The 57,671-nt window shown below is 34.5% G+C and carries 56 protein-coding genes, 1 pseudogene and 2 riboswitches (1 of these 59 running past the window's edge); of the genes and pseudogenes, 50 read left to right on the top strand and 7 right to left on the bottom strand.

Features of this window, described 5'->3' with window-relative positions; translation table 11 throughout:
• The 3 genes in view from JOC75_RS23000 to tatC are tightly spaced (at most 57 nt apart) and all read left to right on the top strand, a layout consistent with a single transcriptional unit that may run on beyond the window.
• Window positions 1–502: the 3' portion of a redox-sensing transcriptional repressor Rex gene (locus JOC75_RS23000; protein WP_204956261.1), read on the top strand. 143 nt of this gene lie to the left of the window's left edge; the window shows 502 of its 645 coding nt (coding positions 144–645); its start codon lies off the left edge, out of view; its stop codon occupies window positions 500–502.
• A gap of 57 nt (window positions 503–559) precedes the next feature.
• Window positions 560–760, top strand: a complete 201-nt coding sequence (locus JOC75_RS22995) for a twin-arginine translocase TatA/TatE family subunit (protein WP_146950696.1) — start codon at window positions 560–562, stop codon at window positions 758–760.
• Window positions 761–777: 17 nt separating this feature from the next.
• Entirely contained in the window at window positions 778–1,527 is a 750-nt protein-coding gene (tatC, locus tag JOC75_RS22990; protein ID WP_204956260.1) for a twin-arginine translocase subunit TatC, read from the top strand.
• A gap of 14 nt (window positions 1,528–1,541) precedes the next feature.
• On the opposite strand, the gene JOC75_RS22985 is transcribed toward tatC, so the two are convergent.
• Both JOC75_RS22985 and JOC75_RS22980 read right to left on the bottom strand, forming a co-directional pair.
• The gene (locus tag JOC75_RS22985) at window positions 1,542–1,751 is read right to left on the bottom strand and encodes a YdiK family protein (RefSeq protein WP_338036625.1); all 210 of its coding nucleotides are present in this window, start codon (window positions 1,749–1,751) and stop codon (window positions 1,542–1,544) included.
• Complete coding sequence (locus JOC75_RS22980; RefSeq protein WP_204956259.1) at window positions 1,748–2,476, bottom strand: CPBP family intramembrane glutamic endopeptidase; 729 nt, start codon at window positions 2,474–2,476, stop codon at window positions 1,748–1,750. The genes JOC75_RS22985 and JOC75_RS22980 overlap by 4 nt, the downstream gene beginning before the upstream one ends.
• 456 nt (window positions 2,477–2,932) lie before the next feature.
• Here JOC75_RS22980 and groES point away from each other — a divergent pair, with 456 nt between their 5' ends.
• The 3 genes from groES to JOC75_RS22965 all read left to right on the top strand — a co-directional run bounded on the left by groES (window position 2,933) and on the right by JOC75_RS22965 (window position 5,813).
• Window positions 2,933–3,217: a co-chaperone GroES gene (groES, locus tag JOC75_RS22975; protein WP_204956258.1), complete on the top strand. Its 285-nt coding sequence runs from the start codon at window positions 2,933–2,935 to the stop codon at window positions 3,215–3,217.
• A 59-nt stretch (window positions 3,218–3,276) separates the two neighbouring features.
• Window positions 3,277–4,914 carry a chaperonin GroEL gene (groL, locus tag JOC75_RS22970; RefSeq protein ID WP_146950691.1) on the top strand — a complete coding sequence of 546 codons (1,638 nt, stop codon included), beginning with the start codon at window positions 3,277–3,279 and terminating at the stop codon, window positions 4,912–4,914.
• Between the two features lie 332 nt (window positions 4,915–5,246).
• Window positions 5,247–5,813 carry a Uma2 family endonuclease gene (locus JOC75_RS22965; RefSeq protein WP_338036624.1) on the top strand — a complete coding sequence of 189 codons (567 nt, stop codon included), beginning with the start codon at window positions 5,247–5,249 and terminating at the stop codon, window positions 5,811–5,813.
• Window positions 5,814–6,567: 754 nt separating this feature from the next.
• Here the strand turns inward: JOC75_RS22965 and JOC75_RS22960 are convergent.
• Window positions 6,568–6,816 (bottom strand): annotated as a pseudogene (locus JOC75_RS22960) (transposase); the annotation flags it as partial.
• Window positions 6,817–7,016: 200 nt separating this feature from the next.
• A complete protein-coding gene (locus JOC75_RS22955; protein WP_204956257.1) occupies window positions 7,017–7,433 on the bottom strand; it encodes an Rrf2 family transcriptional regulator in 417 nt (138 codons plus the stop codon).
• Window positions 7,434–7,777: 344 nt separating this feature from the next.
• On the opposite strand from JOC75_RS22955, the gene JOC75_RS22950 reads away from it, so the two are divergent.
• The 29 genes from JOC75_RS22950 to JOC75_RS22810 all read left to right on the top strand — a co-directional run bounded on the left by JOC75_RS22950 (window position 7,778) and on the right by JOC75_RS22810 (window position 36,902).
• Window positions 7,778–9,214 carry a DHA2 family efflux MFS transporter permease subunit gene (locus JOC75_RS22950; RefSeq protein ID WP_204956271.1) on the top strand — a complete coding sequence of 479 codons (1,437 nt, stop codon included), beginning with the start codon at window positions 7,778–7,780 and terminating at the stop codon, window positions 9,212–9,214.
• Window positions 9,215–9,281: 67 nt separating this feature from the next.
• Window positions 9,282–10,040: an SDR family oxidoreductase gene (locus tag JOC75_RS22945; RefSeq protein ID WP_204956256.1), complete on the top strand. Its 759-nt coding sequence runs from the start codon at window positions 9,282–9,284 to the stop codon at window positions 10,038–10,040.
• A gap of 755 nt (window positions 10,041–10,795) precedes the next feature.
• Window positions 10,796–11,365 carry a Uma2 family endonuclease gene (locus JOC75_RS22940; RefSeq protein WP_204956255.1) on the top strand — a complete coding sequence of 190 codons (570 nt, stop codon included), beginning with the start codon at window positions 10,796–10,798 and terminating at the stop codon, window positions 11,363–11,365.
• Window positions 11,366–12,208: 843 nt separating this feature from the next.
• A complete protein-coding gene (locus JOC75_RS22935; protein ID WP_204956254.1) occupies window positions 12,209–12,796 on the top strand; it encodes a glycosidase in 588 nt (195 codons plus the stop codon).
• A gap of 121 nt (window positions 12,797–12,917) precedes the next feature.
• Window positions 12,918–13,154 carry a response regulator transcription factor gene (locus JOC75_RS22930; RefSeq protein WP_204956253.1) on the top strand — a complete coding sequence of 79 codons (237 nt, stop codon included), beginning with the start codon at window positions 12,918–12,920 and terminating at the stop codon, window positions 13,152–13,154.
• Window positions 13,155–13,169: 15 nt separating this feature from the next.
• Window positions 13,170–15,323 (top strand): peptidase domain-containing ABC transporter, encoded by a 2,154-nt coding sequence (locus tag JOC75_RS22925; protein ID WP_204956252.1) that lies wholly within the window; start codon window positions 13,170–13,172, stop codon window positions 15,321–15,323.
• The gene (locus JOC75_RS22920) at window positions 15,304–16,662 is read left to right on the top strand and encodes a S8 family serine peptidase (RefSeq protein ID WP_204956251.1); all 1,359 of its coding nucleotides are present in this window, start codon (window positions 15,304–15,306) and stop codon (window positions 16,660–16,662) included. The genes JOC75_RS22925 and JOC75_RS22920 overlap by 20 nt, the downstream gene beginning before the upstream one ends.
• 86 nt (window positions 16,663–16,748) lie before the next feature.
• Window positions 16,749–17,648, top strand: coding sequence for an ABC transporter ATP-binding protein (locus JOC75_RS22915; protein ID WP_204956250.1), 900 nt, complete (start codon window positions 16,749–16,751; stop codon window positions 17,646–17,648).
• Window positions 17,641–18,846 (top strand): ABC transporter permease, encoded by a 1,206-nt coding sequence (locus tag JOC75_RS22910; protein ID WP_204956249.1) that lies wholly within the window; start codon window positions 17,641–17,643, stop codon window positions 18,844–18,846. The genes JOC75_RS22915 and JOC75_RS22910 overlap by 8 nt, the downstream gene beginning before the upstream one ends.
• An 11-nt stretch (window positions 18,847–18,857) precedes the next feature.
• The gene (locus tag JOC75_RS22905; RefSeq protein WP_204956248.1) at window positions 18,858–19,034 is read left to right on the top strand and encodes a hypothetical protein; all 177 of its coding nucleotides are present in this window, start codon (window positions 18,858–18,860) and stop codon (window positions 19,032–19,034) included.
• 188 nt (window positions 19,035–19,222) lie between these two features.
• Window positions 19,223–19,450, top strand: coding sequence for a mersacidin/lichenicidin family type 2 lantibiotic (locus tag JOC75_RS24100; RefSeq protein ID WP_204956247.1), 228 nt, complete (start codon window positions 19,223–19,225; stop codon window positions 19,448–19,450).
• Between the two features lie 33 nt (window positions 19,451–19,483).
• Window positions 19,484–19,711 carry a mersacidin family lantibiotic gene (locus tag JOC75_RS22895; protein WP_204956246.1) on the top strand — a complete coding sequence of 76 codons (228 nt, stop codon included), beginning with the start codon at window positions 19,484–19,486 and terminating at the stop codon, window positions 19,709–19,711.
• Window positions 19,712–19,746: 35 nt separating this feature from the next.
• On the top strand, window positions 19,747–19,974 hold the full coding sequence (locus JOC75_RS22890; protein WP_204956245.1) for a mersacidin family lantibiotic: 228 nt from the start codon (window positions 19,747–19,749) through the stop codon (window positions 19,972–19,974).
• Between the two features lie 36 nt (window positions 19,975–20,010).
• Window positions 20,011–20,238, top strand: coding sequence for a mersacidin family lantibiotic (locus tag JOC75_RS22885; protein WP_204956244.1), 228 nt, complete (start codon window positions 20,011–20,013; stop codon window positions 20,236–20,238).
• A gap of 36 nt (window positions 20,239–20,274) precedes the next feature.
• Window positions 20,275–20,502, top strand: coding sequence for a mersacidin family lantibiotic (locus JOC75_RS22880; RefSeq protein ID WP_204956244.1), 228 nt, complete (start codon window positions 20,275–20,277; stop codon window positions 20,500–20,502).
• A gap of 36 nt (window positions 20,503–20,538) precedes the next feature.
• Window positions 20,539–20,766 (top strand): mersacidin family lantibiotic, encoded by a 228-nt coding sequence (locus tag JOC75_RS22875; RefSeq protein ID WP_204956244.1) that lies wholly within the window; start codon window positions 20,539–20,541, stop codon window positions 20,764–20,766.
• Window positions 20,767–20,802: 36 nt separating this feature from the next.
• On the top strand, window positions 20,803–21,030 hold the full coding sequence (locus tag JOC75_RS22870; RefSeq protein ID WP_204956244.1) for a mersacidin family lantibiotic: 228 nt from the start codon (window positions 20,803–20,805) through the stop codon (window positions 21,028–21,030).
• Between the two features lie 141 nt (window positions 21,031–21,171).
• A complete protein-coding gene (locus JOC75_RS22865) occupies window positions 21,172–24,153 on the top strand; it encodes a type 2 lanthipeptide synthetase LanM family protein (protein WP_204956243.1) in 2,982 nt (993 codons plus the stop codon).
• Between the two features lie 158 nt (window positions 24,154–24,311).
• On the top strand, window positions 24,312–24,887 hold the full coding sequence (locus JOC75_RS22860) for an accessory gene regulator B family protein (protein WP_204956242.1): 576 nt from the start codon (window positions 24,312–24,314) through the stop codon (window positions 24,885–24,887).
• Window positions 24,881–25,030 carry a cyclic lactone autoinducer peptide gene (locus tag JOC75_RS22855; protein ID WP_204956241.1) on the top strand — a complete coding sequence of 50 codons (150 nt, stop codon included), beginning with the start codon at window positions 24,881–24,883 and terminating at the stop codon, window positions 25,028–25,030. The genes JOC75_RS22860 and JOC75_RS22855 overlap by 7 nt, the downstream gene beginning before the upstream one ends.
• A gap of 53 nt (window positions 25,031–25,083) precedes the next feature.
• Window positions 25,084–26,388 carry a sensor histidine kinase gene (locus tag JOC75_RS22850; protein WP_204956240.1) on the top strand — a complete coding sequence of 435 codons (1,305 nt, stop codon included), beginning with the start codon at window positions 25,084–25,086 and terminating at the stop codon, window positions 26,386–26,388.
• Between the two features lies 1 nt (window position 26,389).
• A complete protein-coding gene (locus tag JOC75_RS22845; RefSeq protein WP_204956239.1) occupies window positions 26,390–27,109 on the top strand; it encodes a LytR/AlgR family response regulator transcription factor in 720 nt (239 codons plus the stop codon).
• Between the two features lie 803 nt (window positions 27,110–27,912).
• The gene (locus JOC75_RS22840; RefSeq protein ID WP_275580352.1) at window positions 27,913–30,435 is read left to right on the top strand and encodes a phosphatase PAP2 family protein; all 2,523 of its coding nucleotides are present in this window, start codon (window positions 27,913–27,915) and stop codon (window positions 30,433–30,435) included.
• A 970-nt stretch (window positions 30,436–31,405) separates the two neighbouring features.
• Window positions 31,406–32,353: a carbohydrate ABC transporter permease gene (locus JOC75_RS22835; protein WP_204956237.1), complete on the top strand. Its 948-nt coding sequence runs from the start codon at window positions 31,406–31,408 to the stop codon at window positions 32,351–32,353.
• Window positions 32,354–33,199 carry a carbohydrate ABC transporter permease gene (locus JOC75_RS22830; protein WP_204956236.1) on the top strand — a complete coding sequence of 282 codons (846 nt, stop codon included), beginning with the start codon at window positions 32,354–32,356 and terminating at the stop codon, window positions 33,197–33,199.
• A gap of 33 nt (window positions 33,200–33,232) precedes the next feature.
• Window positions 33,233–33,865 carry a YesL family protein gene (locus JOC75_RS22825; RefSeq protein ID WP_204956235.1) on the top strand — a complete coding sequence of 211 codons (633 nt, stop codon included), beginning with the start codon at window positions 33,233–33,235 and terminating at the stop codon, window positions 33,863–33,865.
• 184 nt (window positions 33,866–34,049) lie between these two features.
• Window positions 34,050–35,384, top strand: a complete 1,335-nt coding sequence (locus tag JOC75_RS22820; protein ID WP_239589636.1) for an ABC transporter substrate-binding protein — start codon at window positions 34,050–34,052, stop codon at window positions 35,382–35,384.
• A 273-nt stretch (window positions 35,385–35,657) separates the two neighbouring features.
• The gene (locus tag JOC75_RS22815; RefSeq protein WP_204956234.1) at window positions 35,658–36,512 is read left to right on the top strand and encodes a hypothetical protein; all 855 of its coding nucleotides are present in this window, start codon (window positions 35,658–35,660) and stop codon (window positions 36,510–36,512) included.
• A gap of 156 nt (window positions 36,513–36,668) precedes the next feature.
• Complete coding sequence (locus tag JOC75_RS22810) at window positions 36,669–36,902, top strand: ATP-binding protein (protein ID WP_204956233.1); 234 nt, start codon at window positions 36,669–36,671, stop codon at window positions 36,900–36,902.
• A gap of 138 nt (window positions 36,903–37,040) precedes the next feature.
• On the opposite strand, the gene JOC75_RS22805 is transcribed toward JOC75_RS22810, so the two are convergent.
• Complete coding sequence (locus tag JOC75_RS22805; protein WP_204956232.1) at window positions 37,041–37,823, bottom strand: TerC family protein; 783 nt, start codon at window positions 37,821–37,823, stop codon at window positions 37,041–37,043.
• 499 nt (window positions 37,824–38,322) lie between these two features.
• The gene (locus JOC75_RS22800) at window positions 38,323–39,504 is read right to left on the bottom strand and encodes a DUF4317 domain-containing protein (RefSeq protein WP_146950672.1); all 1,182 of its coding nucleotides are present in this window, start codon (window positions 39,502–39,504) and stop codon (window positions 38,323–38,325) included.
• Between the two features lie 153 nt (window positions 39,505–39,657).
• Here JOC75_RS22800 and JOC75_RS22795 point away from each other — a divergent pair, with 153 nt between their 5' ends.
• The 10 genes from JOC75_RS22795 (at window position 39,658) to JOC75_RS22750 (ending at window position 48,934) form a co-directional block, all read left to right on the top strand.
• Window positions 39,658–39,822, top strand: a complete 165-nt coding sequence (locus JOC75_RS22795) for a hypothetical protein (RefSeq protein WP_204956231.1) — start codon at window positions 39,658–39,660, stop codon at window positions 39,820–39,822.
• 98 nt (window positions 39,823–39,920) lie between these two features.
• A complete protein-coding gene (locus tag JOC75_RS22790; RefSeq protein ID WP_204956230.1) occupies window positions 39,921–40,139 on the top strand; it encodes a hypothetical protein in 219 nt (72 codons plus the stop codon).
• 183 nt (window positions 40,140–40,322) lie between these two features.
• Window positions 40,323–41,915 (top strand): ATP-binding protein, encoded by a 1,593-nt coding sequence (locus JOC75_RS22785; protein WP_204956229.1) that lies wholly within the window; start codon window positions 40,323–40,325, stop codon window positions 41,913–41,915.
• A gap of 77 nt (window positions 41,916–41,992) precedes the next feature.
• Entirely contained in the window at window positions 41,993–42,664 is a 672-nt protein-coding gene (locus tag JOC75_RS22780; protein WP_204956228.1) for a response regulator, read from the top strand.
• A 306-nt stretch (window positions 42,665–42,970) separates the two neighbouring features.
• Window positions 42,971–43,942, top strand: coding sequence for a tripartite tricarboxylate transporter substrate binding protein (locus JOC75_RS22775; RefSeq protein WP_204956227.1), 972 nt, complete (start codon window positions 42,971–42,973; stop codon window positions 43,940–43,942).
• Window positions 43,943–44,070: 128 nt separating this feature from the next.
• Entirely contained in the window at window positions 44,071–44,520 is a 450-nt protein-coding gene (locus JOC75_RS22770) for a tripartite tricarboxylate transporter TctB family protein (protein ID WP_204956226.1), read from the top strand.
• Window positions 44,521–44,538: 18 nt separating this feature from the next.
• Window positions 44,539–46,041 carry a tripartite tricarboxylate transporter permease gene (locus JOC75_RS22765; RefSeq protein ID WP_204956269.1) on the top strand — a complete coding sequence of 501 codons (1,503 nt, stop codon included), beginning with the start codon at window positions 44,539–44,541 and terminating at the stop codon, window positions 46,039–46,041.
• A 353-nt stretch (window positions 46,042–46,394) separates the two neighbouring features.
• On the top strand, window positions 46,395–47,246 hold the full coding sequence (locus JOC75_RS22760) for a Cof-type HAD-IIB family hydrolase (protein WP_204956225.1): 852 nt from the start codon (window positions 46,395–46,397) through the stop codon (window positions 47,244–47,246).
• Window positions 47,247–47,400: 154 nt separating this feature from the next.
• Window positions 47,401–47,925, top strand: a complete 525-nt coding sequence (locus JOC75_RS22755) for a sigma-70 family RNA polymerase sigma factor (RefSeq protein ID WP_204956224.1) — start codon at window positions 47,401–47,403, stop codon at window positions 47,923–47,925.
• Window positions 47,918–48,934, top strand: a complete 1,017-nt coding sequence (locus JOC75_RS22750) for an LCP family protein (protein ID WP_204956223.1) — start codon at window positions 47,918–47,920, stop codon at window positions 48,932–48,934. Before JOC75_RS22755 ends, JOC75_RS22750 begins: the two co-directional genes overlap by 8 nt.
• Window positions 48,935–49,038: 104 nt before the next feature.
• On the opposite strand, the gene JOC75_RS22745 is transcribed toward JOC75_RS22750, so the two are convergent.
• The gene (locus tag JOC75_RS22745) at window positions 49,039–49,416 is read right to left on the bottom strand and encodes a PH domain-containing protein (RefSeq protein WP_204956222.1); all 378 of its coding nucleotides are present in this window, start codon (window positions 49,414–49,416) and stop codon (window positions 49,039–49,041) included.
• 172 nt (window positions 49,417–49,588) lie between these two features.
• Between JOC75_RS22745 and JOC75_RS22740 the strand changes: the two genes are divergently transcribed.
• From JOC75_RS22740 to JOC75_RS22720, 5 genes are all read left to right on the top strand, one after another.
• A complete protein-coding gene (locus JOC75_RS22740) occupies window positions 49,589–50,554 on the top strand; it encodes an AAA family ATPase (protein WP_146950666.1) in 966 nt (321 codons plus the stop codon).
• A complete protein-coding gene (locus tag JOC75_RS22735; RefSeq protein WP_204956221.1) occupies window positions 50,551–51,771 on the top strand; it encodes a DUF58 domain-containing protein in 1,221 nt (406 codons plus the stop codon). Before JOC75_RS22740 ends, JOC75_RS22735 begins: the two co-directional genes overlap by 4 nt.
• A complete protein-coding gene (locus tag JOC75_RS24395) occupies window positions 51,768–53,978 on the top strand; it encodes a transglutaminaseTgpA domain-containing protein (RefSeq protein ID WP_204956220.1) in 2,211 nt (736 codons plus the stop codon). The genes JOC75_RS22735 and JOC75_RS24395 overlap by 4 nt, the downstream gene beginning before the upstream one ends.
• A 27-nt stretch (window positions 53,979–54,005) precedes the next feature.
• Window positions 54,006–54,107: riboswitch (purine riboswitch) on the top strand.
• Window positions 54,108–54,362: 255 nt separating this feature from the next.
• Complete coding sequence (gene guaA, locus JOC75_RS22725; RefSeq protein WP_239589637.1) at window positions 54,363–55,883, top strand: glutamine-hydrolyzing GMP synthase; 1,521 nt, start codon at window positions 54,363–54,365, stop codon at window positions 55,881–55,883.
• Between the two features lie 84 nt (window positions 55,884–55,967).
• Window positions 55,968–56,069: riboswitch (purine riboswitch) on the top strand.
• Window positions 56,070–56,216: 147 nt separating this feature from the next.
• Entirely contained in the window at window positions 56,217–57,539 is a 1,323-nt protein-coding gene (locus tag JOC75_RS22720) for an NCS2 family permease (protein ID WP_204956218.1), read from the top strand.
• The last annotated feature ends 132 nt before the right edge of the window (window positions 57,540–57,671 follow it).

Raw genomic sequence — 57,671 nt, 5'->3', positions numbered from 1 at the left:
TACAATTCGTAGAGATTTCTCATACTTTGGAGCACTAGGAAAAAAAGGGTATGGTTATAATGTGAATTATTTGTTATCCTTTTTTAGAAAAACATTAGATCAGGACGAAGTGACAAAAGTCTGCTTGATTGGTGTTGGTAATTTAGGGACAGCCTTTTTACATTATAATTTTACGAAAAATAACAATACGGTTATTTCTATCGCCTATGATGTTGATCAAGATAAAATTGGAACAGAAATTGGTGGTGTTCCGGTTTTTGATTTAGATCATTTAGAGGAGACCTTTGCTGATGATGTAACAGTGGCTATTTTAACTGTTCCAGCACCAGTTGCCCAGTCTATTACTGATAGGCTTATAGCAAAAGGAATTAAAGGAATATTGAACTTTACTCCAGCAAGATTAAATGTTCCTGATGAAATTAGAATTCATCACATTGACTTAGCTGTAGAGCTGCAGTCATTAGTTTACTTTTTAAAGCATTATCCTAATGAAGAAAAATAAATAGTACTATTATAGAAGAATTTCGTCTATAAAGCCCAAATAAGGAGGTGGATGTCGATGCCAACAGTAGGAATCGGTAGTCTATTATTAATCGTGTTTGTAGCATTACTAATTTTTGGACCAAAGAAATTACCAGAGCTAGGTAAAGCTGCAGGAAATACATTACGTGAATTTAAAAATGCAACTAAAGGTTTAGCTGATGATGAAGATGATGATCAAGATGCTAAAAAGAAAGAAACAAGGGAAGAAGTCAAGTAAGATAGGATGAATCCGATATGACACAAAATGAAATGTCGGTCATTGATCATATAACAGAGCTAAGAAAACGACTCGTTATTGTTGTCGTTTTCTTTTTCTTAGCTGTTATTGCAGGTTTTTTACTTTCAAGGCCGATTATTATTTATTTACAGCATACAGAAGAAGCAAAATCATTAACATTAAACGCATTTAACTTAACAGATCCATTGATGGTGTATATGAAATTCGCTTTTATTATTGCCTTCGTTATTACATCACCAATTATTTTGTATCAGTTTTGGTCTTTTGTTAGCCCTGGCTTATATGAAAAAGAAAGAAAAGTAACGCTAAGCTATATACCAATTTCTCTATTATTATTTTTGCTGGGTATTTCTTTCTCTTATTTTATTCTTTTTCCATTTGTTGTTGAATTTATGGAAAGAATCTCAAATGATCTTGATATTAATCAAGTGATAGGGATTAATGAATATTTCACTTTTTTATTACAATTAACGATGCCATTCGGAATTTTATTTCAACTACCAGTGGTTATCATGTTTCTAACGCGTTTAGGGATAGTGACACCGATGTTTTTAACAAAAGTAAGAAAGTATGCTTACTTTGTTTTACTAGTTATTGCAGCCCTGATCACGCCACCTGAGATTACGTCACATCTTATGGTGTCTATTCCATTGTTTATCCTTTATGAAATTAGTATATGGATTTCGCGAATATCATATAGAAATGCACAAAAGCTTCGTTTTAAAGAAGAAAATGCAAAAAAATGAGACTGAAATCAGTCTCATTTTTTGTCGTTGCTTTTCCTTTTTAATTTTTTTGATAAAGAAAACATTCTTATGGCAACACCGATATCAAAAGTAGCGATCAGCATAAGGAGTATAGTTGGGAAGGTGAAAAGTCCTTCTGCAGCACTATTTATAGCTAAATAAGTAAATAATATTCCCATGATTAAGTAGAAAATCCCCATGGAAATTGGGTTGGCTCTCATCATAATAATCCTCCAATAATCACTTGCAGTTGTTGCTCTTCTAACATTTTCATCATTTTTTCAATATCTTCTCTAAAAACCGTTTGGACAAGTACAACCATTGTATTCATTGCAACATGGGCAAAAATCGGTACAAGAATTCTATTTGTTTTTACGTAAAGAAAGGCAAATGTAAAGCCCATTGATGCATATAACAATAGATGCTGTGGCTCACCATGGAATATTGAGAAGATTAATGAACTAATAATCGCTGCTATGAAGAAGTTTGTTTTCTTATATAATACTCCGAAAAGGATTTTTCTAAAGACGATTTCTTCTAATATTGGACCTATTATCGAAGTTACGAGAATAACTAGTGGTGAAACTTCAATAACTCGCAAAATCATTTGGGTATTTTCAGAGCCAGGCTCAACACCGAAAAGATTAATTTCGATATTAGCAGCGAGAGATTGAGCAAAAATAGCTAAAAAGAAACCAATTATAGCCCAGACAACTGAAACACCAACAGAAGCGGTTTCTCCTCTAAGGTCGCTTTCGAGAGTACGTTCTTTTCTTAAAAGAAACAAAATAATAAGAAATGCTAGTGTGAAGCTTAAGATCGTCCAATATGCGAATCTTTCTATATTTGTTTCTCCAATATTGAGTAAAGAAAACAATCCAATTCCAACAATAGCAGAGAGCTGTAATAGCATATATGTAAGTAGAATCAGCCAATAATGTTTTTTCATATAAGCCTCCTTTATAGTAAAGAACGATAATATGTGATCAAGCGTTAATCTAAGAACAACAAATTTTATTGTAACATAACTATTATTAGTTCTATGTATGATAAGTCTGTTTTAGTAAAGTTTGTTGATTCAAAAAATTTGTTACTGGATTTTCTCCCAGATTAAATCACTGTACGACTACATAATTGGCTATACTTTTTCAATAAAAAAGCCAATTAAAAGATTAAAAAAAGAAAACAAGTTTAAAAATGAAATGTTTAACTAGAATAGAAAGAGGAGATGTAACATACTCTAAAAAGTCGAAGTGAGAAATATAAAAAAATATTAAAAATCTGAACTTCAGACTTGAAATTAAAAGAGAAGTTATATAATATATAAATTGTGTTAGCACTCAATGACGTTGAGTGCTAATAAGGAAAAATTATCTATTTAAACAATTTGAGGAGGTTGTTTCACTTGTTAAAGCCATTAGGTGATCGCGTTATTATCGAGTTAGTTGAATCAGAAGAAAAAACTGCTAGTGGTATCGTCCTTCCTGATAGTGCGAAAGAGAAACCACAAGAAGGTAAGGTAGTAGCTGTTGGTACAGGCCGAGTTTTAGACAGTGGTGAAAAAGTAGCACTTGATGTAGTAGAAGGCGATCGTATCATCTTCTCAAAATATGCTGGTACTGAAGTAAAGTATGAAGGTACTGAATACTTAATTTTACGTGAAAACGACATTTTAGCTGTTATCGGATAAGATTGCAGCACACATATCATAGAATACTTTTTTAAAAACTTTGAGGAGGTTTTGTAAAAATGGCTAAAGATATTAAATTTAGTGAAGATGCTCGTCGTTCAATGCTTCGTGGTGTTGACGCATTAGCAGATGCTGTAAAAGTTACATTAGGACCAAAAGGACGTAACGTTGTTCTTGAGAAGAAATACGGTTCTCCACTTATTACAAATGATGGTGTAACTATTGCTAAAGAAATTGAATTAGAAGATGCATTTGAAAACATGGGTGCTAAACTTGTTGCTGAAGTAGCTAGCAAAACAAACGATGTTGCTGGTGATGGAACAACAACAGCTACTGTATTAGCTCAAGCAATGATCCGTGAAGGATTAAAGAACGTAACAGCTGGTGCTAACCCAATGGTTCTTCGTAAAGGAATCGAAAAAGCGGTAACTGTTGCACTTGAAGAGTTACAAGCAATTTCTAAACCAATCGAAGGCAAAGAATCTATTGCACAGGTTGCAGCAATTTCTGCAGCTGATGATGAAGTAGGTCAATTGATCGCTGAAGCAATGGAGCGCGTTGGTAACGACGGAGTTATCACAATCGAAGAATCTAAAGGATTCTCTACAGAACTAGAAGTAGTAGAAGGTATGCAATTTGACCGTGGTTATGCATCTCCATATATGGTAACTGATTCTGATAAAATGGAAGCAGTTCTTGAAAACCCATATGTATTAATCACTGACAAAAAAATCACAAACATTCAAGAAATCTTACCAGTGCTTGAGCAAGTTGTTCAACAAGGTAAGCCACTATTATTAATTGCTGAAGATGTTGAAGGCGAAGCATTAGCAACATTAGTTGTAAACAAACTTCGTGGAACATTCAATGCAGTAGCTGTTAAAGCTCCAGGCTTTGGTGACCGTCGTAAAGCAATGCTTGAAGACATCGCTATCTTAACAGGTGGTGAAGTAATCACTGAAGAGCTTGGTTTAGATCTTAAATCAGCTAACATCGATCAATTAGGTCGCGCTTCTAAAATTGTTGTAACAAAAGAAAACACAACAATCGTAGAAGGTGCTGGTCAAGCAGATCAAATCGCTGGTCGCGTAAACCAAATCCGTACTCAATTAGAAGAAACAACTTCTGAGTTCGATAAAGAAAAATTACAAGAGCGTTTAGCGAAATTAGCAGGTGGGGTAGCAGTAATCAAAGTTGGTGCTGCAACTGAAACTGAACTAAAAGAACGCAAACTACGTATCGAAGATGCTCTTAACTCTACACGTGCTGCTGTAGAAGAAGGTATCGTTTCTGGTGGTGGAACTGCTCTAGTTAACGTATATAACAAAGTAGGCGCACTACAAGAAGAAGGAGATACTCAAACAGGTATCAACATCATCTTGCGTGCTCTTGAAGAGCCAGTTCGTCAAATCGCACACAACGCAGGTCTTGAAGGATCTGTTATCGTTGAGCGCCTGAAAAAAGAAGAAGTTGGCATTGGCTTCAATGCAGCTAACGGACAATGGGTAAACATGTTCGAAGCTGGTATCGTTGACCCAACTAAAGTAACTCGTTCTGCACTTCAAAACGCAGCATCTGTTGCAGCTATGTTCTTAACAACTGAAGCTGTTATCGCTGATAAGCCTGAAGAAGGCGGCGGCGGCATGCCTGATATGGGCGGAATGGGCGGAATGGGCGGAATGGGCGGCATGATGTAATCATTGCCGACTGAGACCAGTCATCTTAATAACTTTATAGAAAAGACTACTTCCTAAATACAAGGAAGTAGTCTTTTTTATGTTGTTAGAGGGAAGTAGGACCAGGTTCATTGTCCCATGTTCATTTTGTGTAGTTGTTCCTCATTATGAATTCGAATATGACGAGGGACAGAGTACCTTTCCCTCTTAATATATCGAACAATTAAGCCAATTCTAAATAAATAAATCCTTAAATTTACATTTTTAGGGTCCTATACATTTAAAAGTAAATAATAGTAAACCAAAAGTGCTAAAATAAAATTAGTAATAGTAGTGGAAAGGGGATAGGTGAAGTGAATCAATACCATACTGAGTCCATGTCAATTGATGAATATTTTCAAATCCGTGAAAACTCTGATGCGTTACTAGAATATATAGATGGATTTGTTTATATGTCACCATCACCATCTACAGAGCATCAACGCATATCTAGAAAGTTTGAGAACAAATTTGAGGATTTTATTGAAGGAAACCCATGTGAATTATTTCATGCGCCATATGATATTGAATTAAAAGATGAAAAAGTGAAGGGAATCAAAATTGTCATTCCAGATATCAGCATCATATGCGATAGAAGTGGCTTTACAGATGCTAGATATGTTGGTGTTCCAAGCCTAATCGTTGAAATCTTAAGCCCCTCCAATCAGCCACATGACCTCATAACAAAGTTAAATCTCTATATGAACTATGGTGTCAAAGAGTATTGGATTGTTAATCCAATGTTGAACGCAGTAACGGTATATGCCCTCAATGATGAAAATATGTATGAACAACATGATATGCAAAAAAGCAAAGGTGAAGTTACATCTAGATTTTTTAAAGGTTTTCGAGTTGATATAGAGGATGTTTTTAAGAATTAACCTTAGAGAGGGTTATCGTTAGAAAAGTGTTTAGTTTGTAGGAACTACATATAGAAGTGGAGGATGATTTATTGAATGTTCAACTTGATGAGCATTTAATATTTCCCCAAAACCTTAAAACTGAAGAAAAATTTAAATAAGCAGATATAAATAGCGTTTGAGTATATTGATAACATTTTGCTAACGCAATCCTTTAAAAAACGGTAAGTACTCGTTAAAGATCTTACAGCTAAAATCATTTGAAACGTTGATTTACCACACTTTTTGCACTCAATGTTAACAATATTACACTCTAGCAACCTACGGGGCGGCATGATGTAATAATAGTTGGTTATAAATGTATCTTATTTGAAAAGAATCGAAGTAGTTTATCCTAAAGAGCTTTACTGATATTAGTAGAGCTCTTTATCGTTAATTACTAACTTAGGCATTATTAGTTCTTCCACGTTAGAGACGCTATTGCTTATCAGTTTAACTCTTTAGGTAAATAAAAATGGAAGAGATTCTAGAGTGATAAAAAGTTAGAAGATATCAAAAATGAATATATAAATTTCAAATTAATAGATTGGTAGTTATAAATTAGGAGGTTGTTAGAGTGATTTTGAAAATAGGATTGTTTGGTAATCTACATGCGAATATTGGTATGTCAACACTAAACTGCACAAATTTTTAAGGTTCATCTACATGAATTCAGTAGGTGTTAAATAGTTCTGCTTTTTAGTAATGCTTAGCTACACTTATACTCTAGAGTGCAAATGTCATTTTCCATGGCCAGTTTTTGATTTTCTTTACGAAGCTTGATTAACTCTTCCTGTTTCGGTGTACGATTGTCTTTTTCCTGAAACGACCCGTTGTCATAATACTGGAAAACCAACTTATAACAGGAAGAAGGAGTCAGTTCATATTCTCTAATAATCTCCGAACGGGGCTTACCAGACGCATGTAGCTTCACCATTTGTTCTTTAAATTCCTTTGAAAAAGTTCTTCTCGCTCTTTTGGACATTTTAAACTCTCCATGGTTTGTATTTGAACCAAGTCTAACTGACCCTTAACTAACTTGACCAACTAAGTGTAACCAATTCAGACAACAATTAATGTGGGGGAGGAATTACACATGTGAAAATATGGAGAGATGATTTTATGATTGGAGCTACCACTGCAGCCCATCCAGTTAGGTATAATTAGAATAGTAAGTTTTTACCTTTAACCTAACATATACTGTGATATATAACTAAGTGTATATTTCTTTAGAATTTTTTCGGTTTCCTTTTGAGATTCTAAAAGAATAGACAAAACTAGCTTGTCTGTTTTATCTAACTTAGATGGTTCTGCGTTGTTATTAGTATCGTTTATTAGACCAATATAGATATCGTATAAAGTTGTTTCTTCTGGTTTTGTTAAAAGTCTATAACCACCATAGCGACCACCATAGCCTTCCACAATCTGTGATTGCATTAATTTAGCTAACACTTTACGTATAAAACTTGATTCTATACCCAGTTTCTCGGTAAGTGTGATGCTTGTTACAAGTTCTTTTGAATTTGCTAATATAGCTAAGGACTTCAAAGCAACAAAAAATGTTGTATTACCTAAATACCCAAATTGTAAATGCGATTTCATGTTTTCACTTCCTAAGATGAGAATTATTCCTAACTATGATATTTTACCAATCCTTGTAGTTTAATTAAAGAAAAAATAGTTGACTTTGCAAAAGATTATTTGATAACATTTAATTGTGATAAAAAATCACAATTAAATGTATTGGGGGTTTACCATCATACGAAAAGAATATTCCCTTATTTAAGTAGCCGTTAAATAGGTTTATTCTCTAAAAAATAATTATAAAGCTATGTAGTTAGATTGTTTGTGTATGTTTTTTAGACATAAGCAAAAGAAAGGAAGAAGATCGCTTGGAAAATACAACTAAAAATCCCCCTATCAAGAAGAAAATCATTGTATTTCTTATGATTTTGGGTACTTTTCTCACAGCATTTAATCAAACAATCATGAGTGTCGCAACTCCAGAATTAATGGCAGACCTTAAAATTTCAGCTGCAACAGCTCAATGGTTAACTACGGGTTATATGTTAGTAAATGGGGTTTTAATTCCAATCACTGCATTTTTTATGAAACGATTTACAACTCGACAGCTATTTCAAAGTTCCATGATTATTTTCCTAGTCGGTACCATTCTTTCAGCTGTCGCCACTAACTTTCCGTTGCTATTGGTAGGACGTTTAGTTCAAGCTGCGGGGGCAGGAATTATTGTTCCGTTACTTTATAATGTTATTATGAAACTTTATCCTCCTGCAAAAAGAGGTACAGTAATGGGGATGGTCTCACTGGCAATTCTTTTTGCTCCAGCGATCGGACCTACTCTCGCTGGTTATGTAATTGATATTCTTTCTTGGCAAGCAATGTTTTATGGTCTAATTCCGATCGTGGCGATAGTGATACTTGGTGCCCATTTTTATCTGGAAGATGTGTCAGAAACGGCTCCAGCAAAGCTTGACTTTAATAGTGTAATCTTGTCAACTATAGGTTTCTCAGGTTTATTATACGGTTTTAGCGTTGCTGGTAATGAGGGCTGGTCAAGTACAGTAGTAATTGTTTCTTTTTGTGTTGGGATTATTGCACTTGGTTTGTTTACTTGGCTGCAATTGGTGTCAGCAGAACCACTTCTTGAGCTCAGGACTTTTAAGTACGGGATGTTTACCTTGACTAACATTATCAATATTGGAATTACCATTATCATGTATGCAGATATGATCCTACTACCTCTCTATCTTCAGGATGCGAGAGATTATACAGCAATGGAATCCGGTTTGCTGATGCTTCCTGGAGCCATTTTAATGGGGGCTCTTAGCCCGGTTGCTGGCAAGCTTTTCGATCGATATGGGGCAAAATGGATTACTATTATTGGTATAGTTATTACAATCGCTACCACAATACCTTTTGCGTTTTTAACGGATTCTACCAGTTTTTCATATCTAGTTCTAATGTCTACTGGACGTCGTATAGGTATGGCCTTACTCATTACGCCAATTCAAACTGCTGGTTTAAATCAGATACCGCTTAGCCTTAGTGCACATGGTTCTGCAATATGGAATACCATTAGGCAAGTGGCTGGGGCGGTTGGAACTTCCTTACTGGTTACTGTCATGACCACTAGAACCAATACCCACCTTCAGAGCTCGATGGCCAATAGTGGAACAAATACGGAACCACAACAACATATTATAATAGAAGCTTCGATTCAAGGAGTAAATGATGCCTACTTTGTTATTATTATAATTGCAGTAATTAGTTTGCTACTTGCTTTCTTTATCAAGAATAACAAACAGGTATTGGAAGAAGAAACTAGCTCAGCTTTTAAAAAGCTAAGTGAATCAAAGGCATAAAAAGAAAATTTAAAGTTTTTATATTCCTAACATTTATCTATTTAAAAAATTCTAACGAGGTGATTTAATGAAGCTAAAAAATAAGGTGGCAGTAGTAACAGGTGCAGGATCTGGAATGGGGAAAGCGATTGCCAATGTTTATGCAGATGAAGGTGCGAAAGTAGTGGTTTCAGATATTAATAAGGAAACTGCTGAAGGAACAGTGGAGGAAATTAAATCTAAGGGCGGAGAGGCTGTTGCTGTATTAGCGAATGTAGCAATTGAAGAGGATGTACAAGCACTAATCGATACAACAGTAGATACCTTTGGAACAGTAGATATTCTAGTTAATAATGCTGGGGTTATGGATAATTTTATTCCTGCCGCTGAAATGGAAGATGATTTATGGGAAAAAGTTTTTGCAGTTAATTCAACAGCTGTTATGCGTACGACTAGAAAGGTATTGCCTATCTTCTTGAATGAAAATAAAGGCGTAATTGTCAATATTGCATCCAATGGCGGTCTTCAAGGAGGTCGTGCGGGTGCAGCATATACAGCATCTAAACATGCTGTTATTGGTTTCACTAAGAATACTGGTTTTATGTATGCTAAAAGTGGTGTGCGATGTAATGCAGTAGCTCCAGGAAGTGTGGAGACAAATATCGCTTCTACACTGACTAATGTAAGTGAATTTGGTATGGGGCAGTCAAGACCTGGAATGGCAACCAATCCGCGTTTGGCACAACCAGATGAAATAGCAAAAGTAGCACTATTTTTGGCTACTGATGATGCTAGCTTCGTTAATGCTACTACAGTTACTGTCGATGGTGGATGGACTGCGTATTAACACTTGTATATCTCTTGAAAAATTTGGTCGCATCTGTTTAACGAATTCTTCTTTCGAATCTTATATGAAGGATTCTAATCCCTAACAGATATATGTAGTTTTCATTGAAAATACTCAACTTATTTGTTCAAATATTTAATAGAAGAAGCAAGAGGATGAGAAATAAAAGATGTATAGCTCCATATGAGAATAAATAGAAATGCTAACATTTTGCTAACGCAATCCAGTAAAAAAGGGTTAAATCCTGTTAAAAATGTTACAGTAATAATTTCACAAAACCTTGATACAACGTACTCTAAGCACATCAAGTTAAAGATATTACACACTCACACCTTAGGGGCGGCATGATGTAATATCGCCCTCAACCCCTTCATATGAAAGGCTTGCAATTCATTTGCTAACAAATTGCTAACATTTGGTTTATACAAGAGGCTTCTCAATTAGTTGATTAAACTTATTGAGGTGCCTCTTTCTTCATAAGATCAACAAGTATAAAGTTTTGTACTTAGTTTTGGTGTCTAGCTACAGCGCCTAGCCTTCGAGGTCATAAGCCAATTTACCAATGAAGACCAAAAACACCTTTCATGTCAAATCGTCTTATGCTTGTCGGGATTGAGCAAGGCGCTTGCGCTTTTTTTATTAAACGGGCCAGTTGGGGCAAGACTTGTTATATTTATGAGGTCTTACAGTGAATCTGTGTAATGCTTTCGAATATGCTAAAATATGATTAAGCATGAATTGAAAGGGATGATTTAATGGCCATTCCGGATAAAAAAGAGAGGTATTCTTATGCCGATTATCTAACATGGGACGAAGGTGGAAGATTTGAATTAATTGATGGAGAAGTTTTTAATATGTCTCCTGCTCCATCACGCAGGCATCAACAAGTTCTCCGAGAGCTATCTACAGCTTTTTCGGTTTTCTTGCGAGAAGAAGAATGTGAAGTTTTTTTTGCGCCTTTTGATGTACGGCTATTAGTGGAAAATAAACAAGATGATGATATAAATAATGTTGTTCAACCCGATTTATCGATTGTGTGTGACCAGAAAAAGCTTGATGACAAGGGGTGCAATGGAGCACCGGATATGATCATTGAAATCCTTTCACCTTCATCTGTTAAGTTAGATCGTTGGAAAAAATTCCAACTTTATGAAAAAGCAGGGGTGAAAGAGTACTGGCTTGTTGACCCGGTTAACGAATCTGTAGAAATATATTTTTTAATCAATGAGCAATACAAATTTCAAGGAGTCTTTACAAAAGCTGATAAAATTTCTGTCAATATTTTAATCGGATTAGAATTAGACCTAAATCAAATTTTTGAATAAATTAATGTGACAAATTAATGTGACTGACCCCCAGTGTGGTAAAGCTTTAACGTACTGGGATCAAAGGTCTATTTTTCCATTTATTAACGCTTGTCACAGTGACAGCCTGGATAATTTTGTTCCACTCATAGAATTCTATTCCATTACTTGATGATACTTGTAGGAAACCTCTTATTTTTCTTACAAGTTTTAGTTATTTATAATTGAACAAATTCTGGGGCGTCAATGTGACCCATACTATAAAATCAAATGCTACCATTTTGCTAATCCAATCCCATCAAAAAAGGTAAATCATTCTTAAAGATAATACAGTAAGGAACATCCAAACGTTGATTTACCGCACATTTTTCACTCAATGCTACCATTTTGCTAATATCGAGGATTTCAAAGGAGGCTTCTCTTGAGTTCAGCGGACTTTTGGGAAGCTTCTTTTTTCATGTAGAAGCGAGGTGTATGTATGCTTCAAAGGAGTAGGTTGTTAAGACTGCATTAATCTAGAAAAAAACACGAACCTAATTGCATGTGTAAATGGTACTCAAACTATTTGTTTTTGTAGACGATAATAGCACCAATTATCGAGTGTACTCACTATGATTTCTAACGGGTGTATGTGTCAAGATTACAATGGACATCACGCACCTTTGAGGGAAGACCTATTTTCCTTGCGCTTACCCGAGAATAATCTTATATAACACCTAAACGTTCATGAATGTATGAACGTTTTTTTTGCCTAATAAAAAGAACAGTAATGAGTGGTTTATTGGTTTTGGAGAGCACTTAAACAATACAGATAAAAACAAAAGTATAGTAAGGTTAAGCAAATTTTTAAAAGGAGGGAATGGTTTGAGAGTATTAATTGTTTCAATGTCTACTTTGTTTATTGAAACGTTACAAATAGCTATTCGCGAAAAACGCCCAACTTGGCAGGTAGATATTTATACAATTCAAGCTCCATTATTTAATCAGACACTGGTGAAAAAAATGAAGGAACAATGTATTGATATTGTAGTAGTCGAAACAACCAATCAGCATTTTCCGATGATTATTGAGGGTTTAAAGGAAGCCGCTGGGTCAGAAATAGACATTATGTTACTAGTTGATTCAAGAATGGGAGAGGTCTACCACCATTTAAAGGATGAAGAACGATGGGCAAGTGTTACTAAAAATACAAGTCTGAACGAATTTTTAATATTGATGGAATCCTTTAAGAGTAATACACCAACCCTACCAGAGGTTTCATTAAAGGAGGTGGATAAAAGAGTTCTAGAAGATCTCGCAGTTGGTCATACATTTGAATATATTCAGCGTACAAGAAGTTTATCAGCTGAAGAAATAGATCAGTCACTATATCGGATTAATTCCTACTTTAAAGTATCAAATTTTATAGAATCGATTAGTAAGGCATTTGAACAAAAAATTATTACGTATTAAAAATACAAAGTGGAGACTTGCTAATCTAGGATTTTTTAATTAGACACCTTAGTATGTTGCATAATTGGATATTTATTATGTATTTAGTTAAGTAGATAACATTGGGAAGGTGTGATTAAAAATGAGGATTGAATTAAGTCAAAGAGAAATTGAAGTAGCAGCATTAGTGGCAAAGGGAATGAAAGATGTTGAGATTTCAAAAATGCTATTTATTAGTCGACGAAGAGTTGGAGAAATAATAGCATCCATTAAACAAAAGTTTAATATTCAATCCAGAGTTCAAATCGGAATCTTGGCCTATCAAAGAGGCTTAGTAGAATTTAACTACGATTTGGAGAATGTTGAAGTACTTATATAGAAGGAAGGGGCACATATGAAAAAAATTCCGTACATTGAACAAATGCATCACAGTGAATGCGGTTTGGCCTCTCTAGCGATGGTGCTTAATTACTATAGACATTGTATATCTCTTTCTGAACTTCGAGAAATTTATGGAGTTTCAAAAGGAGGGACCTCTCTGTATCAAATTACAAAGATCGCAGAGAATTATAATCTGAATATAGAAGGGTATCGTGTTATTGCTGAGGATGTAAAAAGTTTAAAATTGCCAGCCATTTTGCACTGGGAAAATAAACACTATGTAGTATTAGAACGTATCAATAACAGAAAAGCGGTAATTGTAGACCCAGCTCAGGGGAGGAAAACCTTACCTTTTAAGGAGTTTGCAAGTAAATATTCAGGAATTGCTTTAATTTTAAGCCCTAATGAGAATTTTCAAGTAAGAAAGGGAACTTCACATGTTCGCTATTTCTTGGATTATATTCTAAAAAGCAAAAAGCTAGTGATGGTAATCATTTTAATTTCACTTATAGCTCAAGTTGTATCTTTAGGCGTTCCACAACTTATCCAATGGATGACAGATACTTTGTTTGTTTTAAAGAATGAGAATTTATTGTCAATAGTAGGCTACAGCGTGCTTCTGTTATTTAGTGGATACTTTATTTTCACAGGCTTGCGTGGGATATTAATTGCAAAATTACAAACAGCAGTAGACAAATCCTTAATGACTGAATTTATCAGTAAACTAATGAAGTTAACTTACTCATTTTTTGAAAATCGTTCTACAGGTGAATTGCTGTTTAGAGCTAATTCCAATGTTTATATTAGACAGATTTTATCAACGAAAGTGATTACTGTTTTTATTGATGTTGTGCTATTAGTTTCCTATCTAATCATGATGGCAACTTATTCATTTAAATTAATGGGTGTTGTTTTCGCTTTAGGTATCGCTATTTTTGCAACATTGATTATCAGTACGAAAGTTTCACGAAAACTGGCAGAAAAAGAAATTTCTTATCAAGCAAGAGTTCAAAGTATTCTTTCTGAAAGTTTGAATGGCATAGGTGACATCAAGGTGATGGGGATGGAGAAAAACGTATACGAACAGTGGTATGCAGTATTTAGAAAACAAATAAAATACGCAGAACGTCGATCTATATGGACAACATTCATTAATACGATAGCTACTGCCTTGCAATTTATATTGCCTGTGTTCCTCCTTTGGCTAAGCGGAAAAGCGTTGATGAATGGCAGCATGTCATTAGGGATGGTATTAGCATTTAATGCTTTATCTACAGCATTTTTGGCTCCGATTATCTCTTTAGGTAATAGCTATGGAGAGCTAATTTATATAGGGTCATATATACAAAAGTTATACGATGTGATGAGTGGGACAGAAGAAAAACAAGGAGAAGTCCAAAAAAACCTAGCCCTGAAAGGAGAAATTCAACTGAAAAATGTTTCTTATAAGCATAACTTCTTCAGTGATTATTCGCTTAAGGATGTTTCATTTAAAGTAAACGATGGCGAACGTGTTGCAATAGTAGGAGCATCCGGGTCAGGTAAAAGTACATTAGTAAAGATTCTATTGGGGCTTTATAAGCCAACAGAAGGAGAGGTTTATGTTGATCAAAAGTCTATAAATGAATATGAATTAGGTCAACTTAGGCAAAACATGGGAGTAGTTTTCCAAGAAGCTAGGCTATTTAACAAAACAATATATGAAAATATAGCACTTGCTAAAGAAGATATGCCACTTGAAGATGCTGTTGTAGCTGCACATAGAGCGAATATTCATGAGGAAATCATGAAGCTTCCATTAAATTATCACACAACGGTATCTGAATTTGGAATAAATTTTTCAGGTGGGCAGCGACAGCGAATGATCTTAGCCCGTGCACTTGCACAAAATTCGCCTATTTTAATTCTAGATGAGGCTACAAGTGCATTGGATACTGTATCAGAGAAAAATATTACTGACTATTTAAAAACATTAGATTCCACACAAATTGTCATTGCCCATCGTTTAAGTACTGTAAAAGATTGTGATCGAATTATTGTTATGGATAAAGGAACGATCGTAGAAATCGGCAATCACCAAGAGTTATTAAATAAAAAGGGTTATTATTATCGTCTTTATACGACTCAACAATTAGAGGAGGAAAAAAGTGAAGAAATGGTCATTTAGTTGTCTTCCTTTGTTAGTAGGATTTCTTTTCATAGGATCCCAAGAGGAAGCAAAAGCTGCAGAAACAACTTATTTATATGGATTAAAAGAAAACGCGCCAATGGAGGAAATCATTGAAACATTAGAGGAGAAATCTCTAGAATATAACTTTATTGAAGAAATTCAAATGCTTAGTATTGAAGGAATTTCCAGCAATCAAGTATTAGATGATTTTGAAGCAGCTATAGAATGGAGTGGACCAGAGCAAGTAATAGAAGTTGAACCGGAAACGGAAAAAGCTCCGTTAGTTAAAAAAGGAGAAACGCCTTCCCAGTATGCTTCATGGAGATGGGATATCGACCGTGTCACTAATGATGGTGCGAGTTACGGAATGGAAAAAGGTAACCATAATGTGAAAGTAGCTGTAGTAGATAGCGGGATTGATTTTAATCATCCAGACTTGGCACCAAATATTATTGATAAGGGAAAGAGCTTTGTACCTGGTATTACAACAACACAAGATTATCTAGGGCATGGAACGATGGTCTCTGGTGTTATTGCAGCAAATGGAAATATACAGGGAGTTGCTCCCGAGGTAGGATTGGTGCCATATAAGGTATTTCATACAGATGCTGCTGATTCTATGTGGATTATAGAAGCTATTGTAGAGGCAGCCAAGGATGATATGGATGTTATTAACTTAAGCTTAGGAACATACAAGTCAATTAAAAATAAAGAGGATCATGCTGTTATTGAAGCATATCGACGAGCTGCAAAATACGCAACAAAAGAAGGCAGTATAATTATTGCTTCCTCGGGGACAGATGGCTATGACATGAGCAAGCCAAAAGATTTGGCAAAGCAGCTTGGCGAGCCAGGTGATGCACAGATACATCTACCAGGTGGTGGATTGTCTGAGGTCGTAACTGTATCAGCAACAAATAATGTAGACCAGTTAGCATACTATTCTAATTTTGGTCGTCAAGTTAATATTGCAGCTCCAGCAGGAGATTATGGGGAGAATTATGAAACAACAGGGCAAATGCAGTTAGCAGCGATGACTATTACAACTTATCCATTAAACATACCACAATCTGAATTAAGTAAATATGTTGGCTTTGAACATGGATATGAATTCATGACTGGAACAAGTTTAGCTGCTCCTAAAGTAAGTGCAGTTGCAGCCTTAATTATTGCAGAGTATCAAGAAAAGTATAACAAAAAGCCTACTGTTAAACAGATAAAAAAATATCTATATAAAGGTGCTAGTAGAGTAGCTGCTCCGAAAAGGGAAGTTGGGGTAGGTATTGTGAATGCTCATGAATCTTTGAAAGCAATTAAAGGAGGAAAAATAAAATGAAAAAAGTTCTAACCGCTGTAGTTGGAGTAATTATTGGAATTGCTGTAATTTCTATTGCAAAAATGATGATGTAGGAGAGATACTTTATGACATTTCAAATTAATAACTTAAATAAAAGCTTTGGTAACAAAAAAGCAGTAAATAATATATCGATTCAATTAGAAGAAGGGCAAATCCTAGGTATGCTAGGCCGTAACGGTGCCGGAAAAACAACGACCATCCGTATGATGTTAGAGCTTATTCCGAAAGATAGCGGACAAATTTTATGGAAAGGAAAGCCTTTCTCAAAGAAGAATTTAAGAATTGGTTATCTACCAGAAGAACGAGGACTTTATGCCAAAATGAATGTGTTAGATCAAATTATTTACTTTGGCATGTTAGAAGGCATGGGCAAAAAAGAGGCAAAGAATGAGGCTCTAAAATGGTTGGAAAAGCTGGAGATCTCATACGCAGCGAAGAAGCGTACCGAACAATTATCAAAAGGGAATCAGCAAAAAGTACAATTAATTACAGCGATTATACATGATCCTGAGTTTATTATTTTGGATGAACCGTTCAGCGGATTAGACCCAGTAAATGCTGATATGTTAAAAAGCGTTGTAAAAGAATTAATTGCCAAAGAGAAAACGATTATTTTCTGCAGCCATCAAATGGAACAGGTCGAATCGTTCTGTAGCCAAATCTGCATTTTAAAGGATGGAAATCTGATTGTCTCAGACCAGTTAGCGAATGTGAAGAGTACCTATGATTACCGCTATTTAGAATTAGAAACCACAGCTACCAACTTGAAGGATTATTTAAAGCTTAAACAATATGAATTCACACAAGAGAACAACCGTTATAAATTACGCATTCCACGGAGCGAGAAGATTTATCAGCTCATTCAAGAATTCGGTGAGAAATTCGATCTGCAAGGGGTCTCCTTAAAGGAGCCTAGCTTGCATGAAATCTTTATTGAACGAACAGGAGAGGATGTCATTGCGTAATTTCAGTATTGTATTTAGCACCGTTTTCAAAGAGGCTGTAAAAACAAAACCATATCTATATATCACAATTGGTCTGGTGGCATTGAGTGTACTGCTCTTTGCTTCACCAGCCATAATAAATATGTTCAGTAAGAACAGTCCAGAAGAAACCTATAAAATAATTAATCATACTTCGTTAGAAATGTCTGAACAAGAGCTAACTGGGGTGACTGGAAAATGGGAAGTTGTAGAAAATGGAAATATTGAAGAACTAAAGGAAGAGATCAAAGCAGAAGAGTTAACAGGATTTTTTGTAGTAGAAGATCAAACAAATTTAATACAGTTAAATATCTATCTGCCAAAGGTTAACAATGAATTGTTAGTCACGCTACAATCCTACATTGAACAAAAGAAGGTAGAATCCATTGTTGCTACCCAGTCTGTTGATCCGGCTGTTCTTGAAGCGTTGAATGCACCACTGCAAAGTAATGTGCAATCATTATATGAAACAAAACCTAATGCGTTGCTTATTGTGTATGGGTTAATAACAATTATGTTCTTGGCCATTTCAATATATGGAAATAATGTAGCAACGGCAATTGCTTCTGAAAAATCTTCGCGTGTTATGGAAGTGATGATTACAAAAGTAGCACCTGTACCTATGATGTATGGGAAAATTTTAGGAGTTGGCTTGGCAAGTATAACTCAAGTTTTTATCTTTATTGGAGCATTGCTAGTTTGGGCCAACATAGGAGTGTTCGATATTCCAGAAGATTCATTTGTCCAGACTATAATGGAGACACTCACATGGGAAACAGCAGCGTATATTCTCGTTTTCTTTATCATTGGCTACTTTATCTATGCTACTTTGTTTGCAATTATTGGATCCATGGTAAGTCGTCCCGATGATTTAGCAAGTGCTACGATGCCAATTATGATTATATTAATGGCAAGTTTGGCAGTTGAAATGCTCTTTGTAATGGATTCGCCAGAAGGAAGAATGACGAATATAACGTCGTATATTCCATTTACAGCACCTATGAGTGTATTGGTTAGGATTGTATATAACACCATTACACCAGCTGAAACAGCTGTTTCGTTACTCCTAATGGTTTTCTTTATCGCTTTATTTGCAGCAGTAGCAGCGAAAATTTATCCAAAAGGTGTTTTAAAATCAGATAGTTTAACATTCAAACAACTAATTAAATTTAACCAGTAGGAGGAATTTTTATGAAAATCAATATCTTTCGAAATAAACCACCTAAGGAAATGGTGAATAATACCAATATGAAGAAATTGTCAGTGGAAGAATTAAAAATGGTACATGGTGCTTCTTCATCTGTAACAAATGAGCACTTGTATGAATCCTTGACACCTGTTCATCGACCAAATCCCTATGTTTCTTAAAAGAAAAGAGTCTTCTCAAAAACATATTAAGTTTTTGGGAAGACTTTTTTATTGTGAAAATACCGATTAAAAAAATTAAGGATTTTCCAAATGTATGCAATTTTGCGAAGTGCAAAGAATTTTCAAAATCATTTAAAGTTAGATTTGTAAGGAAAAGTAAATAAAAGAAAAAACAAGGAGGTGCGAATGTGTCAAATACAAACCTAACGAAAGAGGAAATCATCGCAGCTTGGAAGGATCCGCAAGTTCGAGAGAAGTCGAACAATCTACCAGAACATCCATCAGGAAAAAGCTACGGTGATTTAACTGAGGAGGAATTAACACAAATCCAAGGTGCATCAGATGTTAAACCAGAGACAAGTCCGATTTGTTACCCGTTAATTACTTTCGTTCCTACATCGATTACAACTTGTTAACAAAAATAAAACCAAAAAAGGGAGAAATGAAAAATGGCAAACACAAACTTAACTAAAGAGGAAATCATCGCAGCTTGGAAGGATCCACAGGTTCGAGAAAAGTTCGCGAATTCACCAGTACATCCATCAGGAAAAAGCTTTGGAGATTTAACAGAAGAAGAGTTAGCACAGATCCAAGGCGCAGCAGACGTAAAGCCAGAAACAACACCTTTATGTGTAGGAGTAATTATCGGTTTAACAACATCTATCAAAATTTGCTAATTAAAAATAAAAACCAAAAAAAGGGAGAAATGACCATGTCAAACACAAACTTCACAAAAGAAGAAATCATCGCAGCTTGGAAGGATCCACAAGTTCGTGAAAAGTTCGCGAATTCACCAGTACATCCATCAGGAAAAAGCTTTGGAGATTTAACAGAAGAAGAGTTAGCACAGATCCAGGGTGCGGCAGACGTAAAGCCAGAAACAACGCCACTATGTGTAGGGGTAATCATCGGTTTAACAACATCTATCAAAATTTGCTAATTAAAAATAAAAACCCAAAAAAAGGAGAAATGAAAAATGTCAAACACAAACTTAACTAAAGAAGAAATCATCGCAGCTTGGAAGGATCCACAGGTTCGAGAAAAGTTCGCGAATTCACCAGTACATCCATCAGGAAAAAGCTTTGGAGATTTAACAGAAGAAGAGTTAGCACAGATCCAAGGCGCAGCAGACGTAAAGCCAGAAACAACACCTTTATGTGTAGGAGTAATTATCGGTTTAACAACATCTATTAAAATTTGCTAATTAAAAATAAAAACCCAATAAAGGAGAAATGAAAAAATGTCAAACACAAACTTAACAAAAGAAGAAATCATCGCAGCTTGGAAGGATCCACAGGTTCGAGAAAAGTTCGCGAATTCACCAGTACATCCATCAGGAAAAAGCTTTGGAGATTTAACAGAAGAAGAGTTAGCACAGATCCAAGGCGCAGCAGACGTAAAGCCAGAAACAACACCTTTATGTGTAGGAGTAATTATCGGTTTAACAACATCTATTAAAATTTGCTAATTAAAAATAAAAACCCAATAAAGGAGAAATGAAAAAATGTCAAACACAAACTTAACAAAAGAAGAAATCATCGCAGCTTGGAAGGACCCACAAGTTCGAGAAAAGTTCGCGAATTCACCAGTACATCCATCAGGAAAAAGCTTTGGAGATTTAACAGAAGAAGAGTTAGCACAGATCCAGGGTGCGGCAGACGTAAAGCCAGAAACAACGCCACTATGTGTAGGGGTAATCATCGGTTTAACAACATCTATCAAAATTTGCTAATTAAAAATAAAAACCCAAAAAAAGGAGAAATGAAAAATGTCAAACACAAACTTAACTAAAGAAGAAATCATCGCAGCTTGGAAGGATCCACAGGTTCGAGAAAAGTTCGCGAATTCACCAGTACATCCATCAGGAAAAAGCTTTGGAGATTTAACAGAAGAAGAGTTAGCACAGATCCAAGGCGCAGCAGACGTAAAGCCAGAAACAACACCATTATGTGTAGGCGTAATCATCGGATTAACAACATCTATTAAAATTTGCTAGTTTAATAGCTTTTATTAGCTCTTAGATTTAAAGCGTGGGGAAGGATCTTCCCCTCTATTTCAAAAATAATCAGGACCTACTTTTATAAATAGATAAGTAGTTCGTGATTATTTAATGAAATTATGAAAGAGAGTGAATGCAATGTTGTTAAAGCAAATGAAAGAAAAGAATAGCTTACAAGTATCTGAAAATAATAAAGACAAACCTTTGATTGATAATATTAGTGATTTCACTAATGAATTTAGTAGATACCTTAATCAGAATTGGGATGTAAATATAATAGATGAAGGAATGAAGCTATATAGTCAAATGCAACAAAAATTAGAACAGCCAACTTTAGTGGAGTTTATTTACCCATTCACCCTATATGCAATTAAAAAGATTGAAACAGAAATTCAACTAACCCAAAAGCTTAATGAGCGATACGGATGGAACAAGATTAAACAATCTCTAGCTGATGCTATTGCTACTGAGTTGGTTGGACTCGTTTCTAAAACAGTAACATTAGAATTACAAATTGAGAAATTGCGAGAAACTCTAAAAGGTGAAACACCTGGGGAAAGATTTGAATCATTTATTAGAAACCATGCTAGAAATATAGATTGCTTACATAGATTCTATGATGAGTATCCTTTGTTAAAAAGAGCTTGCTTAGAACGTACAGAGTTTTTCATTCATAATATCACAACTTTATTTAACAGATTAAATGATAACTGGCTGGATCTGGATCACAAGTTTGATTTAAAGGGAGCGAAATTACTAAATATCAGCATTGGATTAGGAGATACCCATCAAAAAGGGCAAACTGTAGCAAAGCTAAATTATTCCAATGAAAAGTCTATTATGTACAAACCAAAATCATTGGAAATTGTCGGAAAATATAATGAGTTAATATTATGGATTAACCAACAGAATGCTACTATTAGCTTACCAACGTATACAGTATTAGACTATGACGAATATGGATTTGAAGAATGTATTATTCAAAAACCATGTGAATCAGAAGAAGAAGTTACAAGATACTATACACGCTTTGGACAGCTGGTAGGACTAATGCATATGATTAATGGAGCAGATATGCATTATGAAAATATCATTGCGAATGGAGAATATCCATATTTAATAGATTTAGAAACTATTTTTCACCAATATCCAGAATTAGATTTTCCAGATAGTGCTGAAATCAAGTTGAAATATGCTCAAAGTAAATCGGTAATAGGAACAGGGCTACTGCCTCAGTCATTATTCCAAAATGCGGATGGGAGAGGCATTGATTTAAGTGCTTTAAATGGGGAAGTTCAAAAATTACCATTTCCAGTATTACAAATAGATCAAGCAAACACAGATGATATGGTCTTTAAGATGAAAGAAGGTTTTACTACAGGAGCGAAAAACATTCCCTATTTAAATGGTCAAAAAGTGGATACACAAGCTTATTTATCTCACATTATTGATGGATATGAACAAATGATGCGATTCATTTTAAAATTTAAGAAGGAACTGATTGAAGGTCCAATTCAAAGCTTTGCAAAAAGCAAAGTTAGAATTATTTTAAGAGCTACACAACAATATGCAAATTTCTTAATGGAGGCAACACATCCTGATTATTCAACAAAACAAGTAGCATTAGAACAATTATTTGAGCGATTATGGTTTTATCCATTTAAAGATAAGCGAGTAATACCGCATGAGTTGAAGGACTTATTACAAAGGGATATTCCATACTTCTATACAACTGTTGATAGTAAAAAGCTATATATAAGTCATCATAAGAGCATTCCTGATTTCTTTCAAAAAACCGGTCTAGAAATAGTAACAGAAAAAATTAATAACTTATCTGAAAAAGAAATTCAAGATCAAAAAAGATGGCTAATATTAGCTATAGGAGTAAATCTACAAGATGTCAAGGCTTCTAAAGAGTTAGAAAATAAGCTGTTTCCTAGTCATCAAGTGACTTCATTAAAAGATTTCGCATGTCAAATTGGAGATTACTTGATTGATGAAGCAACATGGTCTGATGATCAAAAAACAGTATCATGGCTAACTATTCAAAGTCATGAAAATACTTGGAATGTCACGCCGATGAGTATAAATTTATATGATGGGTTGGCAGGAATAGCTTTATTCTTTACGCAACTATATAAAGAAACAAAGCAGGAGAAGTATAGGGCTACAGCTCAAGCAGCAATGGAGTCAGCCTACCAAACATTTAAACAACCTCAAGGATTAGTTTCAGCATTTTTTGGGGAATGTTCATTATTGTATACACTTCATAAAATGCAGGAGATTGCTCCTGAATCAAGATATGATAATCAGATAAAAAAAATTCAATCAAAATTGCTTCATGAAATAAGCAATGATAAAGAATTAGATTTCTTAGGTGGTTCAGCAGGGATTATATGCTTGGCAGCCACTTTGTATAAGGAGACGAAAGAGGAGATTTATAAAGATATTATTCATGCATATGTTCAACACCTATTATCCAATTCAACTAGTAGAAAGGGAACTAGGGTATGGGTTAATAGACATACAAATACAAGATTAGGAGGTTTGTCACACGGTGCTTCCGGAATCGGATTAGCATTATATGCAGCAGGAAAGGCCTTGAATGATCAACATTTAATGGAAATCTCCTTAGATGCTTTAGATTATGAAAAAGAATTATTTGTTCAAGGAAAAGGCTGGAGAGATGTAAGGGTTGAAAACCCTCAGTATAAGCATTCATGGACACATGGAACAACAGGAATTGGGATTAGTCATTTACTAAATGATAAAGAGAAATATTCTTTAGTTATTCAAGAAGCATTTACCGTGTTAGAAAAACAAGAAAAAAAGCAAAACAATTCGTTAAAAGATGGGAATTTAGGAGATGTTGAATTATACTTACTAGCTAGTCAAAAGTTAAATAATGATCGATATAAAGATAAAGCAGTTTCTTTGGCAAATGAAATTTTAGAATCTATTATTACAAAATCTGATTATGGGGTAGAGAACGTATGTGATTTTGAAGCAAAAGGTTTGTTTAATGGTTTGGCAGGGATTGGATATCAATTGTTAAGAGTTAATAACCCAAAAGAGATACCTTCCATTTTAACATTAGGGTTAGATGAAGCCTTGGATTAACTTCCAAGGCTTTTTACGTTTGAGGGGAAAAAGTCTACGTTTAAGTAATAAAAATCTATAAGTTGGTACGTATATTATAGAAAAGTAGGTTTATATGGGATAAATATCAATACTAGTATCATATTTATTAAAATAAAGATAGAAAAGGAGGGAATAAAATGGTCTACACTTTAAAGGAACAGGCATTATTAAACCATTACAGAAAATATCGGAATTTTTCAGAACTTGAAGAAATCAAATTGATTCATGGATTTCGTATTTTTATGATGGATTTCAAGAAGGTTGCTATTATTTATACACTTGCCCTTATTCTTGGGGTAGCATGGCAATTAGCTTTAGTCCATATAGGTTTTTTCTATTTCCGACAAGTAGCTTTTGGGTTACATGGTACTTCTTTTAAAACCTGCTTGGTAGCAAGTACAATTCTATTCCTCGGTTTTACACATATCTTTAACATAGTGGAGTTCTCACTAAATTCTATTTGGATTATATTTTTTGCTTGTATAGGAGTGCTTTCATTATTGGCACCGATTAGTTCACAGAAAAATAAAATAAGAAGTGTTAGGCATTTTAGTTATTTAAGAAAGAAAATGTATAAAAGGTTCTTACTAACGATGATAGCAATTATAGTACTTCCCCTAACCATTTCAAAATTTATAGTTGGTGGAATGTTACTTGAAACATTTATTATTATATATTCTTGGTTAAATACAAAGGAGGAAATCAAATGTTAAAATATTTAAAAGGGTTTAAACACTTAGCTATTATGAGTGCAGCAGCATTTATTGGAATTGCAGAGAGCAGCGTTAATATAATGTGTCTTGGATTATTTGATGAAATAGAGTTGCCAGAAGAATTAAAAAATATTGAACTTTAAATAGGGATCTGGTATATAATGGTTATAGTAAAAATTGTTAAAGGAAGTGCAGAATGGATTTATTAACGATTCACTCTCTATTAACAGTCATTATTCAGATGCCATTATTATTATATTTCTACACATATGTATTAGACTTGAAGTGGTCAAAAAAAGAACTCTTAACTATTATCTTTGTTATATTTTTACCAATATGTATATTATTTCAATTTATTGGTTCAACATCCGTATTTTATTTAGTAATCATTTTAGCCATTATGATCTACCTAAAAACAAAAATAATTGGATTCTTTTTTCATATGCTTATGTCGCTCATTCTTTTAGTAATCAGCGATAATCTATCTTATATAATAGCTTTTCGTTTACTTCATGACATAGGAAATCAGGAGATAGTTTTTATAGGCTATCTATTACTTTTAATAGTATTTGCTATTACGTTCGCTTTTTGCTACAAACAAATAATGAAATATTTAATTAGTCACTGGGTATTTAATAACTATGTTTCTTATATCTTTCTTTTATTGGGTATTGCAACAGTAGTCTTTATTTACATCAATATCATGGCAATTGATTATGATAATTTCTATGAGAGCGTGCAAAATAATCTAGCACTTTTCCTAGTTTACTTTGTACTACTAGCGATTAGTATAGTTGTACTTTCATATTTAGCATTTAAACAATTTAAAATGAAGCAACGTGAACAAGAAATGAGGAATTTCGAATCCTATGTTGCATCGCTTGAACAAATTAATCAGGATATGCGCAAATTTAAACATGATTACGTCAATATTTTATCTTCTTTACGTACATTTATTGATGACAAGGATTTCGATGGTTTACATACATACTTTTACGATCATATTTTAGAAGCAAACCATCAGGAACAGCTAAACCAGCAAGCTATGATGAAACTAAAAAACATGAAAATAAATAGTTTAAAAGGATTATTAACAACGAAAATTTTACAGGCACAATCTCATCGTGTACCGTTTTATCTTGAGATTGTGGAGGAAATTACGGATATTTCAGTAGATCCAATCATCTTAAACCGAATGATCGGTATTCTGTTGGATAATGCAATTGAAGCTGCACGAGAAATTGAAAATGGCGAAGTACGTATAGCATTTATTAAGATGAATGAAGAGGTCTTATTCGTTGTTACAAACACTTTTGATGAGAAAACAAATATAAAGGTACATGAAATCTACCAAGAAGGTTTCTCTACAAAAGGGGAAAATCGAGGACTAGGATTAGCTAATTTACTTCAGATGAAAAATGAATTGAAAAATGTTCGTTTGAATACGAAAATTAGTTCTCCTCAATTCATTCAAGAAATCGCTTTTGAAAGGTGTAGGTAAGATGGACATTGTTATTTGTGAAGATGATTTAGTTCAATTAGAAAGAGTAAAAAAAACAATCGAAAACTATGCAATGATGGAAGATAACGGGATGGAAGTTGTTCTTGCTACAAACAACCCTGATGATGTCCTTTCATTTTTAAAGAGTGGAAAAGCTGATTGTTACTTTTTAGATATAGACTTAAATCATGAAATGACAGGCATCGCATTAGGAAGCCAGATTAGAGAGACTGATCCTATTGCCAGCATGGTGTTTATTACAACACATGCAGAAATGAGTTATCTTACATTTATTTATAAGCTGGCAGCATTAGATTTTATTATTAAAGACAATCCAGATATTTTAAAAGAGAAGCTTTTGTCTACATTAAAAGAAGCGCATCGACGTTATTTGAAGATAGGCGAACAAGATACTATTCAAAAATTACAAATCAAAACGAATGGGCGTATTCAAAATATTGATTTTCAGAATATATATTTTTTCGAAGCTTCGCCAGATTCACATAAAATTATCTTGCACTTAGAAAATGAACATATCGAATTTTACGGTCGCTTAAAAAATTATGAAGATTTACATTCGGATTTTTATCGCTGTCACAAATCTTTTATTGTAAATAAAAGCAAGATTCAAAACATCGATTCAAAAGAAAGAGTCATTTTTTTAGATAATGGGGAAGTTTGCTATGCATCAGCCCGGCTGATTAAAGGTCTATTAAAGTGAATGGATATATTTATGGAGATTTGTTGATGAGGCCAACTGATAACATACATAAGCATTATAATTTTTTATATATTAGTCTTGTTAAGGAAGAGAGAGGCTCTTAAAATAAAATGTTCGTTCACATTGAAGGTATTAATATCGAGCATCCCATTATAAGGGATGCTTATTTGTTATTTTTTGGTCTGCGACTTTCATTGTTATCATTGCCTTTATTGATATTACTGGAATAGTTTGGGGAAATATAAACAAGAAGTAGAAGATTATAAAGATATAATTACATAAATTACTATTCTTATAGGGAGGTTGAAAACCCTAAGATACTATTTTCGACAATTACTTCAAGAAATAGTGGAAGAGCAAGTTATTTTAAGATTAGGTCTGAATGAAGATGTTGCAATAAATAATTTTTAAAACGTTGTTTTACCGCGCTTTTTACATCTCTTGTCAACGATATTAAACTCTCAGAGCTTACAGGCGGCATGATGTAATCATGCCCTCAAACCCTTGATATAAGGAAATTAAAGGATTTTGCTAACAAAATAATGTTTAAATTTGAGACTTCTCATCTAGTTTTTAAACTTTTGAGAAGTCTTTTTCTTGTGCTTAAGTAATAAGAAACAAAATTTATAGCATTTCATTGATAGCATATCAAACCAAAAAATTTGCTAATTTTCGTAATAATTCTCCTTACCTTTACATAAAATTCACCAAATTTCAACAGTTTCCCTACATTAATTTAACAAACATACCTTAAAGTGGAATTTGCAGTTTAAAATTATAATAGAAAAGGAGAAATGACAGGTATGAAATTCACGAAGAAAATATCGGTACTACTACTACTTGCAGTACTAACTATGAATTCTTTTGACCTTCCAGTTTTGGCTGCTAGCCAAGATTCTGGTCAGGAGCAATCAAAGCCGTCAAAGCCACAAGGGACTACTGGAGAAATAAATACAAACCCTCCTGAAGCTGAGCAACTATTATCAGCAGTAGATCACGGCGGAAATGCTAATGATTCGCACTTAAAGAATATAGCTGCGACTAATCCTTTTATTAGTATTTTAGATGGTTTTGATCAAGTCTGGTCTTTGAATCAACCAGATTGGAGAGACGGAACAGCATTAACTGTACCAGGTGCAAATGGTAAGGTTGCTAAATATGGTGACGGACCTACCGTTTATTTTGATGGATATAAAAATGATAGTACAAAGGTAGTAGCGGATAAGAAAACATATGCTAACGAAGAAATTAGAGATTCAGAGACTTGGAGAGCTAATATTAAATATGTAGAAGACGTTACTAAAAACAGAACGGATGAAGAGGCGTTAGCGGCTTATTATGATGATCAAAGAGATAAGATCTATAGTATGATGGAAGCTTATGGGCCTTTAGCGAACACCTATGTAGATATCGTTAAACCGATCACAAGTGTTGTTAGATCAAAAGAGGACATGAATGTAGTATTGGAAGAAGCGACTGTTGAGGATCAGAGTCAAGGAATGGGGCAATGGGAGGAGACTAAACTATCAGATGCGATGGATTTAGTGAGTTTAATTAGATTTAGAAATCCTTCTTCCTCAAATCCTTCTAAGTACTTTTTCTCATCTCCAAGGCCTTACAGAATAAATTCAGATGGAGAAGTGAAAGAAGTTGTTGATGAAAATGGTTTACCTGTATGGGCGACAATTGGTAGTGGTGAAAGTAAAGTAGAAGAATTACCTTCAGGCGGCAAAAAAGAAACGGGAGAAAGACATTACCAACAATACGAAACAAATGTAAAAGTCATTCCTGCATTAGAGTATGTAAAAAGAAAAGCGGAAGACGGGCGAGGTAAAGACGGAGCTTTTCCAAGTGGACATACAAGTGCAGCTTATTTGTCAACATTCGGATTTGCATACGCAACACCTGAACGATTTGCTGAATTTTTAACTAGAGCAGCTCAAATGGGAGAAAATAGAATAGTGTCTGGTATGCACTCGCCACTTGATGTTATAGGAGCAAGAATACAATCAACTGCAATGACTGCCTACGCATACAACCTTGAACAAAACCAAGAGGTATTGGATAAGGCTTATAAAAATGCTGGAGAAGTATTCGGTGAATTGGCTTCATCAAAAGGAATGAGCTTGTACGAATATGCACATACAGTAACAGAGGATTATACGTTTGAAAGTGCATACGATGAACAAAAATGGGAAGATCATGAGGCAAATAAAGCATTCTATCGAGAAAAACTTACATACGGATTGCCTCAAAATGGTGTAAAAGGTTTAGACCCGGTAGTACCTAAAGGGGCTGAAGTTTTATTGGAAACTCGTCAGCCTTATTTGACTGATAAACAACGTAGAGAAGTATTGTATACCACAGAAATTGAATCAGGCTACCCTGTAATAGACGAATCAAATGGTTGGGGAAGAATTGATTTAGTAACAGCATCTGATGGATATGGTGCGTTTTTAAACAATGTAACAGTGAACATGGACGCCTCAAAAGGAAGATTTAATGCCCATGATTGGTGGAGAAACGATATAACTGGCAGTGGTATGCTTACAAAGCAAGGGACAGGTACACTTACATTGACAGGAAGTAATAGTTATTCAGGAGGAACATTACTGCAAGGAGGAACGTTAGAAGCTACTTCTGCAACTGCTTTTGGTGAAGGCGATCTTTATGTAGAGAATGGTACAGTTTTAGTTAATGTAGAAGAACCTCTGAATTTAAACGGTAACTTAACAATGGAAGCTGGAAGTCTAGATATTGCAATGGATAATGACCAAACTCAACTAAGTGTAGATGGACTAGTATACCTTGATGGTGGGGATCTGAATTTAGATCTTTCTAATTATGAAATAGACAAGGCTACGGATATTACTTTAATGACTGCTGACAAGGTGGAAGGTAAATTCGATAATGTAACTGCAGATGATTACGAGGTAACAGTCACTTATAAAAATAATAGTGTTGTTGCACATATTAAAGAAATCGGTACTTCTGATCCAGTTTCACCAAATCCAGAAGATCCCGAAAGCCCTGTCAACCCAGAAAATCCTGTGGATCCCGAAAGTCCAGTCGATCCAGAAGATCCTGAAAAACCTGTCAACCCAGAAGCTCCTGAAGATCAAGAAAACTCTGTCGATCCAAAAGATCCTGAGGACTCAGAAGCTCCAAAGAAACTATCCAGTGTTGACTTAACGAAGCACTCTGTAACGGACGACGGACAAAAACTACCGGAAACTGCTACTACGCACTATCAGTACTTATTAGGAGGGTTTTTACTCTTACTAAGTGGCTTGTTCTTCCTCTTCATGAGAAAAAGAATAGCATAATCATTTAGGTAGATAAATATATGAAAATATCAAACTGATTAGAAAACCAAATCACAATTGATTTGGTTTCTTTTTTTAACTTTGTATCCGTCTAAATCATTACCATACGAAATCACAGACAATCTATTTCCTTTGTTGATTGACGATACTTTTCCTTATACGGAACAACAATCCTTTTTGTCAGTTCATCCTTTAACTTAATCTTTAACACATGCTAAATTCAATGGCTGTAGCGATAAAAAACTATTTAGCTATCTTTAGAGCGTTACGGGGAACCATATCCAAACTTGTGGGAAGCTTTTTTTTGCGAGTATTCGACACTGTACAGATTATTCTACATTCAATACCAAATGTATTAACTTAACTTATGTTTTTATAGGATAATTTTTTGAACTAGGTAGAAATGTTCGATATTAACAATGACTGTAAACCAGAGCTTCTTGGTAGGTATATGCTTTAGTTAACATGTACTTACAAGTTAGAGGTGATGATAAGTCGAGTTGTTATGATGAATAGTAAAATACTGGTTTTTGTTAAAGTTAATTATAAGGAGCTATTAAGTTGATATGTAACAAAATTAGACAATTTTTTCACAATTTACAAATATTTAGAAAATACTTGAAATTCAATATTCAGTTATTTATAATAAAAATATAACAACACATGCGTATGAGTTGTTAGCAAATAAGTTTTATATTTGTTCGTACAAAATAACTTGTGGTGATATTTGTACGTATGAAATGTTTCTTTAATTAGTTGTGTAAGCGTTGCCAACAAATGGGTTCCGAAGGGGTGGTAATCTAATTCAAGTATTATAAAAAGCATGACTTCTTTCATATTTCTATTCTAGTACTCATTTCGATCTCGCTTTAAACTGTCTTAGATCCAAAATATCAAAGTATGTATTGTGAGTTTTTGGCATGCACTTAAGATGTTTTAAGCTACTATGTATCAAAGGGAGGTTTTTAACATGTTACCTACTTCGAAGAATACATCACCTGAAATGACTGTAACAGCAAATAGAACAAATAAAGTGTTGAAATTTCTTAATTCTAAAAAAGTAGTACCGTATATTTTTGTCTCTCCTTTTATTCTTTCTTTTTTGGTTTTATCTTTATATCCTTCTATACAAGCAATCATCATGAGCTTTCAGCGAGTACTTCCAGGGCAAACAACATATATAGGAATGTCTAATTATTCTAGGGTTCTTAATCCAACCTTTTATAAGGCACTCTCAAATACATCAATCTACGTTTTACTAACCGTTCTCATCTTAGTCATCACACCAATTATTCTAGCTGTATTGCTAGATTCTAAGCTTGTGAAATTTAAAACATTATTCCGTGCATCTTTGTTTTTACCTGCATTAGCTTCAACGATTGTAGCTGGTATGGTGTTTAGACTCATGTTTGGTGAAACGGACACAGCAGTGGCTAACCAAATCTTAAATTGGATAGGTCTAGAGTCTGTTGATTGGAGATATAACGCTTGGTCAGGTATGTTTCTAATGGTTCTTCTTTGCAGTTGGCGTTGGATGGGTGTGAATATTCTTTATTTCTTAGCTGCTCTTCAAAATGTTCCTAGAGAATTATACGAAGCAGCTGAAATGGATGGTGCATCAACGGTTAAGAAGTTCTTTTATGTCACATTACCATTTTTAAAGCCAGTGACAATCTTTGTAACAACCATTTCGGTTATAAATGGTTTTAGAATGTTTGAAGAAAGTTTTGTTTTCTGGGAAGCTGGTTCCCCAGGAAATATCGGATTAACTGTTGTTGGTTATTTATATCAGCAAGGAATTCAGCAAAATGATATGGGATTTGGTGCAGCAATCGGGGTTGTTTTAATGTTAATTATTTTTGCGGTTAGCTTCATCCAACTTATTTTAACTGGAGCATTTAAGAAAGGGGATGAGTAAATGAAAAAGAAAAAGAAAAAGAATACACTAGTCGTTTGGTTAATTAACATAGGCTTTTGCATCATTTCATTTATTGCGTTGTTCCCTATTTTAAATTTGTTAATTTCATCACTTAGACCTTCTTCCGAATTAATGAGAAATGGAATTAGTTTGGTTTTTGATCCTAGTACATTAAGTTTTAATAACTACACGTATATTTTTACACAAGCTAGTAATTATTGGGGCTGGTACATGAACAGTTTGACCATTTCAGCGATTACGATTATTTTATCGTTATTTTTTTCTTCAATGGTCGGGTATGCACTTGCGTTATATGACTTTAAAGGAAGAAATGTAATTTTTGGATTTGTGTTATTTATTTTAATGGTTCCTTTTGAAATTCTTATGCTCCCACTATTTCAATTAATGATTAGTTTAAATTTAATCAATACATACACAGCTGTTATTCTACCTGCTGTAGTTGCACCTGTAGCAGTATTCTTCTTCAGACAATATGCCATTGGTCTTCCTAAAGAATTAATGGATGCTGCAAGGATTGATGGAGCTACAGAGTATGGAATTTTCTTTAAAATTATGCTACCGCTTATGGGACCATCGATGGCAGCGATGGCAATTCTTCAAGGATTAGGAAGTTGGAACAATTTCCTGTGGCCATTAATTGTTTTAAGATCGAACGATATGTTTACATTACCGATCGGCTTAGCAACGTTATTAACACCTTACGGGAATAATTATGATGTACTTATTGCAGGTTCTGTTATGACAATTATCCCAATCATTATTCTTTTTATCTTTTTCCAACGTTACTTTGTTGCAGGTCTTACAGTTGGTGGAGTTAAGGGGTAAATCTATTGCGATAAAAAGAGGTGGAATATTGATATGAATGGTAAAGAAATTGTATCAAAGTTAGATTTTATTCTTCAATGGATTTACCGCCTTGTCGTACTAAATGTAGTATGGATTTTCTTTTCAGTTCTTGGATTATTTGTGGTAGGTATCTTTCCATCTACTGCCGCTATGTTAAGTGTAGCTCGAAAGTGGATTCTCGGTGAACATGATATTAAAATATTCCAAACGTTTAAGAAAACATATCGTCAAGAATTTGCTACAGCCAATATATTGGGATGGATTTTAACTATGACCGGGTTTATTCTGTACTTTAATTATCAAATAATGAAGAACTCAGTAAGTGCATTCTCTATTGTAACTCCTTTCGCATTTTACTTAATGGTTTTCTTCTATATGATTCTATTAATTTGGGCTTTTCCAATGCTCGTTCATTATAAGGCTACATGGAAACAACATATTAAGAATGCTATTATTGTAGGTTTATCAAAAATCCATTATACCTTCATATGCGGCTTGGCGATTTATTCAATATTGTATCTATCTTTAAGCTATCCAGGGATTATTCCGTTTTTCACGATTAGTACCTTAGGAATAGGAGTGATGTGGGTTACGTTACGGGTTTTTCATAAAATGGATCAGGGACTAAAGGTGAAGTCGCTGTAAAATGTTGTAGTTCCTATTATTTCCTACCTGAAGTGAAAATAAATTCAGCTATGAGTGTGCATAATTGTTAATTTGTAAGCGCTTATCCTATAGTTAGCAGACTTAAGGGAGGTGAATCTATCGAATTCAACTCATTATGAAAGAACTCTAGGCTTTTAAAAATGATAACCAAGGGGGAAGAAAATTGAAAAGGTCATTATCAGTATTTTTAGGGTTACTTATGTGTTTTGTATTAGCAGCATGTAATGGTGGAGGAGACTCAGCATCTGGTGAGGCAACTGAAAAGGAAGTTATAGGTGGAGATGTTGAAAATGCAACTGAATTAAAGTATTGGACATTTGTTGAATTGCACATGGATTTCTTTAAGGACGCAGTTCCCAGGTGGAATGAACTTCACCCAGATAAACCAATTAAACTTGTTGCTGAAACATTCCCTTACGATCAAATGCATAACAACTTATTATTAGCGCTACAAGCTGGTAAAGGTGCACCTGATATTTCTGATATTGAAGTAGGCCGTTTTCCGAATTTTTTACAAGGTGAACCACAGCTTTTACCTATGAATGAATATGTTGAACCTGAGATGGATAATTTCATTCAATCAAGATTTGACATATATGCCAAAGATGGAAATTACTACGGTATGCCTACACATGTTGGTGCTACTGTCATGTATTATAACAAAGAAATTATGGATCAAGCGGGTGTTGATATTGATTCAATCAAAACTTGGGATGACTATGTAGAAGCCGGTAAAAAAGTTGTTGAAAGCACTGATGCTGTTATGACTACAGTTCATACTGGTGATGCAACTACTTTCCAACAAATGATCAGTCAACAAGGCTCTGACTTATTTGATGATGAGGGTAATTTAACAATAGATAGCCCTGAAAACATCAAAACACTATCTTTGTTAAATGATATGCTTACTACACATAAAATTGCTGAGTTAACACCTGGTGGTGAACCACATGCTGAAGAATTCTATGCATTTATGAATGAAGTAAAAGCGGCTTCTATCTCCATGCCTATGTGGTATATGGGACGTTTCACTGATTATATGCCTGACTTAAAAGGAAAAATGGTGATTCGACCAATGCCTGCTTGGGAAGAAGGAGGAGATCGCTCAGTAGGTATTGGAGGAACAGGTACAGTTGTCACAAATCAAACAGAGCATGCTGAGCTTGCAAAAGAGTTCCTAGCATTTGCAAAACTTTCTAAGGAAGCAAATATTAAACTATGGACAGTTCTAGGGTTTGACCCACCTCGCTGGGATGTTTGGGAAGATCCTGCAGTTCAAGAGGATAACAAATTCTATCAATACTTCGGTACAGATATCTTTGATACATTACTAGAGGTCAAAGATGAAATTAGTGGAATTAACGTTACAGAACAATATCCAGATGTTCTAACAGAATTAAATACCAATACATTAAATAATGTATTAAGACAGAAATCTGAATCTCCTGAAGAAGCTTTAAAGAAAGCACAGGAAACAGTTGAAGCAAATATGCAGTAGATAGGTTAAAGGGTTGAAACACTTTGTTTCAGCTCTTTTTCTTTTCGTGTCATAAGTTATCTTGTTAGTTGATCTGATTTTTAAAGGTCAAGAATCGCTAGATAACAAGAAATGACGATTACTTTTAAACATATACAAGTTCCAATCCGTTACTGGGGTCCACCTTCTAAAATTTAAATGTAAGATTAGACAATTTTTCGGTTGGTGACAGCCGCCGGGAATTATTAAATGGTCAGTTGGATATGATAATAGTAAAAAAAGGAATTCAAAGCAATGCCTAACTATGTCCCCTATTTGATTCTTGCTGTAGTAAGCATAATCATATTAATGAACCTTATTATTCGCAAACGTCAATTTGGTATAACTGTATTATTTCTGAGTTTTTCTGGAATAGTATATGTAGGAGAGTTTATTGTAATGGTTATAGGAAATTGCTATTATTATGTTCCTGAAGTTCTCGAAGTAAGGTATTACGATAATGTACTTGGTGCAATTGTCTCAAATTTATTTGTCATTCCTGTCTTAGGCATGGTAGTTGCGGTTTATCAGCTTCGATTACGCTGGCTTGTACTTTTTGCAATGATTTTGATGGGAGTTGGAGAGTTATTTGAATGGTTGAATATTTATTATACAAATTGGTGGAGAAGAGAATATACGTTTATTTCCGTCATGATTTTCCTCTTCTTAAGTAAATTCTGGTTACGATCTCTTAAGTTAGGTAATAAGTGGATAAGGTTTCTATCTTTGTGGATGCAAGGATGGGGAGGTGCGGGTACTGTGATGTACATAATGTCTGTTCTTTCCATTCGTCATTATGAATATGGTTTTTTTGAAAATGTTTATCGTGATAACATTTTCATTTCAGCATTAATGGGTATGATGAAAGGCTTAATATTTTGTGTAGGCGTAATGTTTTTCCAGAAGCTTCGTTGGCGTTTACTTGCACCTGCTTTGGTTTTCGGAATTGATTTGCCATTGTATTACATAGGTGTACTAGTAATTGAGATACCCTTTTTGATTTATACAATTGTCTATCTAGTGCTGGCAACTCTGTTGCTCTGTTGGACACATTATGCGAACTCTTTTATTACAAAAATAGAAAATTGTTTTGAATTTAAGAAACAGTGAACGGTTTTCTGCTAAATTAAGTTAAATAAGTGTGAAAGAATTACTCAAAGCTTGATGAATTTAATAAGAGTTAAAAAAATTACCTATTTCATAATAAAGAGGCTTCTTATAAGTTTAAAACTTAAGAGAAGCCTCTTACTTTTTGTGGGTACTGTAATGGCAATCTTTTGTATGGTTATTCTCCTTATTCCACATCAAAAATCCTCTGAAATCATCGGTCGTTCAATAAGAAAATCGCTCTCAATCTCAGATAAAGGACATTCAGGATTAGGATTGTATATTGCTAAAACGATCATCGAAAAACATAATGGATCAATTTCTGCTAGAAACTCTATTGAATACGGTGGAGAACACATTTGGTTTAGGATATCTAATCATATAAATACATAATAGTGGAGGAAATTGTAAAGTGTCTGATAAAAAAGAGCAACACCTTTACTTAAGGCATTGCTCGTAGTTTTATTTAAAGAGGGTAAAGTTTATGGTTACACACATTACTTCTCTAGTGAATATCAATTTATAAAGATATTAATGTCCCTCTGTATGTGTGTTATCTTCTTTTTTCTCTTTTGATAAGAACCAACCAGCTACAGCGATTAGAACAAGGACAACATAGAACGTAATCTTCCATTCAGGTGTTTTTGCAAACCCAACAGGTAAAATCGCAAGATCAGGATGAGATAATGTAAATACAGCTAGCTTAACCCCAACCCATCCTACAATAGCGAATGCTGCAATTTCCAATCCTGGTCTTTTGTGAAGTAATGTGACAAAGTAATTTGCTGCAAACCTCATAATAATTAATCCCATTAATCCACCGATAAAAATAACAAGGAATTTCCCGCCATCTAGTCCACCGATATTTGGTAGGTTAGTATTTGGTAATGTGACAGCTAGTGCTACTGCTGCTAGAATTGAATCAACTGCAAAAGCGATATCAGCTAACTCGACTTTAAATACAGTCATCCAGAAGCCAGACTTTTTCTTTTCTTTATCTAGCCCTGCTTTTTTCTCTTCTTTATTAATCAATAACTTTCTGAAGATGTGATTTAATGCTATGAATAAGAGATAAAGTGCACCTATTGCTTGAACCTGCCATACATCAACAAGAAATGATATTGCAAACAGTGAAGCGAAGCGGAAAATAAAGGCACCCGCAAGTCCATAGAACAATGCTCTTTTTCTTTGCTCTTCTGGAAGATGTTTAACCATAATTGCTAGAACAAGTGCGTTATCTGCTGCCAATAGTCCTTCAATTGCTATTAATAATAATAATACCCATCCGTATTCTAATAAAAGCGAGAATTCCACTTTGTAACAGCCCCCTTAATATTAATTGTTAATCTATTATTACTGAATTTTTTTCTTGCTCTCAACTCTCTATTAAACTGAAATCCATGTATGAAAACGATATGATCTCCATTAGAAGAACTAGGACATCAATCGGAGATTTTAATGAACTTTCTTCTGCTGAATAGTAGTTTTTATTCTAGTATCATCCTTCTCACCTCCTAATAAAAATTTGTAGAAACTTTTATAGATTACTTATTGCATAAAAAAAACCTCTACCAAAGATGGTAAAGGCTAATAAACATAAAAATAGACCTGTACCGTAAATAGGTAAGGTCTTGCTAACAACGTAGGTTGCCGATAAAGCCGAGAGCAATTGCTCCGAAATGACGACTTTATTGTAAAAGCTACTCCCCTTAGGAGGTAATATTCAACTGTTAGGATAATACTAAGTTACAATTAGTATTCTGTCAATTATTATTTTTAATTCCAAAGGGTATTGATTTCCGTACGCTTCAAGTTATTCCCCTGACTCCACACCAAATGCCTCTGGAATCATCGTAAATCCTTCAATTACAGTATCTTCTTCCACTTCAATCATCAGGTAACGTTTGTTATTTAAGTTGACTTGTTTTACATACCTTAAATCTTGGGGACTGATCGAAATATTGGCTATTTTTGTATTGATTTTAATTGATTTTGAGGTGAACTTTGGCAAGATGCTGCTTGCTTTTAGTTCGTATTTATCATCATCAATTATTTTTTTGAATGCAGATTCTACCTTTTCTGTGCTTATATCTTCTAAACCACTCATTTTTAGAACACGTTGAACGTCAGTGGAATCTAATTTTGGTTGCTCTTCCTCTTCATTTTCTTGAATCATCAAATTGATTTCTTCATAAACGTTGGAGAGAGTGGATGTGTTTAGTTGATCTCCTGTTACATCTTTAATAATTTCCTCAAAAACGATTTTATCATCCTTTGCCGTCATCGTTTCTTCGCCATTTAGTACTTCCTCAATGAATTGATGATCAGGTTCATGCACTTTTCCTGCTGAATAGAGAATGTGATTCACATCTGCTGCATGATCAGTAAAACAAGGGAAAAGGAACCCTGCGATTGGAGTATTAAGGTTGATAATTGGATCAACAACAAAGCTATACTTAAATTCTCTCTCAACATAATCAAAAAGTAATTCTTTTTTGGGCTCTTGTGTATTATTTATACTACATAAAATAAAGGGATGTGAATAAACAGTATCTCTGTCACTTTCCTCAGATTCTTCACTTCGACGCTTTGTTGGTTTTAAATATTCTCCACGAATAAAAGTGATCACAATATCCATCTCATATTGCCTGTTTTTTAACATTTTCTCTACAATTTGTAGCATTTGCTCCTTCCAACCATCCACATCATGACTAAGTAATCCTTGATGCAAAATAAGCTGACTGCTATTTTCGGCATCACGTTGAAATTTAAGTTCAAATAGCTTTTCATCTAAATGCCCTGCAAGTAATTTTTTAAAGTTATTCATAAAAAGTTCTTGTTGATCTTGATCAAGCATTTCAAAAGGCTGACTTTGGTGATGATAAATTTCACTTGTTTCTTTCATGATATATACATTAAATATATTCGAGATTTTGAGTAAATCATTATCTATTTTAAATTGCTTGCGAATTTGTGCTATATCTTTTTTGTTCACGTAAAACCTCTCCTAAACCACAATGATTTGAATTCACTAGCTAATGAATTTTGTTAAAAAATAAAAAGTAAGCGTTCGTTACCGAATATCTATTTTTTAACGGATTCTTTTATTTTAACACAATTTGTATTTCGTCATTAAAGTGAAGGATTAATGAAAGCTGATGAAATTTCAGCTGATGCTACATCTGTGGGCTATAGTGATAAAGGAAACAGTAATAGTGTTTGGGCTGATGAGGAATCCAGTCTTGGTGAGGTGGTTAAATTAATCAGAAAACTACGTTGGTCTGCGGCTACAACTACTAATGCTTTACTATAATTATAAATGCCTTTTTAGATGGACTGATGTGTCAATTGTCGCTCCTACTCTTGTACCAAGAATAAAAGAAGATCCTAGTACTGATGGAGGAGATCCTAGTGAACATACAAATGCAGGCTACCCTAGCAGCTTATAGATTTGCTTATGCTGTACCAGAGCGCTTTGAGGAAATAATGACAAATGCTTCAGAAATGGGGCATAATATTTCAGAAAGCATCAACCTATTTTTAGCCTCAGCATCTTTCTTCACGAACTATAAGTTTTTATTTAAATACCCAACTGAAAAAGACCTCACTTTCTGTTCCACAAAGCATTGAGTCAACATATACGTTGTTGTATGATTAGTAATATCTTAAATTGAAAAATCTATATTTTCTAATAGTTTATCAGTTTCTTGAGATGCTAAATTTACTTTAGCAGCTAATATGTCAACAAATCATAGTGTTTTGGTTAATGGTTTACTTTTTAAATCATTTGCGGAATGTTAATTGGAGGCTGGTATGATAGGACGAATGCAGGTTACGCTTCAAACAAAAATTCTAGGCCTTGTTTTATTTCTCATTGTACTTGTGCTAGGTGGTTTGACAGCAATGTTTGCTTATAATGAAACAAATGAAGATGTCAAGCAGGCTGAACATTTAGCGCTTCAAACGGCACAAACTCTCTCCTTTATGCCAGCTGTACAAGAAGCCTTCAGTACGGAAAGTAATAAACAAAACCTTGATTTAGTCGTAAATAAGATGTTGAATCAAGTAAATGCTTCTGGAATCTATGTTGAGAATAGAAATCGACAGGTTATTTCTAGTGCAGGAGTAGAAGGTGGAAATTCAGTTACAGATTTTCGAGATACATATAAAGCTTTAGTTTTTGCTAGCTCATATATTGTTCATGTAGGTGAAGGTGAGGAAGAGGTATTAAGAGGAATCTCACCAGTAGTTTTAGATTACGGTGATTATACGAAGGTAGAAGGAGCCGTAATTGTTGAGTTTAATATGAGTGAAATACATAGTCTTATAGGTAAAGAGATAAAGAAGATGCTTAGTACTGCAGGTCTTGTTTTATTAATCGGTGTGCTAGGGAGTTTGTTGTTAGCCCGCAATATTCGGAAGGATACTCTTGGCTTAGAGCCTTATGAAATCGCTTCATTATACAGGGAACGAAATGCCATTTTACAATCGGTTAAAGAAGGAATTGTAGCGGTTGATCAGTATGGCAGCGTGACAATGATGAACAAGTCGGCACAAAATATATTGGATATCACACACAGTATAGAGGGGCAAAAGATTAGCGACATTATTACATCAGATGAAATTATAAGATTATTAGAATCAAATAAGGATGAAAGTAATCAGGAGCTGCAATACAAAGAAAAAACAGTGATTGTAAATACAAAGCCCGTTTTGGAAGATGGGTCACGGGTAGGAACAGTTGCTAGCTTTAGAGACAAAACAGAGATGAAAAAGATGATCGAGGCTTTTTCAGAAGTGAAGAAATACTCAGAGGATTTACGGGCACAAGCACATGAATTTACAAATAAGCTATATGTTATTTTTGGGTTAATTCAGCTCGGTAAAAAAGATGAGGTTATTCAATTTATACAAGAAGAAACAAAAACACATGAACATCATACTGAGATGATTTTTAACAGAATCAACGATGAGAAAATACAAGCGATATTGCTTGGGAAACTTGCAAAAGCATCTGAAAAGAAAATTAACTTTAATATAGATCATGGTAGTTCATTATCTCCACTTTCGGATGCATTTGAGCTTTCGCCTTTAATTGTAATCCTCGGTAATATTTTGGATAATGCATTTGATGCAGCTGCTGAAAGTGAAGAAAAACATGTTTCCTTTTTTGTCACTGATTTTGGAAACGATATTTTATTTGAGGTTACTGACAGCGGCAGAGGAATTTCTAAAGATCAAGAAGAGTTAATTTTTAAAAAGGGATTTTCACATAAAGGAGACAAAAGAGGATATGGTCTTGCGAATGTGAAGGAGGAGGTTGAGCTATTAGCTGGCTCAATTGAACTATCAAGTGTAGAAAATGGTGGCACTGTTTTTTCTGTATTTTTACCGAAGGAAAGGTAGTAAATCTTTGATGTAAATTAATTAGGTTTTGCAGCATTGTTTAGAGAAGAGCTTCTAGCATAAAGGGGGATAAGAAGATGATTAATGTAGTGATAGCAGAAGACGATTTTCGTGTGGCACAGATTCATCAAGCTTATTTAGCAGAAGTTAACCAAATGAAAGTGATAGGAAAAGCTAGTAATGCAAAGGAAACCATTGAATTATTGGAAAATTCCCTAGTTGATTTACTTCTTTTAGATGTTTATATGCCTGATCAGCTTGGAACAGAGCTTTTAGCACAAATTAGAGAAAATTATCCTAAAGTGGATATTATCATGATTACTGCTGCAACAGATCTGGCTTTTATCAATAAAGCAAGAAACTATGGTGTAGAGCATTATTTAGTAAAACCAATTACGTTGGAGCGGTTTAAGGAAACGTTGGCAAATTACGTAAAGAAGAAGCAGTTAATTGAATCAGTATCTGAAGTGAATCAGGAATTTCTCGATACAATATTTGGAGCAAATGAAAAGCAGATTGAAAAACCATTACTTCCTTCAGGTATCGATTTTGTTACGTTAAGAAAAGTTCAAGAAGTTATTGATCTTGAAAAAGATGGCATTACATCTGAGGAAGTTGGTAAGAAAATGGGGGCATCCCGAACAACTGCAAGAAGATATTTGGAATATTTAGTTGGAACAGGTCAAGCAACATCAGAGCATGTGTATGGAATTGTTGGGAGACCAGAAAGACGCTACTATTCAAAATAAGATGAATAGTAGTTTTTTAAAGTTCAGGAAGTGTGGAAATTTGGCCATAGGTATGGGCATCACTTCACGTAGAGTCTCCTTTATCCCAGTCGATGCTTATTGGGAGATGAACATGGTGCCTGAGCTTTTCTTAAGCCTGTGAACAAAATGAACAAAACGAAATTTAATTTACTTAAAGCTCAATATTTTGAAAACGTTTACATAAAACTGTTCGCAAGATACGATGTTTATATTAAGAAACACTTAAATGCTTTGACCACAAAAGAACGGCGTAGAAAAATAGTTTAAGAGGGGTGTTATTTTTTTATGAAGAAGTTTGGAATATTACTAATATTGATGATGATCTTAACAGCTTGTTCGAATTCGGCCTCAGGAAACAAAGAATTTCCAAGTAAGAATATTGAAATCGTTGCACCAGCGTCTCCAGGTGGTGGCTGGGATTTAACAGCAAGATCTATTCAACAAGGTTTGAAGGATAATAATTTAGTTGATAGCAATATTAACGTCATCAATAAGCCAGGTGGTGGTGGAGAGGTAGGCTGGAAATACTTAGAGTCTAAGGATGCGCACTTCATGTCTGTTAATTCAAGCTTACTTTTAACAAATAATTTACTCGGACAAAGTCAGCTAACACATAAGGATTTTACTCCGATAGCAACATTAGCTACTGAGTGGATATCAATTGCTGTACCAGTTGATTCTGAATTCACATCAGCAACTGAAGTGATGGAAAAATTAAAAGAAGATCCTAAATCACTTAAAGTTGGTGTAGGTCCTGCATTAGGGAATAATGATCACTTATCATTTGTTCAAGCTTTTAGTGAGTTTGGAGGAGATCCATCTCAACTAGATTTCCTGGTTTATGAAGGTGGCGGTGATGTTGTAACAGCATTGCTAGGAAATCATGTTGATGTAATTACAACTGCATTATCAGAAGTGAAAGACCAACATTTAGCAGGGAAATTAAAGATTTTAGCTGTTTCTTCTGAAGAAAAAGTTGAAGAGCTAGGTGATGTTGCAACATGGAAGGAGCAAGGAGTTGATATGGTTTTCCCACACTGGAGAGGGATTATGGGACCACCTGAAATGACAGAAGAACAAATTGCTTACTGGGATGAAAAAATAGCTGAATTGGTTAAAACAGATGAGTGGCAGAAGGTTTTAGAGAATAATGATTGGGATGACTTCTATAAGAATAGTTCAGAAACTAAAGCCTTTTTAGATGAACAAGAGAAAAATTATACTGAGTTAGTAAATAACTCTGGTCTTATTAACTAATAGATTGTAAGAAAGATAACCTTCCCTTGATTACTGTGAGCAATGGGGAGGTTATCTGTCACTAATGACAGCATCTGAGTTGGATTAGATACTCCTTAGATGAACTATGAAGAAGGGGGCGAATTTCTATGAAAGTTATTAAAATTGGCATGCCGGTATTCTTTATTTTAATAAGCTGCCTTTTTTTATTAGGATCTTTTAATTTACCAAAAGCGAACTTGGGAAATCCTAATGGACCACTGTATTTTCCAATCGGTTTAAGTTGTTTATTATTATTTTTTAGTGTTTTATATTTTTTTCAAGAGTTCAAAACACTAGATAAGGAAAATAACAAGATTAAACAAATGCTAGCAGGACGCACACCAAAGCTTATTGGATTTACTGTTCTTCTAGGTATTGGATATGCGCTTATTTTCGACTTAATCGGTTTCTTACTATCAACTGTATTGTTTTTAGGTGCATTACTATTTGTTATCAATGGCAAACAAAAATGGAAGGTAAATATTATTGTGACTGTTTGTTTCTCGTTTTTATCTTGGTATGCATTTAGTGTGTTACTAGGTGTAAGTTTACCTTAGGAGGTGAAAAGTATGGACATGAATAATTTTCTCGAGGGATTAATGACATCCTTAGAGCCAATCAATATTATGTGGGTCATTATTGGTGGATTTTTGGGTACGATCGTTGGTATGCTGCCGGGTCTGGGACCTGCAACAGCAGTAGCAGTCCTGATTCCAATAACATTTGGAATGGAGCCAATTAGTGCAATCATTCTAATGGCGGCAATTTATTATGGTGCGATGTATGGTGGATCACGAAGCTCCATACTATTGAATACTCCTGGTGATGGCTCAGCTATTGCTGCAACATTTGATGGTTATCCAATGGCTAGAAAGGGTCAAGCAGGAGAAGCAATGGCGATATCAGCAGTAGCCTCCTTTATTGGTGGAATTATGGCAGTTGTCGGGTTTATTTTCCTCGCTGAACCATTAGCTAACTTTGCTTTGAAATTTGGACCAGCAGAATATTTTCTCCTAATGCTTCTGACTCTTTCTGCTATTGTATCTCTATCAATCGGAAAAATGGTCAAAGGATTTCTCGCGATGTCACTAGGTCTTTTATTAAGTACAATAGGAATTGATACACAAACAGGTGTTTATCGATTTACATTTGATATTCCTCATCTGAGTGAAGGAATCGATTTCCTAATTGTGATTATCGGTGTTTATGCAATAGGAGAGGTGCTATATAATTTCCTATCGATTGATGCCCAAAAGAAGGAAAAGAAAAAGGTCGGTAAAATCTGGTTTAGTAAAGAGCAATGGAAAAGATCTAAATGGCCAATTTTAAGATCAGGACCTCTTGGTTTTATCATCGGTGTTCTACCTGGAGCTGGTGGATCAATTGCTTCGATGATTAGTTATTCCACTGAAAAACAAATCTCTAAAAAGCCAGAGGAATTTGGTGAAGGTGCTGTAGAAGGACTCGCTGCACCAGAATCAGCAAACAATGCAGCATCAGTTGGAGCCATGATTCCTTTACTAACAATGGGAATACCTGGATCTGGTACAACAGCCGTTATGCTAGGTGCATTAATCATGCTGGGCATTAAACCAGGACCACTGCTTTTTGAAAATGATCCAGTTACAGTGTGGTCATTAATTAACAGTATGTTTATAGGTAATATTGTTTTAGTTATTATTAATATTCTATTAGTTGGTGTGCTTGTGAAGATTCTAGATACACCAGCAAAGGTGCTTTATCCGATTATTGTTTTATTAGCGTTTATTGGAACATATACACTTAGCTATAGTGCGATAGACTTTTTCCTATTATTAATTTTTGGATTATTCGGACTAATGCTTAAGGTGCTTGACTTCCCAATCGCCCCACTTGTTTTAGCTTTAATTGTTGGTGCCGATATGGAACAGAATTTCCGTAAAGCAGTTTTATCATCAGATGGTAGCCTGGGTATTTTCTTCTCATCACCAATTTCAATCACGTTATTAATTTTAACGATTCTATCACTTAGCTATCCTGCGATTGTGAAGTTTTTTCAAAAAAGAAAAGCAGATAAAGATATGAATCTAAATGCCTGAGTAAATATATCGTTAAGTCTTAGCCTGAATGTAGGACACTATTTTAGAATAGTGATCTTCATTTGGGTTATTTTTATTAATAAATTGAAGGCTATAGGAGTAGCTTTAATAAATAGATTGATTCGTTTTTGTTCGATTATCTAGTAGAATACTAGTATTGTTTGAGTCTACTTCTCATAATAACAAACGAACCTTTTAGGTGGCGGAAGTGAGTTTCGTAAAAAACACATCTACAGTTCAATAATCCGTGTAATTCCTTTTTTATCATTTCACAGCAACCTTGTTAATTAAGTTAAATTTAATGTTAATGATATAATAACTCAAAGAAAGCTGATTTTTTTAGGAGGACTAACATGATAAAACAACCTAAAGCAATTTTTCTAGATATGGATGGTACGATTTTAACTCATCAGAATCAGGTAACAGTTAAAACAAAGGAAGTTATTGATCAGTTACGCAGTAAAGGAATTCTTGTGTTTATTGCAACAGGAAGATCATTTGATGAAATTGCAAACTTAGTTCCAGATGGATTCCAGGTTGATGGCTTTATTAGCTCGAACGGAATGGCTGCCCATGTTGATGGAGTAGCGGTTATGGAGCATTCATTACCACTGGATTTAGTGGAGAAAGTAATCGAGAAAGCAAGAAAACATAAGGTTTACTATGAGCTTTTCCCAAATAAGGGATCTAGATTTACACTAAAAGAAGATCGCCACTTTGTTGAAAATGAAATACGTGATCCAAGAATCGAAACTGTCGGCATAAATGAATGGACGTCACGTAAAGAAGCAATTAAGAGTGAGATTGAATGGAAAGATGTGATTGAGGGAGATAAGTTTTCTAAATTCTACTGTTTTAGCCGCTCTAAAGAACAAATCAATGCATGGAAAAAGGAGCTTGAGGAATTGAAGAAGGAAATAGATTTTACCATGTCTATTTCATCAGAGCATAATGTGGAAATTATGGTTGCGAACGTAAACAAAGCAACAGGTATTGAGTACATATTAAACAAGAATAACTTAACAGCAAACGATATTGTGGGAATTGGTGATAGTGATAATGACATACCAATGCTTAAGTTTGTTGGACATTCGGTTGCGATGAAAAATGCCCCGGATCATATAAAAGAATTAGTTGATGATGTAACAGATTTTACTTGTGATGAAGACGGTGTTTCGGATTATCTTGAGAAGCATTTTTTATAAAAGAGTTTGCAATTCGCTTAAGTATTAAGACTTTCTAAAGGTTCCTCGGACTTTGGGGAGTCTTTTTTTGCTAATGAAAAAACTTGAAACTATTTTATCAGCAAAATCGTCAAATACGCGAAAAAATAGAAAATGTTGAAGGAAAGGAGACCAAATGGATAAACATGAAAGAGATAAACTGCTTGAACAAATAATGATTGACCATGGAAGTGAATTAGTAAGGTTAGCTTACACATATGTAAAGGATAAAGAAACTGCAAAAGATATGGTACAAAATGCATTTGTTAAATGTTATGAAAATCTAGATGGATTTCGCCATGATGCACAATTAAAAACATGGCTTTATCGGATAACTATCAATCAGTGCAAAGATTACCTTAAGAGCTGGCATTATAAAAAAGTGAAAACATTATATTCTATACAAGAAACAGCAAAATCCTTTTTCCCATCTACAGAAAAAACAGTAGTAGATGATTATGAAAAACAAGAAATATACGAACATATTTCTTCGCTTCCAGATAAGTACCGAGAAGTTATTTATCTATATTACTATAAATCTCTAAAAATAGAGGAAATATCGGATATTACAAATATCCAAATAAACACTGTTAAAACTCGATTAAAAAGAGCAAAGAAAAAGCTGAAATTAAAATTAGAGGAGGCAGAGGTTTATGGATGAAAAAGAACTAAAGAACTCACTAATTTGGGCTAAAGATGATGATGAACTGGAGTTTACGAGTGAAGATCGGAAGAAGGTATTTAATCGAATAGCCGATAATAATAAAGTAAAGCAGCAAAAAAGAAAGCCTTTTTTAAAAAATCATATGGTTCCTACTTTAAGTCTCATATTACTACTAATTGTTTTTACTAGTATACTATTACCGACAATTTTAACAGGTAATAAAAATCAAAATGCAGAGTCGATCACTGAGACCATTGTTAACCAAAATCAAGAAGTCTTCTCCATTTTACTTATGGGAATTGATGCGTATAACCGATCTGATGCAAATGTTTTATTAACTTATAATCGTGAAAACGAAACGGTGAAGCTAACTTCCATTCCGCGTGATGCATATGTATCGATCATCGATAAAGCTGGGAAGGAAATGAAAAAGGATAAATTTACTCATGCATACACATATGGTGGTGTGGATTCTGCAGTTGAAACGGTTGCAAATTTAATGAATATACCTGTTGATTATTATGCTGTAGTGAACATGGATGGATTTATATCAATTATTGATTCATTAGGTGGAATATCTTATCAGCTGAATGAGTCTGTTAGCTTAACAAAGGGAGATGGACGAACACAAAAGATTGAAAAAGGAACACATCAATTTAATGGTGAGGAAATGCTGGCACTATTGAGAGAGAGATTTTCATTGTCTGATGGATCGATAGGGAGAGAAAAGGAACATGCAAGATTTGTAAATTCAGTAATTAGCGAAGCAAAAGGAGGAATATCACTTCAACAAATTAAAGATTTATCTCAATATGTTGATACAAATATGCCTTTAGATACATTATATTCAGTCATATCGAAATCAGACATATATTCGATTCACACACTAGATCTTACAGAAAGTTCAGAGGGTATTAATATGGAGGGTCAGTATTATTTGGAGCTTAATAGCAGTATAGTAGACAATGTTTCTAATGAGTTTTCAACACATATGGATGAGAATTAATATACGGAGAGCTTCTCACAATAGTGAGAAGCTTTTTTGTTGGCTAAAATAAGACTAGCAAAAGCTAGCCTCACTTTTCAAATATACATCATATTCCGACTGGATTACCCACAAATTGTTGCTAAAACCTTTTGAATATCATAAATGCTACTATCTTTTTTGAATTGTTTTGCGATAGCGGGTGTTTGTGCGCCAGAAATCCATATTTTTAGTTCTGCATCAAGATCAAAGTGACCCGCTGTTTCGATACTGAAGTGGGATATGCTTTTATAGGGAATGGAGTGGTATTCAACCTTTTTGCCTGTTAGTCCTTGTTTATCTACAACTAAGAGTCGCTTGTTTGTGAATACGATTAGATCTCTTATTAACTTGAATGCCACATCAATTTCCTCACCGTGAGCTAAAAGTTGTTCTAATTCTTTTGTTACTTCTTCGTTTGAGATTGTTGAAGCATTGTCTAAAAGTCCATCTAGAAAGCCCATACTTTTCTCTCCTTTCATTCCTCTACTGTACCTATTCGGGAAAACTTGATGTATCCCTTTCTTTTTATATTGTTAAAATTTCAATATATTACTAAAATCAAAAGGATTTTGTTAAGTTAATCAGAATACTATAATGAAGAAGAAAGATAGAATTCATCTCAGGAGGAATATCATGTCTCAATACGAAGCAATGCATCCAAAACTCGGTCGAGTTATTAAAAATATTGAAAGTGTTATGGTCGGAAAAAGAGATGTTAGTTTATTAAGTCTTGTAGCGATTCTTGCAAATGGTCATGTTTTACTTGAGGATGTTCCAGGTGTTGGGAAGACGATGATGGTTAAGGCACTTGCTAAATCTGTTGGTGCAGAGTTTAAGCGAATTCAGTTCACGCCTGATTTACTTCCGTCTGATGTGACGGGTGTTTCCATATATAACCCTAAAGAATTAAGATTTGAATTCCGTGAAGGTCCGCTTTTTGGAAATATTGTTTTAGCTGATGAAATTAATCGAACTTCTCCTAAGACGCAATCTGCCTTATTAGAGGGGATGGAGGAAGGAAGTGTGACTGTTGATGGTAACACTAGAATCCTTGCGAAGCCCTTCTTTGTTATGGCCACACAAAATCCTGTTGATTATGAAGGAACATACCCTTTGCCTGAAGCACAGCTTGATCGATTTTTATTTAAGCTAAGAATGGGGTATCCAACAAAATCTGAAGAATTTGAAGTGTTAACTTTAGCGGAAAAGGAAAGACCGATCCATAAGATTGAAAGTGTTATTTCAAAAGAAGAATTAGCAGAGCTACAAGATGAGATCCAAACTGTTTATGTAGATGAAACGATTAAAAACTATATTATCGATATCACTAGTAAAACGAGAAAGCATCCTTCTGTTTATTTGGGAGCAAGTCCACGTGCTTCTATTGCATTAATGAAAGCTGCTCAAGCATATGCTTTTATTTTAGGAAGAGATTATATTATTCCTGATGATATTCAATATTTAGCTGTTTACACTTTGGCGCATCGAATTATATTAAGATCTGAGGCGAAATTTGAGGGGAAATCATCAGAGGATATTATTGGAGAGATTATTAGTCGAACTTCTGTGCCAGTTCAAAGGTCGTTAAGTAGTAAATGATTGCGCTTTTTAAAAGGTTTTCCGTTGGTTGGAAGCTGTTTTCTCTCCTATTTCTTACGCTTGCGGCATTTAGCTATGCGATGTTTCAAGGTGGATTTGTAAGTTGGTTTTTGTTTTATAGTTTTTTACCTTTTGCCATTTATTCAATTTTGTTAATGCTATATCCGATTCGGTCATTTCAGGTAACAAGAAAAGTTAATCAAGAACAGTTTACTGCTGGTCAGAGGTTGATTGCTACAGTTACTGTGAAGCGAAAATTCCCCTTTCCGTTATTTTACCTTTTAGTTGAGGATGAACTCACTGATCGAATAAAAGGAATCAAAAAGCTGGAAGAGCCCAAGAAGCTGTTTTTTCCTTGGTTTAAAAGATCTGTTACGTATAGTTATGCGTTGTTAAATATGCCAAGAGGTGAACATCAATTTGGCTCTGTTCGAGTTCGTACTGGAGACTTATTTGGATTAATTGAGAAGGAAATGACATTTGTAGTTGAAAATTACTTTTTAGTTTATCCAACATTAATTGATGTTGATTATCGTCCTAATGAAAAACAATTTGAACAAGGATCTGCTTCAACACAAACGAAATATTGGCAGGATTCAACGATAGCAGTTGGAGTTAGAGAATATCAGCCTGGTGATAAATTTGCTTGGATTGATTGGAAAGCAACAGCAAGAAGAGATTCAATTATGACAAAGGAATTTGAACAATTACAGAGTCGTGATGTTGTCGTCTTTTTAGATCGGACAAAATCTGCTTTATTTGAATCGCTTATCACACATACAGCATCATATATAAAAGCAATTGTGAAAAGTGGTGCAAGAGTAAGTCTTATATCAATGGGATCTGATCAGCATGTGTTTGGACTACAATCAGATGAACAACATGTAAGAAGTATTTTTTATCATCTTGCAAAAGTAGATTGTGATAGTCATAAACCATTTTCAGCATCTTTAGAGAATCCGAGATTAAAAGCAGATATGAAGCAAGTGACAAATATTATCTTTACTAGTAACTTGAATCTTGATTTAGTTCGCAAGCTCGAAGGACTTGTAGGGCACCAGCAAACATATATGGTGTATATGGTTAAGGGCTACTATGACAAGCTATCAAAAGAAGATAGTGTCCTAATCGAGAGGCTAAAAAAGCGTCATATTAGTGTGAGGATTTTGCAGAATCGTGATGTTGAAAATGGATTCAAAGAGGTGGGCAATTCGTGAAGCTTCAAAGGGAAAATGACAGTAAAACAATTGCTTTTATCTACTATATCTTTGCGTTTATTTTATTATGGGAATGGCTAAGGCCACTTGAAGATTATACAGATACAGCAAACACATTTATCTTTAGTTTTTTTATTGGCGTTAGTTTTATACTCATTTTTTTCAAAGTACGCTGGTATTTCACATATCCAATAAAGCTTTTTATTATCGCTTTTATGTTACATGGCTTGTACTTTGAAGGAGTGTTTTTTAGCTTTTTATGGCTAAGAGATTTAGGGAGAGATATTGCCTACAATTTTGGGCTAATTCCTAATGCAGATTGGTTAAATATGACGTCTTCATTTAGATCACTTTTATTTTTCACCCTTTTATGGCTGCTAGTTTATTTGATTCATTATTGGATCTTGTTTCAACGAAGAATTTTGTTTTTCTTTGTTTTAACGCTCCTGTATATTACGATATTGGATACTTTTACAGCTTATGATGCAACATTTGCTATTGTTCGAACAGTGTTAATAGGCTTTTTTATGCTTGGTTTGCTTTATTTTGATCGACTGAAAAAGCTCGAGAACTTACAGGTGAAGAAAATTGCTTCTCTTCGCTGGATTTTACCACTTTTTGCATTTATTGTAGTTTCGATGATTTTAGCAATACTAGCACCAAAGGCTTCACCTCAGTGGCCAGATCCTGTTCCATACATTACAGCTGTTGGTCGTGAAGAGGATGAAGGAAGCGGCACAAAGAAAATTGGTTATAGTCAAAATGATGATCAGCTAGGTGGAGGGTTTGTTGAGGATGATACGGAGGTCTTGACTCACGTCTCTTCTGATAGGCATTATTGGCGTGTTGAAACAAAGGATGTTTATACAGGAAAAGGATGGCAGGCATCTGATCCTGAAGCTGTAAAAGAAGAGGTAACAAATATCCAAAATGAGTTTAATTGGGTTGATGAGAGAGTAGAAACAAAACAACTCACCTCAACAATTGCAATCAATGAAGGCTATAAATTTTTGCATGTGATTTATCCCTTAGGCTTAACGTCCTTTGAGACAGAAAACAATCTTCCTCTGTATGTGAATAAAAATATAGAGCAGCTTTCTCCATTTCCTAATGATGAAGGAGAAAGAGAAGAATTTTTAGGATATGACATTAGTTATAATATCCCGTTATATCCAATAAATGAAATGAAAAAAGAACAAACATTTGAAAATATGCCAGAAGGCTTTATGGAAAGATATACTCAATTACCTGACTCACTTCCACAGCGGGTTAGGGACTTAGCGGTGAACATTACCGAAGAAGCAGGAAATCAATACGATCGAGCTAAAGCGATTGAAGAATATTTGGGATCAGTAGCCTTTTCTTATGATAGAGAAGATATTGCGATTCCAGAAGGAAATCAAGATTATGTTGATCAATTTTTATTTGAAACCTTCACAGGATATTGTGATAATTTTTCAACATCAATGATTGTATTGCTACGGTCAATTGATATTCCAGCTAGATGGGTAAAAGGCTATACAGAGGGTGATTTTGTTCGGGCTCTTTCAAACGTAGAAAAGGAATACAGAATCACGAATAACAATGCCCACTCATGGGTGGAAATTTACTTTGATGGTGTTGGCTGGGTTCCATTTGAACCAACACAAGGCTTTGTAAATCCTTATGAGTTAACAGCTGATTATAAAAATGCTGATGAAAATGAAGAATCAGATCAACAAGAAACACAAGTTGAAAAAGAAGAAGAACCTGAAGAAACGCCTGAAAAACCTAATCAAGAGGAACAAGATGCAAGCTCAACAACTTCTAATGACACATTCACACTATTTGATATCCGCTTAGGTAGCTATGGATTATATGGAATATTGTTGGTAACTGTTATTACAGGCTTCATTATGTTCAAAACAAGAACAAAATGGTTAGGAAGATTGCTGCTGTTGAAATATAGGGATAGAAAAGATGACGATGTGTTTTTTCAAGCTTATGAATCATTGCTAAAGCAGTTTGAAAGAATAGGCTTAAAGAAGAAGCCTGATCAAACATTGCGCGATTTTGCTCATTATATTGACCGATATTTTCAAATCGTCGAGATGACCGCATTAACAAAAAGCTATGAAAGAGCATTATATCGACGTGATAGCTCTAATGAAGAGTGGCAGAGGTCAAATGAATTGTGGGAAAATTTAATTAAAAGAACATCATCTTGACCTTTTATACGATAGACTGATAGAATAGAAAAAATTATATTGTACCTTCATATATCCTCGATAATATGGATCGAGAGTCTCTACCGGGTAACCGTAAATAACCTGACTATGAAGGCAGAATAAAGTTCGTTATTGTAACTAGAATTCTGCCTTCTTTTTTATATAGAAGGACAGAAGTCTAGTTTTTTTGCATTATATGATATTTCCTGGGTTATGATGACTTTGTAAGGAAGATAAACCAAACATACGGAAGCGAATAGTTCTTTCTGGAATTTTTGCTAGTTTAATCTTCACTTTTATATGAGTATGCAAAGTTTGTTTTAGTATAATAGAGAATAGTAGTTAAAAAACAATGAGGTGACGATTTTGGCAAACATTCATGAAATGGTAGTAGTACTAGACTTTGGTAGCCAGTACAATCAATTAATTACAAGACGTATCCGTGAGTTTGGTGTGTATAGTGAGCTACATCCTCACACACTAACAGCAGAGGAAATTAAGAAATTAAACCCTAAAGGTGTTATTTTATCTGGTGGACCTAACAGTGTTTACGGAGAAAATGCATTTGACTGTGATGAAGCGATTTTCGATTTAGGCATTCCTGTTTTAGGGATTTGCTACGGTATGCAGCTTATGACACATAAGCTTGGTGGAAAAGTAGAATCAGCAAGTCATCGTGAATATGGTAAAGCAACAATTGATATTAATGGCAAACCAGGTTTATTTGCTGACTTACCAGAGCAACAAGTAGTATGGATGAGTCATGGAGATCTTGTTAGAGAGATTCCTGAAGGCTTTACTGTAGATGCTACAAGCACATCATGTCCATATGCGGCGATGAGTAATGAAGATCGCAAATTTTATGGTGTTCAATTTCATCCAGAGGTAAGACATTCTGAATATGGTAATGATTTATTGAAAAACTTTGTTTTTGGTATTTGTGAATGTGCTGGTAACTGGTCAATGGAAAACTTCATTGAGATGGAAACTGATAAGCTTAAAGCAAAAGTAGGAAATAAGAAAGTTCTTTGTGCATTAAGCGGTGGAGTTGATTCATCAGTTGTTGCTGTATTAATTCATAAAGCAATCGGTGATCAGTTAACATGTATTTTTGTTGATCATGGTTTATTGCGTAAAAATGAAGCAGAAAGTGTTATGAAGACATTTACAGAAGGCTTCAATATGAATGTTATTAAAGTGGATGCGAAGGATCGTTTCTTAAATAAATTAAAAGGTGTTTCAGATCCTGAGAAAAAGCGTAAAATCATCGGTAATGAGTTTATTTATGTATTTGACGATGAATCAGCTAAGCTTGAAGGAATTGAATTCTTAGCACAAGGTACGTTATATACGGATATTATTGAGAGTGGTACTGCTACAGCTCAAACGATCAAATCTCATCATAATGTTGGTGGTCTTCCAGAAGATATGCAATTCCAACTGATTGAGCCACTAAACACATTATTCAAAGACGAAGTTCGTGCTTTAGGCTCTGAGTTAGGAATTCCTGATGAAATCGTTTGGAGACAGCCATTCCCAGGACCAGGACTTGGTATCCGAGTACTTGGTGAAATTAGTGAAGAAAAGCTTGAGATTGTTCGTGAATCTGACCATATCCTGCGTGATGAAATTAAAAAGGCTGGTCTTGATCGTGATATTTGGCAATACTTCACAGTTCTTCCTGATATAAGAAGTGTAGGAGTTATGGGTGATGCAAGAACATATGATTACACAATCGGTATTCGTGCAGTAACCTCTATTGACGGGATGACATCAGATTGGGCAAGAATTCCATGGGATGTACTAGAAGTGATTTCAACTAGAATCGTAAATGAAGTGAACCACATAAATCGTGTTGTGTATGATATTACAAGTAAACCACCTGCAACAATTGAGTGGGAGTAAAACACGAACAAAACGAACATTATTTAAAATAATGTTCGTTTTTTTATTGACGGAATAACAATGAACTGATAAAATAAATTTATAACAAAATAAGTCGAAATACGTCGTATAATGTTGGGGATATGGCCCAAAAGTTTCTACCAAGCTACCGTAAATTGCTTGACTACGAAGTATTAGTATATAGGTTTTATTTCATTAACCTAGTATTAATATTTTCAAGTGTCAAGCGCTCATGGTCTGCTATGAGCGCTTTTATTATTATCGAACTTATAATCTATTATTTAGGTTCCCTTCATTATGCGACGTTTAACTAACCTAGGAGGAACACCTACTATGAAGAAGTTTTTTCAATTCGATGAATTAGGTACTAACTATCGTCGTGAGTTTATTGGGGGATTAACAACATTTTTATCAATGGCCTACATTTTATTTGTTAACCCAAGCATATTATCTATGGAGTCAATACCTGATTTACCTGCTGATATGAGAATGGATTCAGGTGCTATCTTCACAGCTACAGCAATTGCAGCTGCTGTAGGTTCATTATTAATGGGTCTTATCGCCAAGTATCCAATAGCACTTGCCCCTGGTATGGGTTTAAACGCATTTTTCTCATTCACAGTAATATTAACAATGGGTGTACCTTGGCAAACAGCTTTATCGGGAGTTTTTGTTTCAGGAATAATCTTTATTGCTCTAACATTATCTGGTTTACGTGAAAAAATTATAAATTCTATTCCGGCAGAGCTTAAGTTTGCTGTAGGAGCGGGTATCGGTTTATTTATCACTTTTGTAGGGTTTCAAAATGCTGGAATCATCGTTGGTAATGAATCAACACTTGTAAGTTTAGGAGATTTATCAAACCCACAGACACTGCTTGCAATCTTTGGTGTTTTTGTAACAGTTATCTTAATGGTTCGTGGTGTTAAAGGCGGGATTTTCTTCGGTATGCTTATCACTGCAGTAGTAGGGATGATCTTCGGGCAAATTTCTGCACCAACTGCGATCGTAGGTGCTGTACCAAGCTTAGAGCCAACTTTTGGTCAGGCGTTATTCAATTTAGATCAAATTTTCACAATTCAAATCTTAGTTGTTATTTTAACTTTCTTGTTTGTTGACTTCTTTGATACTGCTGGTACATTAGTAGCAGTTGCAAACCAAGCAGGGTTAATGAAGGAAAATAAATTACCAAGAGCAGGAAAAGCTTTATTTGCAGATTCAGCTGCAACAGTTGTAGGTTCTATACTAGGAACATCAACAACAACTTCATATATCGAATCATCTGCAGGTGTTGCTGCAGGTGCAAGATCTGGATTTGCATCAGTTGTTACAGCGGTATTATTCCTATTAGCATTATTCTTTTCACCGTTATTAGGAGTTGTTACACCAGCAGTTACTGCACCTGCATTAATAATTGTTGGGATCTTAATGGTTTCTTCATTAGGTAAAATCGACTGGAATCGTTTTGAAATTGCTGTTCCAGCATTCTTAACAATCATTGCAATGCCATTATCATATAGTATTGCTACAGGGATCGCGATCGGATTTATCTTCTATCCAATTACAATGGCGATGAAGGGTAAAGCGAAGGAAATTCACCCAATTATGTATGGGTTGTTTGTAATATTTGTTCTATACTTTATTTTCTTAGCGTAAGAGGTAGAGGAAGAGGTGTACTTAAATAGTACATCTCTCAGATCGTCGACAAAAGGGGTTCGGAATGGTTTCATTCCGAACCCCTTTTGCGATTTTCTTTATAAATTATCTAAAATGAGCGTGGACAGATCT

It is taken from the genome of Metabacillus crassostreae, assembly GCF_016908395.1.
Lineage (GTDB): Bacteria > Bacillota > Bacilli > Bacillales > Bacillaceae > Metabacillus > Metabacillus crassostreae.
Note: the sequence above shows the minus strand (reverse complement) of the source record. Positions and strands in the feature narration are given on the sequence as shown.

Excerpts from the sequence above, each read along its gene's own strand:
- JOC75_RS22995 (WP_146950696.1), top strand. The coding sequence starts at position 560 with ATGCCAACAGTAGGAATCGGTAGTCTATTATTAATCGTGTTTGTAGCA.
- tatC (WP_204956260.1), top strand. The coding sequence starts at position 778 with ATGACACAAAATGAAATGTCGGTCATTGATCATATAACAGAGCTAAGA.
- JOC75_RS22985 (WP_338036625.1), bottom strand. The coding sequence starts at position 1,751 with ATGATGAGAGCCAACCCAATTTCCATGGGGATTTTCTACTTAATCATG.
- JOC75_RS22980 (WP_204956259.1), bottom strand. The coding sequence starts at position 2,476 with ATGAAAAAACATTATTGGCTGATTCTACTTACATATATGCTATTACAG.
- groL (WP_146950691.1), top strand. The coding sequence starts at position 3,277 with ATGGCTAAAGATATTAAATTTAGTGAAGATGCTCGTCGTTCAATGCTT.
- JOC75_RS22955 (WP_204956257.1), bottom strand. The coding sequence starts at position 7,433 with ATGAAATCGCATTTACAATTTGGGTATTTAGGTAATACAACATTTTTT.
- JOC75_RS22950 (WP_204956271.1), top strand. The coding sequence starts at position 7,778 with ATGATTTTGGGTACTTTTCTCACAGCATTTAATCAAACAATCATGAGT.
- JOC75_RS22945 (WP_204956256.1), top strand. The coding sequence starts at position 9,282 with ATGAAGCTAAAAAATAAGGTGGCAGTAGTAACAGGTGCAGGATCTGGA.
- JOC75_RS22940 (WP_204956255.1), top strand. The coding sequence starts at position 10,796 with ATGGCCATTCCGGATAAAAAAGAGAGGTATTCTTATGCCGATTATCTA.
- JOC75_RS22930 (WP_204956253.1), top strand. The coding sequence starts at position 12,918 with ATGAGGATTGAATTAAGTCAAAGAGAAATTGAAGTAGCAGCATTAGTG.
- JOC75_RS22925 (WP_204956252.1), top strand. The coding sequence starts at position 13,170 with ATGAAAAAAATTCCGTACATTGAACAAATGCATCACAGTGAATGCGGT.
- JOC75_RS22915 (WP_204956250.1), top strand. The coding sequence starts at position 16,749 with ATGACATTTCAAATTAATAACTTAAATAAAAGCTTTGGTAACAAAAAA.
- JOC75_RS22905 (WP_204956248.1), top strand. The coding sequence starts at position 18,858 with ATGAAAATCAATATCTTTCGAAATAAACCACCTAAGGAAATGGTGAAT.
- JOC75_RS22895 (WP_204956246.1), top strand. The coding sequence starts at position 19,484 with ATGGCAAACACAAACTTAACTAAAGAGGAAATCATCGCAGCTTGGAAG.
- JOC75_RS22890 (WP_204956245.1), top strand. The coding sequence starts at position 19,747 with ATGTCAAACACAAACTTCACAAAAGAAGAAATCATCGCAGCTTGGAAG.
- JOC75_RS22885 (WP_204956244.1), top strand. The coding sequence starts at position 20,011 with ATGTCAAACACAAACTTAACTAAAGAAGAAATCATCGCAGCTTGGAAG.
- JOC75_RS22880 (WP_204956244.1), top strand. The coding sequence starts at position 20,275 with ATGTCAAACACAAACTTAACAAAAGAAGAAATCATCGCAGCTTGGAAG.
- JOC75_RS22875 (WP_204956244.1), top strand. The coding sequence starts at position 20,539 with ATGTCAAACACAAACTTAACAAAAGAAGAAATCATCGCAGCTTGGAAG.
- JOC75_RS22870 (WP_204956244.1), top strand. The coding sequence starts at position 20,803 with ATGTCAAACACAAACTTAACTAAAGAAGAAATCATCGCAGCTTGGAAG.
- JOC75_RS22865 (WP_204956243.1), top strand. The coding sequence starts at position 21,172 with ATGTTGTTAAAGCAAATGAAAGAAAAGAATAGCTTACAAGTATCTGAA.
- JOC75_RS22860 (WP_204956242.1), top strand. The coding sequence starts at position 24,312 with ATGGTCTACACTTTAAAGGAACAGGCATTATTAAACCATTACAGAAAA.
- JOC75_RS22855 (WP_204956241.1), top strand. The coding sequence starts at position 24,881 with ATGTTAAAATATTTAAAAGGGTTTAAACACTTAGCTATTATGAGTGCA.
- JOC75_RS22850 (WP_204956240.1), top strand. The coding sequence starts at position 25,084 with ATGGATTTATTAACGATTCACTCTCTATTAACAGTCATTATTCAGATG.
- JOC75_RS22845 (WP_204956239.1), top strand. The coding sequence starts at position 26,390 with ATGGACATTGTTATTTGTGAAGATGATTTAGTTCAATTAGAAAGAGTA.
- JOC75_RS22840 (WP_275580352.1), top strand. The coding sequence starts at position 27,913 with ATGAAATTCACGAAGAAAATATCGGTACTACTACTACTTGCAGTACTA.
- JOC75_RS22835 (WP_204956237.1), top strand. The coding sequence starts at position 31,406 with ATGTTACCTACTTCGAAGAATACATCACCTGAAATGACTGTAACAGCA.
- JOC75_RS22830 (WP_204956236.1), top strand. The coding sequence starts at position 32,354 with ATGAAAAAGAAAAAGAAAAAGAATACACTAGTCGTTTGGTTAATTAAC.
- JOC75_RS22825 (WP_204956235.1), top strand. The coding sequence starts at position 33,233 with ATGAATGGTAAAGAAATTGTATCAAAGTTAGATTTTATTCTTCAATGG.
- JOC75_RS22815 (WP_204956234.1), top strand. The coding sequence starts at position 35,658 with ATGCCTAACTATGTCCCCTATTTGATTCTTGCTGTAGTAAGCATAATC.
- JOC75_RS22810 (WP_204956233.1), top strand. The coding sequence starts at position 36,669 with ATGGCAATCTTTTGTATGGTTATTCTCCTTATTCCACATCAAAAATCC.
- JOC75_RS22795 (WP_204956231.1), top strand. The coding sequence starts at position 39,658 with ATGAAAGCTGATGAAATTTCAGCTGATGCTACATCTGTGGGCTATAGT.
- JOC75_RS22785 (WP_204956229.1), top strand. The coding sequence starts at position 40,323 with ATGATAGGACGAATGCAGGTTACGCTTCAAACAAAAATTCTAGGCCTT.
- JOC75_RS22780 (WP_204956228.1), top strand. The coding sequence starts at position 41,993 with ATGATTAATGTAGTGATAGCAGAAGACGATTTTCGTGTGGCACAGATT.
- JOC75_RS22775 (WP_204956227.1), top strand. The coding sequence starts at position 42,971 with ATGAAGAAGTTTGGAATATTACTAATATTGATGATGATCTTAACAGCT.
- JOC75_RS22770 (WP_204956226.1), top strand. The coding sequence starts at position 44,071 with ATGAAAGTTATTAAAATTGGCATGCCGGTATTCTTTATTTTAATAAGC.
- JOC75_RS22765 (WP_204956269.1), top strand. The coding sequence starts at position 44,539 with ATGAATAATTTTCTCGAGGGATTAATGACATCCTTAGAGCCAATCAAT.
- JOC75_RS22760 (WP_204956225.1), top strand. The coding sequence starts at position 46,395 with ATGATAAAACAACCTAAAGCAATTTTTCTAGATATGGATGGTACGATT.
- JOC75_RS22755 (WP_204956224.1), top strand. The coding sequence starts at position 47,401 with ATGGATAAACATGAAAGAGATAAACTGCTTGAACAAATAATGATTGAC.
- JOC75_RS22750 (WP_204956223.1), top strand. The coding sequence starts at position 47,918 with ATGGATGAAAAAGAACTAAAGAACTCACTAATTTGGGCTAAAGATGAT.
- JOC75_RS22745 (WP_204956222.1), bottom strand. The coding sequence starts at position 49,416 with ATGGGCTTTCTAGATGGACTTTTAGACAATGCTTCAACAATCTCAAAC.
- JOC75_RS22740 (WP_146950666.1), top strand. The coding sequence starts at position 49,589 with ATGTCTCAATACGAAGCAATGCATCCAAAACTCGGTCGAGTTATTAAA.
- JOC75_RS22735 (WP_204956221.1), top strand. The coding sequence starts at position 50,551 with ATGATTGCGCTTTTTAAAAGGTTTTCCGTTGGTTGGAAGCTGTTTTCT.
- guaA (WP_239589637.1), top strand. The coding sequence starts at position 54,363 with ATGGTAGTAGTACTAGACTTTGGTAGCCAGTACAATCAATTAATTACA.
- JOC75_RS22720 (WP_204956218.1), top strand. The coding sequence starts at position 56,217 with ATGAAGAAGTTTTTTCAATTCGATGAATTAGGTACTAACTATCGTCGT.